General features: G+C 56.3%; 50 protein-coding genes and 2 tRNA genes (2 of these 52 cut by a window edge). 10 read left to right on the forward strand and 42 right to left on the reverse strand.

The window, feature by feature from the left end; translation table 11 throughout:
* Positions 1 to 649 carry the 5' portion of a methylenetetrahydrofolate reductase [NAD(P)H] gene (gene metF, locus B5E84_RS01830; protein WP_087218374.1) on the reverse strand. It extends 212 nt beyond the left edge of the window, so only the first 649 of its 861 coding nucleotides appear in the window; it begins with the start codon at positions 647 to 649; its stop codon lies off the left edge, out of view.
* Positions 650 to 897: 248 nt separating this feature from the next.
* On the opposite strand from metF, the gene B5E84_RS01835 reads away from it, so the two are divergent.
* Positions 898 to 1,815 (forward strand): DMT family transporter, encoded by a 918-nt coding sequence (locus tag B5E84_RS01835; protein ID WP_087218714.1) that lies wholly within the window; start codon positions 898 to 900, stop codon positions 1,813 to 1,815.
* Between the two features lie 272 nt (positions 1,816 to 2,087).
* Here the strand turns inward: B5E84_RS01835 and B5E84_RS01840 are convergent, their stop codons facing one another.
* From B5E84_RS01840 to B5E84_RS01860, 5 genes are all read right to left on the reverse strand, one after another.
* Positions 2,088 to 2,960 carry a YitT family protein gene (locus tag B5E84_RS01840; RefSeq protein WP_087218377.1) on the reverse strand — a complete coding sequence of 291 codons (873 nt, stop codon included), beginning with the start codon at positions 2,958 to 2,960 and terminating at the stop codon, positions 2,088 to 2,090.
* A 244-nt stretch (positions 2,961 to 3,204) separates the two neighbouring features.
* Positions 3,205 to 4,704, reverse strand: a complete 1,500-nt coding sequence (gene galT, locus B5E84_RS01845) for a UDP-glucose--hexose-1-phosphate uridylyltransferase (RefSeq protein ID WP_087218380.1) — start codon at positions 4,702 to 4,704, stop codon at positions 3,205 to 3,207.
* A gap of 212 nt (positions 4,705 to 4,916) precedes the next feature.
* The gene (locus B5E84_RS01850; protein WP_087218383.1) at positions 4,917 to 6,398 is read right to left on the reverse strand and encodes a TrkH family potassium uptake protein; all 1,482 of its coding nucleotides are present in this window, start codon (positions 6,396 to 6,398) and stop codon (positions 4,917 to 4,919) included.
* Between the two features lie 12 nt (positions 6,399 to 6,410).
* Positions 6,411 to 7,796 (reverse strand): Trk system potassium transporter TrkA, encoded by a 1,386-nt coding sequence (gene trkA, locus B5E84_RS01855; RefSeq protein WP_275533073.1) that lies wholly within the window; start codon positions 7,794 to 7,796, stop codon positions 6,411 to 6,413.
* 182 nt (positions 7,797 to 7,978) lie between these two features.
* On the reverse strand, positions 7,979 to 8,494 hold the full coding sequence (locus B5E84_RS01860; protein WP_087218388.1) for a Gx transporter family protein: 516 nt from the start codon (positions 8,492 to 8,494) through the stop codon (positions 7,979 to 7,981).
* Positions 8,495 to 8,685: 191 nt separating this feature from the next.
* On the opposite strand from B5E84_RS01860, the gene B5E84_RS01865 reads away from it, so the two are divergent.
* Positions 8,686 to 9,060: a NusG domain II-containing protein gene (locus B5E84_RS01865; protein ID WP_087218391.1), complete on the forward strand. Its 375-nt coding sequence runs from the start codon at positions 8,686 to 8,688 to the stop codon at positions 9,058 to 9,060.
* Here the strand turns inward: B5E84_RS01865 and B5E84_RS01870 are convergent.
* From B5E84_RS01870 to B5E84_RS01975, 22 genes are all read right to left on the reverse strand, one after another.
* Positions 9,057 to 10,403, reverse strand: coding sequence for a diguanylate cyclase domain-containing protein (locus tag B5E84_RS01870; protein WP_087218394.1), 1,347 nt, complete (start codon positions 10,401 to 10,403; stop codon positions 9,057 to 9,059). The two genes, B5E84_RS01865 and B5E84_RS01870, sit on opposite strands and share 4 nt — an antisense overlap.
* A 446-nt stretch (positions 10,404 to 10,849) precedes the next feature.
* The gene (gene dnaJ, locus B5E84_RS01875) at positions 10,850 to 11,998 is read right to left on the reverse strand and encodes a molecular chaperone DnaJ (RefSeq protein ID WP_087218397.1); all 1,149 of its coding nucleotides are present in this window, start codon (positions 11,996 to 11,998) and stop codon (positions 10,850 to 10,852) included.
* A gap of 97 nt (positions 11,999 to 12,095) precedes the next feature.
* A complete protein-coding gene (gene dnaK, locus B5E84_RS01880; protein WP_087218400.1) occupies positions 12,096 to 13,964 on the reverse strand; it encodes a molecular chaperone DnaK in 1,869 nt (622 codons plus the stop codon).
* Between the two features lie 131 nt (positions 13,965 to 14,095).
* Positions 14,096 to 14,716 carry a nucleotide exchange factor GrpE gene (grpE, locus tag B5E84_RS01885; RefSeq protein WP_087218715.1) on the reverse strand — a complete coding sequence of 207 codons (621 nt, stop codon included), beginning with the start codon at positions 14,714 to 14,716 and terminating at the stop codon, positions 14,096 to 14,098.
* A gap of 63 nt (positions 14,717 to 14,779) precedes the next feature.
* A complete protein-coding gene (gene hrcA, locus B5E84_RS01890; protein WP_087218403.1) occupies positions 14,780 to 15,826 on the reverse strand; it encodes a heat-inducible transcriptional repressor HrcA in 1,047 nt (348 codons plus the stop codon).
* 99 nt (positions 15,827 to 15,925) lie between these two features.
* The gene (locus tag B5E84_RS01895) at positions 15,926 to 16,852 is read right to left on the reverse strand and encodes a ketopantoate reductase family protein (protein ID WP_087218406.1); all 927 of its coding nucleotides are present in this window, start codon (positions 16,850 to 16,852) and stop codon (positions 15,926 to 15,928) included.
* 43 nt (positions 16,853 to 16,895) lie between these two features.
* Positions 16,896 to 17,837, reverse strand: a complete 942-nt coding sequence (locus B5E84_RS01900; protein ID WP_087218409.1) for a bifunctional riboflavin kinase/FAD synthetase — start codon at positions 17,835 to 17,837, stop codon at positions 16,896 to 16,898.
* 1 nt (position 17,838) lies between these two features.
* Complete coding sequence (truB, locus tag B5E84_RS01905) at positions 17,839 to 18,750, reverse strand: tRNA pseudouridine(55) synthase TruB (protein WP_087218412.1); 912 nt, start codon at positions 18,748 to 18,750, stop codon at positions 17,839 to 17,841.
* Positions 18,751 to 18,758: 8 nt separating this feature from the next.
* The gene (locus B5E84_RS01910) at positions 18,759 to 19,712 is read right to left on the reverse strand and encodes a DHH family phosphoesterase (RefSeq protein ID WP_087218415.1); all 954 of its coding nucleotides are present in this window, start codon (positions 19,710 to 19,712) and stop codon (positions 18,759 to 18,761) included.
* Positions 19,713 to 20,012: 300 nt separating this feature from the next.
* Entirely contained in the window at positions 20,013 to 20,402 is a 390-nt protein-coding gene (gene rbfA / locus B5E84_RS01915) for a 30S ribosome-binding factor RbfA (protein WP_087218418.1), read from the reverse strand.
* 97 nt (positions 20,403 to 20,499) lie between these two features.
* On the reverse strand, positions 20,500 to 23,346 hold the full coding sequence (gene infB, locus B5E84_RS01920) for a translation initiation factor IF-2 (RefSeq protein ID WP_087218421.1): 2,847 nt from the start codon (positions 23,344 to 23,346) through the stop codon (positions 20,500 to 20,502).
* Positions 23,333 to 23,668: a L7Ae/L30e/S12e/Gadd45 family ribosomal protein gene (locus B5E84_RS01925; protein WP_087218424.1), complete on the reverse strand. Its 336-nt coding sequence runs from the start codon at positions 23,666 to 23,668 to the stop codon at positions 23,333 to 23,335. The genes infB and B5E84_RS01925 overlap by 14 nt, the downstream gene beginning before the upstream one ends.
* Positions 23,655 to 23,930, reverse strand: a complete 276-nt coding sequence (gene rnpM, locus B5E84_RS01930) for an RNase P modulator RnpM (RefSeq protein WP_087218427.1) — start codon at positions 23,928 to 23,930, stop codon at positions 23,655 to 23,657. The genes B5E84_RS01925 and rnpM overlap by 14 nt, the downstream gene beginning before the upstream one ends.
* Before the next feature lie 18 nt (positions 23,931 to 23,948).
* Positions 23,949 to 25,166 carry a transcription termination factor NusA gene (gene nusA / locus B5E84_RS01935; RefSeq protein ID WP_087218430.1) on the reverse strand — a complete coding sequence of 406 codons (1,218 nt, stop codon included), beginning with the start codon at positions 25,164 to 25,166 and terminating at the stop codon, positions 23,949 to 23,951.
* A gap of 24 nt (positions 25,167 to 25,190) precedes the next feature.
* Positions 25,191 to 25,655, reverse strand: a complete 465-nt coding sequence (locus B5E84_RS01940) for a ribosome maturation factor RimP (protein WP_087218433.1) — start codon at positions 25,653 to 25,655, stop codon at positions 25,191 to 25,193.
* A 279-nt stretch (positions 25,656 to 25,934) separates the two neighbouring features.
* Complete coding sequence (locus B5E84_RS01945) at positions 25,935 to 27,290, reverse strand: sensor histidine kinase (protein WP_087218436.1); 1,356 nt, start codon at positions 27,288 to 27,290, stop codon at positions 25,935 to 25,937.
* Positions 27,287 to 27,961, reverse strand: coding sequence for a response regulator transcription factor (locus B5E84_RS01950; protein WP_087218439.1), 675 nt, complete (start codon positions 27,959 to 27,961; stop codon positions 27,287 to 27,289). Before B5E84_RS01950 ends, B5E84_RS01945 begins: the two co-directional genes overlap by 4 nt.
* Positions 27,962 to 27,989: 28 nt before the next feature.
* Positions 27,990 to 28,652 carry a phosphate signaling complex protein PhoU gene (gene phoU / locus B5E84_RS01955; protein ID WP_087218718.1) on the reverse strand — a complete coding sequence of 221 codons (663 nt, stop codon included), beginning with the start codon at positions 28,650 to 28,652 and terminating at the stop codon, positions 27,990 to 27,992.
* An 11-nt stretch (positions 28,653 to 28,663) separates the two neighbouring features.
* Positions 28,664 to 29,419: a phosphate ABC transporter ATP-binding protein PstB gene (pstB, locus tag B5E84_RS01960; RefSeq protein ID WP_087218442.1), complete on the reverse strand. Its 756-nt coding sequence runs from the start codon at positions 29,417 to 29,419 to the stop codon at positions 28,664 to 28,666.
* Between the two features lie 114 nt (positions 29,420 to 29,533).
* A complete protein-coding gene (gene pstA / locus B5E84_RS01965) occupies positions 29,534 to 30,436 on the reverse strand; it encodes a phosphate ABC transporter permease PstA (RefSeq protein ID WP_087218446.1) in 903 nt (300 codons plus the stop codon).
* Positions 30,429 to 31,364 carry a phosphate ABC transporter permease subunit PstC gene (gene pstC / locus B5E84_RS01970; RefSeq protein ID WP_087218450.1) on the reverse strand — a complete coding sequence of 312 codons (936 nt, stop codon included), beginning with the start codon at positions 31,362 to 31,364 and terminating at the stop codon, positions 30,429 to 30,431. Before pstC ends, pstA begins: the two co-directional genes overlap by 8 nt.
* Positions 31,365 to 31,502: 138 nt before the next feature.
* Entirely contained in the window at positions 31,503 to 32,411 is a 909-nt protein-coding gene (locus tag B5E84_RS01975; RefSeq protein WP_087218723.1) for a phosphate ABC transporter substrate-binding protein, read from the reverse strand.
* 543 nt (positions 32,412 to 32,954) lie between these two features.
* On the opposite strand from B5E84_RS01975, the gene B5E84_RS01980 reads away from it, so the two are divergent.
* Complete coding sequence (locus B5E84_RS01980; RefSeq protein WP_087218453.1) at positions 32,955 to 33,731, forward strand: ABC transporter ATP-binding protein; 777 nt, start codon at positions 32,955 to 32,957, stop codon at positions 33,729 to 33,731.
* A complete protein-coding gene (locus B5E84_RS01985) occupies positions 33,712 to 34,542 on the forward strand; it encodes an ABC transporter permease (RefSeq protein WP_087218456.1) in 831 nt (276 codons plus the stop codon). Before B5E84_RS01980 ends, B5E84_RS01985 begins: the two co-directional genes overlap by 20 nt.
* A gap of 202 nt (positions 34,543 to 34,744) precedes the next feature.
* Here B5E84_RS01985 and B5E84_RS01990 read toward each other — a convergent pair whose 3' ends face one another.
* Complete coding sequence (locus B5E84_RS01990) at positions 34,745 to 35,299, reverse strand: helix-turn-helix domain-containing protein (protein ID WP_087218459.1); 555 nt, start codon at positions 35,297 to 35,299, stop codon at positions 34,745 to 34,747.
* Positions 35,300 to 35,392: 93 nt separating this feature from the next.
* On the opposite strand from B5E84_RS01990, the gene B5E84_RS01995 reads away from it, so the two are divergent.
* Positions 35,393 to 35,974 (forward strand): LysE family transporter, encoded by a 582-nt coding sequence (locus B5E84_RS01995; RefSeq protein WP_087218463.1) that lies wholly within the window; start codon positions 35,393 to 35,395, stop codon positions 35,972 to 35,974.
* Positions 35,975 to 35,983: 9 nt separating this feature from the next.
* Here the strand turns inward: B5E84_RS01995 and B5E84_RS02000 are convergent, their stop codons facing one another.
* The 6 genes from B5E84_RS02000 to B5E84_RS02025 form a co-directional block, all read right to left on the reverse strand.
* Positions 35,984 to 36,982, reverse strand: coding sequence for a Gfo/Idh/MocA family protein (locus B5E84_RS02000; protein ID WP_087218466.1), 999 nt, complete (start codon positions 36,980 to 36,982; stop codon positions 35,984 to 35,986).
* Positions 36,983 to 37,519: 537 nt separating this feature from the next.
* The gene (gpmI, locus tag B5E84_RS02005; protein ID WP_087218469.1) at positions 37,520 to 39,064 is read right to left on the reverse strand and encodes a 2,3-bisphosphoglycerate-independent phosphoglycerate mutase; all 1,545 of its coding nucleotides are present in this window, start codon (positions 39,062 to 39,064) and stop codon (positions 37,520 to 37,522) included.
* Between the two features lie 456 nt (positions 39,065 to 39,520).
* Positions 39,521 to 40,273, reverse strand: a complete 753-nt coding sequence (tpiA, locus tag B5E84_RS02010) for a triose-phosphate isomerase (protein ID WP_087218472.1) — start codon at positions 40,271 to 40,273, stop codon at positions 39,521 to 39,523.
* A 70-nt stretch (positions 40,274 to 40,343) separates the two neighbouring features.
* Positions 40,344 to 41,558, reverse strand: coding sequence for a phosphoglycerate kinase (locus B5E84_RS02015; protein WP_087218475.1), 1,215 nt, complete (start codon positions 41,556 to 41,558; stop codon positions 40,344 to 40,346).
* A gap of 213 nt (positions 41,559 to 41,771) precedes the next feature.
* A complete protein-coding gene (gap, locus tag B5E84_RS02020) occupies positions 41,772 to 42,803 on the reverse strand; it encodes a type I glyceraldehyde-3-phosphate dehydrogenase (protein WP_087218478.1) in 1,032 nt (343 codons plus the stop codon).
* A gap of 306 nt (positions 42,804 to 43,109) precedes the next feature.
* Entirely contained in the window at positions 43,110 to 44,777 is a 1,668-nt protein-coding gene (locus B5E84_RS02025) for a Na/Pi cotransporter family protein (protein WP_087218481.1), read from the reverse strand.
* 263 nt (positions 44,778 to 45,040) lie between these two features.
* Here B5E84_RS02025 and B5E84_RS02030 point away from each other — a divergent pair, with 263 nt between their 5' ends.
* On the forward strand, positions 45,041 to 45,745 hold the full coding sequence (locus B5E84_RS02030) for a peptidoglycan recognition protein family protein (protein ID WP_087218484.1): 705 nt from the start codon (positions 45,041 to 45,043) through the stop codon (positions 45,743 to 45,745).
* 161 nt (positions 45,746 to 45,906) lie between these two features.
* On the opposite strand, the gene B5E84_RS02035 is transcribed toward B5E84_RS02030, so the two are convergent.
* The 3 genes from B5E84_RS02035 to B5E84_RS02045 are packed head-to-tail and all read right to left on the reverse strand — an operon-like array spanning position 45,907 to position 49,958.
* Positions 45,907 to 46,353 (reverse strand): MarR family winged helix-turn-helix transcriptional regulator, encoded by a 447-nt coding sequence (locus B5E84_RS02035; protein WP_087218487.1) that lies wholly within the window; start codon positions 46,351 to 46,353, stop codon positions 45,907 to 45,909.
* 21 nt (positions 46,354 to 46,374) lie between these two features.
* Entirely contained in the window at positions 46,375 to 48,234 is a 1,860-nt protein-coding gene (locus B5E84_RS02040) for an ABC transporter ATP-binding protein (RefSeq protein WP_087218490.1), read from the reverse strand.
* The gene (locus B5E84_RS02045) at positions 48,234 to 49,958 is read right to left on the reverse strand and encodes an ABC transporter ATP-binding protein (RefSeq protein ID WP_442911383.1); all 1,725 of its coding nucleotides are present in this window, start codon (positions 49,956 to 49,958) and stop codon (positions 48,234 to 48,236) included. Before B5E84_RS02045 ends, B5E84_RS02040 begins: the two co-directional genes overlap by 1 nt.
* A gap of 178 nt (positions 49,959 to 50,136) precedes the next feature.
* Here B5E84_RS02045 and B5E84_RS02050 point away from each other — a divergent pair.
* A tRNA-Leu gene (locus B5E84_RS02050) sits at positions 50,137 to 50,220 on the forward strand.
* Between the two features lie 6 nt (positions 50,221 to 50,226).
* Positions 50,227 to 50,310, forward strand: a tRNA-Leu gene (locus B5E84_RS02055).
* Positions 50,311 to 50,484: 174 nt separating this feature from the next.
* Here the strand turns inward: B5E84_RS02055 and B5E84_RS02060 are convergent.
* The 4 genes from B5E84_RS02060 to pcrA form a co-directional block, all read right to left on the reverse strand.
* Entirely contained in the window at positions 50,485 to 51,240 is a 756-nt protein-coding gene (locus B5E84_RS02060; protein ID WP_087218495.1) for a hypothetical protein, read from the reverse strand.
* A 722-nt stretch (positions 51,241 to 51,962) separates the two neighbouring features.
* Complete coding sequence (gene rlmD / locus B5E84_RS02065; protein ID WP_087218726.1) at positions 51,963 to 53,342, reverse strand: 23S rRNA (uracil(1939)-C(5))-methyltransferase RlmD; 1,380 nt, start codon at positions 53,340 to 53,342, stop codon at positions 51,963 to 51,965.
* A 256-nt stretch (positions 53,343 to 53,598) separates the two neighbouring features.
* Complete coding sequence (locus B5E84_RS02070; protein ID WP_087218729.1) at positions 53,599 to 53,898, reverse strand: DUF4366 domain-containing protein; 300 nt, start codon at positions 53,896 to 53,898, stop codon at positions 53,599 to 53,601.
* Between the two features lie 289 nt (positions 53,899 to 54,187).
* Positions 54,188 to 56,467 carry a DNA helicase PcrA gene (gene pcrA, locus B5E84_RS02075; protein WP_087218498.1) on the reverse strand — a complete coding sequence of 760 codons (2,280 nt, stop codon included), beginning with the start codon at positions 56,465 to 56,467 and terminating at the stop codon, positions 54,188 to 54,190.
* A 267-nt stretch (positions 56,468 to 56,734) separates the two neighbouring features.
* Here pcrA and B5E84_RS02080 point away from each other — a divergent pair, with 267 nt between their 5' ends.
* Entirely contained in the window at positions 56,735 to 57,502 is a 768-nt protein-coding gene (locus B5E84_RS02080) for a polyphosphate polymerase domain-containing protein (protein ID WP_087218501.1), read from the forward strand.
* A gap of 28 nt (positions 57,503 to 57,530) precedes the next feature.
* Positions 57,531 to 57,671: the start of a DUF4956 domain-containing protein gene (locus B5E84_RS02085; protein WP_087218733.1), read on the forward strand. Its footprint extends 501 nt past the window's final position; only the first 141 of its 642 coding nucleotides appear in the window; the start codon lies at positions 57,531 to 57,533; its stop codon lies beyond the right edge, outside the window.

Below are 57,671 nucleotides of genomic sequence, written 5' to 3' on the forward strand. Positions count from 1 at the left end.
TCTGGCAGATCCGCTTAATCTGGCTCTTATTGGTCACCGGCATGATTCCCGCCGCCACCGGAACAGAGATTCCCTGCTCCCGGATGCGGTACAGGAAATTATATAAAATATTGTTGTCAAAAAACATCTGGGTAGTCACAAAATCGCAGCCGGCCTCCACCTTTTCCTTCAGATGGCGGATGTCATCCGTCTTCCGGTCCGACTCCACATGACCTTCCGGATAGCAGGCCGCCCCGATGCAGAAATCCCCGAACTCCCGGATCTCCCGGATCAGCTCCGAGGCATAGCGGTAATCCTCCGCCACCCGGCCGTCCGCCGGAATGTCTCCCCGCAGGGCCAAGACATTCTCAATTCCTCTGGCCTTCAGCTCTCCAAGGACCTGATGCACCTTCTCCCTGGTGGAGGAAACGCAGGTGAGATGGGCCAGGGCCGTCACTCCCCCCTGCTCTTTGAGGGCGGACGCGATGTCCACCGTATACTGGCTGGTGCCGCCTCCCGCCCCGTATGTAACGCTCATAAACGCCGGTTTCAGCCTGGCGATCTCCAGGGCCGCCGCCTTCACCGACTCGTAGTTCTCCGCTGTTTTAGGAGGGAACACCTCAAAGGAAATAGTCGGCCTTCCCTGCCCTAAAATGTCTCTGATCTTCATAATTCTGTCTCTCTTTCGTCAGTCTCGCTTTATACGCATTCGCCATGTTACAGTATTCTATCACATTTTTTCCAAGTGTGCCATGATTCGTTTAGCCTTAACAAATTTTTATCGCTTTTACCCTGAGGCGGGACACCACGCGGCAATTTCTTGTGAATTGTGAAGGCGGCCGCTTGTACTTTTTCCCGATTTTGTGCTATACTTACGCCGGCAAAACCATAAAAAACGCAAAAGGGAGAATCAAGTTTATGAAACACAGTCTCAAATATACCTTCATGCTGGCCCTCACCGCCTTCATCTGGGGCGGGGCCTTCGTCGCCCAGAGTGTGGGAAACGATGTGCTGGGCCCGTTTACCTTTAACTCCGTCCGCAGTCTCATCGGCGGCGCGGTGCTGCTGCCGGCGATCCCCCTTCTTGGGCGGCTGAACTCTGGAAATGAAACGGAGACACCGGAAACCGGAGCCTCCTCCTCCCGCAGCCTCTGGCTGGGAGGCATCTGCTGCGGGCTGCTCCTTGGCCTCGCCTCCTCGTTCCAGCAGCTCGGCCTTCTCTACGCCTCCGTGGGAAAAGCTGGTTTTATCACTGCCATGTACATCGTGATCGTCCCCCTTCTGGGACTTTTCGTCCGCAAAAGCCCCGGCCTTCGGGTGTGGGCGGCGGTGGCCATCGCCGTAGGCGGCCTATATCTCCTCTGCTGGAACGGCGGCGAGGCCCTGGGAGCCGGTGACGGGCTGCTGCTCGTGTGCAGCCTGCTGTTCAGCCTCCACATCCTGGTGATCGACCACTTTTCCCCTCTGGTGGACGGGGTTAAGCTTTCCTGCATCCAGTTTTTCACCGCCGGCATCGTGTGCGCCGTCCCGGCCCTGCTCTTTGAGTCTCCCACCTTGTCTGCCGTGTTAAACGGTTGGGCGCCGATCCTCTACGCCGGCGTGCTGAGCTGCGGCGTGGCCTACACCCTTCAGGTCGTAGCCCAGCGCCATGTGGATCCCACCATCGCCAGCCTGGTCTTAAGCCTGGAGAGCGTGTTCAGCGTCCTGGCCGGCTGGGTGATCCTCCAGCAGTCCCTAATCCCCAGGGAGCTGACCGGCTGCGGCCTGATGTTTGCCGCCATCATCCTGGCCCAGCTGCCGTCCAAGGCACCGGCGGGCAAGCCGAAAGCGGCATAGCGCCGTACAGACGGCGAACGGCAGAACAGCAGAACGGCACGCCAGTCTCTCCCGCCGCCCCCGGGAATTTCTCCCACACATTTCCTTCCGGCATACCTGTGCTGGAGGGAAATGCGCGGCTGAACCGGCAGTCCTCCGCCTCTGCGCGGAGTTCACATCCCGCCGAAGGCTCTTTTGCCATAGGAAACGCTTTTTCCTATGGCGCAAAAAGGCAGCGGAGCACCCCGGCCATTTCCGCCGAAGTCGCTCCGCTGCTTTTTCTTTCTTCCCCGTCAGCTCCAGCTCAGAAACCCTTTTCCGATGATCTCACTGGAATTGGTGATCTGGATAAACGCGCTGGGTTCAATTCTCTTAATGTAGTTTCTCAGTTTCACCGCCTGAGCCGATTTCATGGTGGTCATCACCACCTTCTTCTCCTGGTGGGTAAACGCGCCCTGGGCCTCGTAAACCGTAGCGCTGCGGTTCAAATCATTGATAATGAAGTCGCAGATCTCGTCCGCGTTGTCACAGACAATGGTAAAGCATTTGCAGCGGTTCATGTTCTCGATCACCTGGTCGATCATCAGGGATTTGGCCAGCAGTCCCAGGCTGGAAAACAGGCCTGTGGACGGCCCAAACACAAAGAAGGACATCACCACCGCCGCCATATCCACCACCAGCAGCATGGTGCCGATGTGCAGGCTGGTGTGCTTTTTAAAGATCATGGCGATAATGTCCGTCCCGCCGCTGGAGGCCCCGATGTTAAACAGCACCGCCGATCCCATGGCCGGCAGGAAGATGGCAAACACCAGCTCCAAAAGGGGCTCCGTCGTCAGCGGCCCGGAAATGGGGAACAGCCGTTCCATCACCTCCAACCCGGCGCTCATCAGCAACGTAGCATAAACCGTCTTAAAACCGAATCCCGTTCCCAAAAACAGGAATCCCAGCACCAAAAGTCCAATGTTCACAATGTTGGTAAACTGGGTCGCGGACCAGTGCGTCATGGCGCTCACCACCGACGCGAAACCGGTGACGCCACCAAAGGAAAAATTGTTGGGGAACTTAAAAAAATAGATACCCACCACCATCATCAAAATGCTGGCGGTAATGATGCCGTACTCCTTCGCCGTCCTCTGCCAGTCCACCACAGCTATCTGATTTTTCATAATCCTACTTCCTCTTTTTTATATGTAATTTTTACCACCCACCACTATACCGTTACCGCCCAACAAATTCAATCACAATTATCACTGGTCTCGCCACAATCATTTAGCTGTACTTCCCGTTCCAGGGAACTCACACCGTTTCCCATCACGCAAAAAGGAGATCCCTTCCAGGATCTCCCTACCGCGCGGAAACCGGCCGCCTTCGCTTTCCGCGTCCATATTCCGCTATTATATATCATTTCTATTATGATATGCTATTGATAAATCTCAAAAATGCAATCCGTCCTTCTTCCGTGCACTTGTAAACGCCAGCGTCCTCCAGCACTTTCTCAAACACCAGCCCCACTTCATGCTTTAATATATCAGAAACATTATCTTTTGTGATGGAATCATACTTCTTTGTGAATTCATCCACCCAGTCAGCGTGTTTCCCCAGCAGCTCGTTTCCGCGGATCTCCGTTCCGTTCACGATGGCATCGCCCAGCAGGTTCAGCTCCTCCTTCAGCCTGGACGGCAGCACCGCCAGTCCCATCACCTCGATCAGGCCGATATTCTCCTTTTTGATGTGATGGAGCTCCTGATGGGGATGGTATACACCCAGAGGGAACTCCTCTGTGGTGATGTTGTTGCGCAGCACCAGATCCAGCTCGTACATATCGCCGTTCTTTCTGGCGATAGGGGTGATGGTGTTGTGGGGCTCTCCGTCCGTCTCCGCGAAGATAAACGCCTCCTCGTCCGTATAGCCTCTCCACGCCGCCAGAATCTTGTCCGCCAGCTCAATAAGCGGCTCCGTCTCCCTGCAGCGGGTACGGATCACCGACATGGGCCATTTCACGATCCCTGCCTCCACCTGCGGAAAGCCGGAAAACTCCACCTTGCGCTCCATGGGCGCCTTCGCCATGGCAAAGGTATAGTGCCCGCCCTGGAAATGATCGTGGGTGAGAATGGAACCGCCTACGATGGGAAGATCAGCGTTGGAACCCAGGAAATAGTGGGGGAACTGTTTGACAAAGTCGAACAGCTTGACAAACGTCGCCCGCTCAATCTTCATGGGTACGTGGCTGCCGTTAAACACAATGCAGTGCTCATTGTAGTACACGTAGGGGGAATACTGGAATCCCCACTGGTTCCCGCCTACGGTGACGGGGATGATGCGGTGGTTATTTCTGGCCGGATGGTTCGCCCGGCCCGCGTAGCCCTCATTCTCCATGCAAAGGAGGCACTTGGGGTAGCCGCTCTGTTTCATCAGCTTGGCCGCCGCGATGGCCTTCGGATCCTTCTCCGGTTTCGACAGGTTCACCGTGATGTCCAGCTCGCCGTACTCGGTCTGCGTGGTCCACTTCATATCCCGCTTGATGCGGTAGCGGCGGATATAGTCAGAATCCTGGCTCAGCTTGTAGTAGTAGTCCGTAGCCGCCTCCGGAGATTCCTCTCTGTAAAGTTTCCAGAACCGGCCGGCCACCTCGCTGGGGCGGGGCATCAGGCAGTTCATCAGCCTGGTGTCAAAAAGATCCCGGAACACCACGCTGTCCTCCTTTAAAACTCCTGTCTCATGGGCGTAGTCCAAAAGCTCCTTTAAAATCTCCTCCAGGCAGATGCCGCCGGACAGCTCTCCCGGCTCCTCATACTCGTCCATTCCCATCACTTCCAGGATCTGGTTCCTGGCGTAAACCGCGTCCCGTTCTCCAATCAGCCCTGTGTCCAGGCCATACTGCACCAGTTTCTTAATCGCTTCACAAACCATACGATACCTCCTGCTCCCCCGCATTTCCCGCGGCTTTCCTTTTATTATAGAATTCCGGAAAGCGAAAGGCAATACAATATTCTTTTATTCCATAGAAAATTCGTAAGAATTCCGCCGCGCCGTTTCTCCTGACATAAAAACACGGCAAAATACCGCTTAGTGAGCAAATTCCCACGCGGCATCCTGCCGTATGTTTCCGTATAATTGAATGGTTAGAAAAATTCTTTTCCCGCCGCCTTCACCGGTTTTTTGCGGCGGATCTGTTTCCAGGTGCCGGGCGTCAAAAGCACGATGACCGGGAACAGCTCCAGCCTTCCCGCCAGCATATCAAAGATCAGCACCGCCTTGGAGAGATCCGACAGCGTGGAATAGTTGGACATCGGTCCTACCACAGACATTCCGGGGCCGATGTTGTTTAAATTGGCCGCCACCGCGGAGAAGGAGGTCATAAAGTCGTAGTTGTCCAGGCTCAGCAGCAGCACCGACAGGAAAAAGATAATAAAATACATGATAATAAAGGCGTTCAGGGAGCGAAGCATATCGTGTCCCAGAGGCTTGTGCTCAAACTTCAGCACCTTCACGCTGCGGGGATGAACCACAGCGGCGATTTCCTTTTTCATCTCCTTGAAGGCCATCATCACTCTGGACACCTTCATTCCGCCGCCTGTACTGCCGGCGCAGGCCCCGATGAACATGAGCAGCAGCAGCACGCACTTGGAAAATTCCGGCCACTGGTCAAAATCCGCCGTGGCGTAGCCTGTGGTGGTAATCACCGAGGAAACCTGGAAAAATGCCTCGTGGAAGGTCCTTCCCAGGGACGGGAACATGGACCGGATATTGAACATAATCGCGATCACCGCCACTGCCACGATGGCCAGATAGCCCCGCAGCTCCTCACAGCGGAACACGTCCTTAAACCGCTTGTCCAGGATCAGGTAATAGACGTTAAAGTTTACGCCAAACAGCAGCATAAACACGGCAATCACCATTTGCTGGTAGGCGGTATAGTCCACCTGGCCGGAATTCCGGCAGGAGAAGCCGCCGGTGCCGGCGGCGCCAAAGCTCATGCAAATGCTGTCAAACAGCGGCATTTTCCCCAAAAGCAGCAGCAGGATCATCACCACCGTCATCACGAAATAGATGGTGTAGAGCAGCTTTGCCGTGGAACGGATCTTCGGCACCAGCTTGCCCACGGAAGGCCCCGGGCTCTCCGCCCTCATGATGTGCATATTGCAGTCCCCGGCCAACGGCAGGACGGCCAGAATAAACACCAGCACCCCCATGCCCCCGATCCAGTGGGAAAAGCTTCTCCACATCAGGGTCGCCTTGGACAATTCCTCCACCTGGGGCACAATGCTGGCCCCGGTGGTGGTAAAGCCGGACACGATCTCATACATGGCATCCACAAAGCTGGGGATCTCCCCGCTGATGAGAAAGGGCAGGCATCCGAACAGACTGAGCACGATCCAGCCCAGGGACACGGTCACAAAGCCCTCCTTGGCAAAAAACTCCCCGCTCTGCGGCTTTTTCCTGGAACAGATCCAGCCCAGAAGGCCGCAGAAGGCCGCCACTCCCAGGTAGCACCAGGCGATAGATTCCCGGTAAATCAAGGCTGTCCCCACCGGCAGCAGCATAAACAAGGCCTCCACCTTCATGATCCATCCCAACATATATATAATAATACCCAGATTCATACCAATATCCGCCTATTTTAAAATATCCTTCAAATCCTGAAGTCCTGTGTGAGTGGTCACCACCACCACCCGGTCGCCTGCCTTTAAAACGTCCTGGCCTCTGGGGGTGATGATCTCCCCATTGCGGTTAATGCAGGCCACCAGCAGGTTTTCCTTCAGGCTCAGCCGCTCCAGCGGGATTCCCAGCATGGGCGCGTCCGGGCTGACCCGAAACTCCAGCGCCTCCGCCCGGTCCGCCACGATCCGGTACAGCGTTTCCACATTGCTGCCCATGGAGTTCTGCATGGCTCTCACATACTGTAAAATCAGCTCCGCCGTCAGCAGTTTCGGATAGATCACGCTGCCTAAATTCAGGGAGTCGATCACGTTCTCAAAGGCGATCCGCCCCACCTTGGTGATCAGCTTAGCCCTGGACTGGCTGGCCGCGTACAGGGAGAGGATGATGTTCTCCTCATCCAGCCCGGTAAGGGACGCAAATGCCTCCGTGTACTGGATTCCCTCCTCCTGAAGCAGGCGGCGGTCCGATCCGTCCCCGTGGATAATCATAACGTGGGGCAGCAGCTCGCTCAGCTGGCGGCAGCGCTCCTCGTCCCGCTCGATGATCTTGATCTTAATCTTCGTATCTGCCAGCGTCTTTGCCAGATAGTAGGCCAACCGTCCCCCGCCCACAAACATGGCGGTCTTTACCGTATTGTTTACAATTCCCACTTTCTTTAAAAAGGAGGCCGACTCCTCATGGGAGGCGATAAAAGAGATCTTATCTCCCGCCCGCATCACAAAATTACCGCCGGGGATGGTCACGTCCTCTCCCCGCTCCACCGCGCAGATCAGCACGTTGCTCTTAAGTTTCCCCACCACGTCCGACACCTGCATCTGATGGAGCACAGAGTCCTCCGGAACGATAAATTTTAACAGCTCGATCCGCCCTTTCGCAAAGGGCTCGATCTTGATCGCCGACGGAAACCGCAGCAGCCTGCCAATCTCGTTGGCAGCCGCCAGCTCCGGATTGATGGCAAGGGATAAGTTTAGCTCCTCCCGGATGTAACGGATCTCCGAGGAATATTCCGGATTCCGGATCCGCGCCACCGTATGGCAGTTACCCACCTTTTTTGCGATCAGGCAGCACAGCATATTCAGCTCGTCCGATCCAGTGGTGGCTATCAGAAGGTCCGCGTCCTGAACCCCCGCCTCCACCTGGGTCTGATACACCGCTCCGTTCCCCATGACGTACATGGCGTCCAGATTGTCAGCGACATACTGGATTGCCTCCGCGCTCTGATCAATCACGATCACGTCGTGTTTCTCCCTGCACAGCTGCTCGGCCAGCGTCCGGCCTACTTTCCCGCATCCTACAATAATGATCTTCATACCACTTTCCTTTTGTGCCTTTCTTTCCACCGCATTTTTTATCCACTATGGACTTTTCCACGGAAAAAGAGCCGCCCCGAAAGACGGCTCCTCCGGCTGCCCCTCGACAGCTTCTACCTACATTATACAGAGGCTGGCACAAAAAGCAAGCGAAAGTTCTCATTTCCTGACGAAACGGGTATTTCCCGAAAACGGCCGCGCTTTTTTGCCCTTCAGCGGGAAAACAGTCCTTCCACCCGCTCCACCACCAGGCCGCCGAGGAGCCCGATTATGCTCCCGGCCACCACGCCAGCCACCAGCAGGGCCGGCAGATAGGCAAAGACGGAGCCGCTCTCCACCACAAAGGCCGCCATACAAAGCTGGCCGATGTTGTGAGCCACTCCTCCGGCCACGCTCACGCCCAGAATTCCAAACCGGCGGCACCGTTTCAACAGGATCATACATATCAGGCTCAATATACATCCAGATAACGCATACCACATACTGAATACATTTCCAAACGTAAAGCCCACCAGCACAACCCGCAGAACGCCTACTACCGCCGTTCCCACAGGCCCCACGGTGTAGAGTCCCACCATGGTCACCAGATTGGCCAGGCCCAGCTTAATGCCTGGCACGAGAAATGGAATGGGAATCATCGCCTCAATATAGCTGAAAACAAAAGCCAGGGCAATCAGCATTCCATATCTGGCTGTCTGTTCTGCTCTGGCGGTTCTTCCGTTTCTCATCATGCACTGTCCTTTCTGCCTTTTTCCCCTGGCGTCCGCTCCCGGCGGCTCTGCCCTTGTGCTGCGCCCCTGCCTGTGCTATACTCTATATCATGATGTTGGGGGCAAAAGGTATTTTGACCTCTTTGATACCGGATTGCTCCGCACTACGTGCTCCTGCAATCCTCAAAACATGAAAGCGGGGAACATCCATGAAACATACAGAAAACAGGAGCCATGCCGCGAAAAAACAGGACCTTCTGCTGATCGCCGCCATCCTGGCGGCCGCCTGTGTCCTCTTTTTTGCCTACTCCCTTTTCCATTCCGGCCCGGCGGCCTGGGCGGAGGTCTCCGTGGACGGCAAGGTGATCCGAGAGCTGGACCTTTCCCAGGACGCGGACTTTACAGTCACCGGCCACGGAGGCGGTACGAACCGCATTATCGTGAGCCAGGGAGCCATCTCCGTCACGGAGGCCTCCTGTCCCGACAAGGTCTGCGTCCACACCGGCACCATCCGTCACGCCGGGGAGACCATCGTCTGCCTTCCCAACCGGCTCATCATCACCATTTTACAGGACGGCGCCTAAAGCAGCCGTCCTGTTTCCTCTCCGTCCGACGCAAAGGCGTACCCGCCTTTTTTCTGTTTCTTTGCCAGATACATGGCGCGATCCGCCTTCTGATAAAGCTCCTCGAACCGTTCTCCCTGTTCCCGGGCGGCAATTCCCGTGCTCACAGATACCCGGGAGAGCTCATACTTTCTGCCGATCTCCAGAAACTGACGCCCGATGCTCTCCACCCGTTCCCGCACGATTTCCTTTTTCGTACAGCCGGAAAGATAGACTAAGAACTCATCGCCGCCCATCCGCGACACCACGTCCCCTTTTCTCGTACTTCGTTTCAGAATGTCCGCCAGGGACACCAAAACCTCGTCCCCGGCCAGATGGCCGTACGTGTCGTTCAGGCTTTTAAAATTGTCAATGTCTAAGAGCATCAGCGTCCCCGTATCCCTCTCCGCGAAGGATTTTTTGATAAAGTGGATTCCGCCCCTGCGGTTCAGGATCTTCGTCAGCCCGTCCTCCATGGACTCCTTCCTGAGCTGCTCCTGAATGCACATATTTTTGGAAATATCCAGCATCACGCTGATAACGGCCCGGCGGCCGTCCTCCGTAATCACTTCATTTCCCTTGTCCAGCATCCACATATAGGTGCCGTCCTTGCGGACCACGCGGTACTGTACCTCGTACTCCCCCCGGTCCTTCACACTGTCCAGGATTTCCCGTTCCACCCACTCCCGGTCCTCCGGAGCGACGATGCGGATCATCTCCTCGTCCGTCTGCTGCACCAGTTCCTCATAAGTGTATCCCAAATAGCGCAGCATAGTATCATTGATCACATACAGCGGAAAACCTTTCTCCAGATACCCGCCCATAATGCCTCCCGGCACCATGGTCAAAAGCATCTCAACCAGTTTCCTCCCCGCCTGTCCGCTAATGGTGCCCACAGACCGGTGTCCGTATTTCAACGGGAAGAATTCTCCCTCTCCCTGGCTGCGCTCAGGAACAGACATATGAAAGTTCACAAACTTCCACTGACCGTCCTCCTCCGCCAGAACCGCCGTCAGACGGGTATCCAGCACAACGCCCTCATGAGCCCCCGCCACGGCATACACCGTCATATGGCAGAATACGCCCACAAGCCCTTTGCCATACTCCGTCTGGTAATACTCCTGTATCTTATATTTCATCGGCGTGCCCATCATGAGAAATTCCCGCTCCAGCAGCTCTCGTAGCTCCGCCTTGTTGCGGGCAATCTCCTGAACGCCGGTTCCCACGCTCATCACCTGATCGGAAACCAGGGCCATACTGCTCTCCAGGTCCCGCCGCACCAGATACGCGTCAAAAAATTCTTCCAGCAAACGCTTTCCTTCCATTTTACCCCCCCCCCGTATTTTTCTTGTCACAAACCGCTGAAAGAGGCTGTTTTTATTATAGCATTAAAAACCGGCCAGTTGAAATACTCTTTTCGCGGATTTCCCATTGTTTTTCAAAAAATCCAAAGATTCCCGCGAAAACCGGTTCCCAATGGCCCCCGTCCGCGCCGGAATGCGGTTTGTACGGACAGATCTTCCTCCGCGCGGACCGCGTTTTTCCTTCTCTCGTAGCATATACCCCTTAAAACGTGTGCGCTTGGCGCACACTCGCGCCGGAGCGCGGCTGCGTAAACAGCCATATTCCTTTGCGCGGAGTGCGCCTCCTGCCGGAGGCTTTTGTGTCATAGGGAACGCAGTTTCCTACGACACAACAAAGCGTGCCGCAGGCTCCGTTTGGCCTGCGGCACGCATTCTCAAAGGTCCCGTTTGGAACCTCTCATCCCTGTTCAGTTAAACAGCTTTCTCTTTTTGTGCTTTTCCCCTCCGGAGGACACTCCCGTCATGGCCTCGTCGAACCGCTGAAGGGCCTCTCTCTGCTCCTCCGTCAGACGCTCCGGCACCTGCACCACGAAGGTCACGTAGTGATCGCCGCGAACCGCCTTGTTGCGGATGGAGGGCACGCCCTTGCCTTTTAAGCGGACTCTGGTGTCTGTCTGGGTTCCGGCCTTCACGTCGTACTCCACTTCGCCGTCCACCGTCTTGATGCGGATGGGGCCGCCCAGGGCCGCCTTGGCAAAGGAAATGGGCACGGTGGAGAAAATGTTCATATCCTGGCGCTTGAAGATGGGGTGAGGAGAAACCATGATCTCCACCAGGAGATCTCCCCTCTCACCGCCGCCGGTGCCCGGCTCTCCCTTTCCGGCCAGGCGGATGCTCTGCCCGTTGTCAATGCCGGCGGGGATGGTCACCTTAAATTTCTTTCTGGTGGAAATGTAGCCGCTACCGTAGCACTTCGGGCATTTCTCCTTGATGACCTTTCCGGTGCCGTTACAGTCCGGACAGGTCTGTACATTCTGCATGGAGCCGAGGAACCAGTCCTGAGTGTAGACGATCTTTCCTTTTCCGTTACACTTGGGACAGGTCTGGGGGGATGTGCCAGGCTTCGCGCCTGTTCCGTGACACTCCCCGCATTCTTCCTTATAATTGATCTCGATCTCCTTCTCACAGCCAAATATAGCCTCCTGGAAGGTGATCCGCACAGAGGTCCTGACGCTGGCCCCTCTCATAGGGCCGCCGCTCCTGCCGCCGCTGGTGCGGTAGCTCCTGCCGCCGCCGAAGAAGTCTCCGAAAATATCCCCGAAAATGTCTCCCATGTCGGTGAAGTTTCCGTAGCCGCCGAACCCGCCGGCCCCGCCTGCGCCGCCGTCAAAGGCCGCGTGGCCGAACTGGTCATACTGTTTCCGTTTCTCCGGGTCGCTGAGGACGGAGTACGCCTCGGAGGCCTCTTTAAACTTGACTTCTGCCTCCTTGTCGCCGGGATTCGCATCGGGATGATACTTCTTGGCCAGGGCGCGGTAGGCCTTCTTTAACGCCGCATCATCCGCGTCCTTCGGCACGCCAAGGACCTCATAATAATCTCTCTTGCTTTCTGCCATATCAGTTTCCCCTTCGCTTTTCCTTTCATACGCAGGAAAACCACTCTGCCGGCAGCGTGACCGCTGCCGACAGGATGGTCCCGGTTGTCAGTACTCTTTATACTTCCTTGTAATCTCCGTCTACCACGTCGTCGCCGTAGCTGCCGTTATTCTGCGCGCCAGCTCCCATGTCGGGGCCTGCGCCCTGAGCGCCTGCCGCTCCCTGTGCCTGCTCGTAAACCTTCGCAAACAGAGCCTGGGCGCTGTTCATCAGTTTCTCCTTGCCGGCCTTGATGTCCTCTACCTGAGCGTCGGTCATCTGGTCGATGGGTGCCCGGTTGATGGCCTCCTTTAATGCCTCCAGGTCAGCCTTCACGGCGGACTTATCGTTCTCGGAAATCTTGTCGCCTACCTCGTCCAGAGCCTTCTCCGTCTGGAATACCATGGAGTCGGCGTCGTTTCTGGCGTCGATGGCCTCTTTCCGTTTCTTATCCTGAGCCTCGTACTCCGCAGCCTCTTTTACTGCCTTGTCAATGTCAGACTCGGACATATTGGAGCCGGAGGTGATGGTGATGTGCTGCTCTTTGCCCGTTCCCAGATCCTTCGCGCTTACGTTTACAATGCCGTTGGCATCAATGTCGAAGGTTACCTCGATCTGCGGAACGCCCCTTCTTGCCGGCGGGATTCCGTCCAGACGGAACTGGCCTAAGGTCTTATTGTCTCTGGCGAACTGTCTCTCGCCCTGTACCACGTGGATGTCCACGGCCGTCTGGTTGTCAGCGGCAGTAGAGAAAATCTGGCTCTTTTTCGTGGGGATCGTGGTGTTTCTCTCGATCAGTCTGGTAGCCACGCCGCCCATGGTCTCAATGGACAGGGAAAGGGGGGTTACATCCAGCAGAAGGATGTCGCCTGCGCCGGCGTCTCCGGCCAGCTTGCCGCCCTGGATGGCAGCGCCGATGGCTACGCACTCATCCGGGTTCAGAGACTTGCTGGGCTCTTTGCCGGTGAGCTGTTTTACTTTCTCCTGTGCGGCCAGCATACGGGTGGAACCGCCTACTAACAGCACCTTTCCTAACTCGGAAGCGGTGATGCCCGCGTCCTTTAAGGCGTTCTGTACCGGGATGGCCGTTCTCTCGATGAGATCGCTGGTCAGCTCGTCAAATTTCGCTCTGGTCAGGTTCATATCCAGATGCTTCGGGCCCTCTGCCGTAGCGGTGATGAAGGGCAGGTTGATATTGGTGGTGGTGGCGGAGGACAGCTCCTTCTTCGCCTTCTCAGCCGCCTCTTTCAGTCTCTGCATGGCCATCTTGTCGCCGGAGAGGTCTACGCCCTCGCTCTTTTTGAACTCGTCAACCATCCATCTGATCACGGCGTTGTCGAAATCGTCGCCGCCCAGACGGGTGTCTCCGTTGGTGGAGAGAACCTCGATGACGCCGTCACCGATCTCGATGATGGAAACGTCGAAGGTACCGCCGCCTAAGTCGTATACCATGATCTTCTGCTCTTTCTCATTGTCCAGGCCGTATGCCAGGGCTGCTGCCGTCGGCTCGTTGATAATACGCTTTACCTCAAGGCCGGCGATCTTTCCGGCGTCCTTGGTGGCCTGACGCTGAGCGTCGTTGAAGTATGCCGGAACGGTGATAACCGCCTCGGTCACCTTCTCGCCCAGGTAGCTCTCCGCGTCCGCTTTCAGTTTCTGCAGAATCATAGCGGAAATCTCCTGAGGAGTGTACTTCTTTCCGTCGATGTCTACCTTGTAGTCCGTTCCCATATGTCTCTTGATGGAGGCGATGGTGCGATCCGCGTTGGTCACTGCCTGACGCTTTGCCGGCTCGCCTACCAGTCTCTCGCCGTTCTTCGTAAACGCTACTACGGACGGGGTCGTTCTCACGCCCTCCGTATTGGCGATTACTACCGGCTTGCCGCCTTCCATTACGGCAACACAGCTATTTGTAGTACCTAAATCAATACCAATGATCTTGCTCATACTGTTTTTCCTCCTGAATGATTTCTATTGAAAAGATGCCCGCTCCCGCCTGGAGTGTACCTCCCGCCGGAGCCTCTACGCAACAGGGAACGCCGTTTCCTATTGCATAATAAAAGCAAATGTGAAATCTGCTAATTCGCTACCTGTACCATGCTGTGGCGGATAACGGTGCTGCGGTACATATACCCTTTTTGCAGCTCCATGGCCACCACGTTCTCCCCAAGGTTCTCGTCGTCGATGTGCATTACCGCGTTGTGAAGATTGGGGTCAAATTCTTTTCCAACCGCCTCGATGGGGGTCACCCCCGCATCCTCCAGCGTCTTGATGAGCTGCTTGTAAATCATTTCCATGCCCTTGGCGAAGGAGCTTTCCTTCTCCTCCTCCGGGATGGCTGCCAGCCCTCTCTCAAAATTGTCTACCACGGGAAGAATCTTCTCCAGGATGTCCCTGGCGCCCATCTCAAACATGGCGGATTTTTCCTTTTCCGTGCGCTTGCGGAAATTGTCGAACTCAGCCATATTGCGGCGGAGCTGGTCGGTCAGCTCCTCGATCTTCTGATCCCGCTGATCCTTTTCCTTCTTTTTGAAGAATCCCTTCTTTTCCGCCTTCGGCCCGGCGCCCTCCTCCGGCTCCGTCCCGTCCTGGCTCTCCGCCTGGCCGTCCTGAGCCTGGGCCGTTTCCGCCTGGTTTCCGCTTTCCGCGGTTTCCTCCGCTGCCTCTGCGGCGTTTTCACCGGCCGCGGCCGTTTCCATCTCTGGATCCGTCTCAGGAACTGCGGTTTCTTCCTTTACTTCCTTTTCTTCTCTATCCACTTGCTAATCACCTTTTTCCTTCTTAAACGTCATGTCCAGCTGCGTCATCAGGTTTTTCAGGGTTCCCAGGACCTTCTCGTAATCCATCCGCTTGGGGCCGATGATTCCGATGGTTCCCCGCAGCCCTTCTCCCAGCTCGTAATTGGCTGTCACCACGCTGCAGTCCTTCATGCTCTGTACCGGCATCTCGTCTCCGATGTAGACCTGGATCCCGGTGTCGGAACTGTTCTCATTCTGATTGACCTCGTCGATCAGATCCTGAAGCACATCCTTCTGCTCAAAGGTGCTTAGCAGCCGGCTGGCCCGCTCCCCGTCGGCAAGCTCCGGATATTTGAAAATATTCGTCGCTCCGCTGGTGTAGATCTGCAGGTCTTCCTCGTCTGCCCGGATGGCGTCGGCCACCTCGTTGAGCACCAGATCCACCACCTGGCTGTGCAGTCCCGCCTGTTCCTTTAAGCGGCTGATCACTCCCAGGTTGATCTCCTCGATGGTCAGGCCATTGAGGCTGGTGTTTAACAGGATGTTTAAGTTTAACAGCTCCTCGTCGCCCACCGGCTCCTTTACGTCGATGATGGTGTTTTTTATGATGTTTCCCTCCACCACCGTCACCACCAGGAGCTTATTCACATCCACCTTGGAGAGCTGGATGAATTTCAGCTTGTTCTGATGGTACTGGGGGCCGCTGATGAGCGCCGCGTAATTGGTATTCGCCGCCAGCACCTGAGCCAGTTTCTTTAACAGCAGCTCGACCCGGTCCACCCGCTGGATCATCAGCTCCTTCATCTCCGTGACCTCCTGATCCTTTTCGCTGAGGATCTGATCCACGTAGAACCGGTAGCCTTTATCCGACGGAATCCGTCCGGCAGAGGTGTGCGGCTGAAGAATGTACCCCATCTCCTCCAGATCCGACATCTCATTGCGGATCGTGGCGGAACTGAGCTTTAAGTCCGAGAACTTGGAAATGGTCCTGGACCCCACCGGCTCGCCGGTTTCCAGATAGGTCTTGATGATCGCTTTTAATATTGTCACTTTTCTCGCGTCCAGCTCCATATCCTCATCCTTCCTTTTATCTTATTAGCACTCTTAAATGTCGAGTGCTAACATTTACATTAGATAATATATTCCTTTTAGTACCATTTGTCAAGGGATTTACAAAAATTTTCCCTCGTTCTTTTCCTCCAGGGCTTTGATGGCGTGGTAGAGCAGCTCGTTCACCGGCGTGGGGATGCCAAGCTCCCGTCCCAGGCGTACCACCGTGCCGGAAAACATATCAATTTCCGTCTTTTTTCCGGCGTCCAGGTCCTGGAGGGTGGAGGTGCGGCCCATGGGAGCGGTGATGGGACGGCGGTCCTGCTCGGCGATCATCTCGTCGGTGAGCTGGATGCCCAGCCCTGCCGCCACAGCCTGTACCTCTTTTTTGGCCATGTTCTTCATGGCGTTCACGTGAAGGCTGGTCTGGAAGGCCTTGAAGGGGACGCCTAAGAGGGCGCTGGTCATATTTTCCCCGATGTTGCTCATAAATTTCTGCCAGATTCCCAAAACCATATCCTCCTGGATGCGGTAGGGGATGCCGCAGCGCTCAAACATGGCTTTCACTGCCTGCACCCGCTCCGTCAGAGTCTTATTTTCCCTCTCTCCGAAACAGATATACCCGCCGTCGGGGTCAAAATCGTAGGAACCGTTTTTCAGCTCCACGGGAATCTTCATATAAGAATAGAGCATATGCTCCCAGCCGTAGGCCGCCGCCAGCTTTTCCTCGCTGTCCACCCCGTTCAGCACGGAAAGAATCAGGGTGTCCGGCCCCACAAACTTTTCGATGTCCCGGATGGCAGACGCCAGGCCGGTGTCCTTCACCGCCACGATAATCAAATCCTTGGGCGTCCCCTCCTCCGGCGGCGTGATAGGGAAATGGTGATGAACACCGTTGATGCGGACGCCGTCCCGCTCCAGGCGCTCCCGTCTCGCTCCTCCCGCGATCACGGTGAAATGGTCTCTCCCAAGGTTTGCCTCCATGCGGGGAGCAAAAAACGCGCCCATGGCGCCTAAGCCGATGAGGGCTGTGGTTTTTATGGTCATATGTGTGTCCTCCTTTATTATAGAGAAAGCCTGAGACCGTCGCTCAGGCTTTCTTCTTTCTTCTCTCCAGCCATTCCAGGCTTGTCTCCTTATCCCGTTCAATCTGTTCCCGCAGCTCCTCAAAGCTGGCGAATTTCCGCTCCGGGCGGATGAAATCCAGGAAACGCACCTCGATGGGCTTTCCGTACAGATCCTCGTTCAGCCCGAACAGGTACGTCTCCACCCCCACCGGGGAGACGCCGTCCACTGTGGGCTTTCTCCCCACGTTGGTGACGCCGCCGTAGATCTGGCCGTCCACCTTCACCTGGGAAACGTAGACGCCAAACAAAGGCAGATGTTTCTCCGGCGGCGGAAGGATGTTGGCCGTGGGAAAGCCAAGGACGGTGCCGCCGATGTGGTTTCCGTGGACCACCGTGCCGTGGATGGAGTAGGGCGTGCCCAAAAGCTCCCAGGCCTTCGCCACGTTCCCCTTGTCCAGTTCCTCCCGGATATAGGTGCTGCTGATGTCCCGGTGGCCCTCCTGGGCCTTCTCGATGATCACTGCCTCGAAACCGCACTCCGCGGCCATCCGCTTCAGCAACGCCGCGTCCCCGGCCCGTTTATAGCCGAACCCGCAGTCCGTGCCGGCTACCACCGCCCTGGCGTTCATCTCTCCCACCAGCACCTTGCGGACAAAATCCTCCGGGGACATATGGGCCACCCGCTCCGTAAAGGGATACTCGATCAGATAGTCCACTCCGGCCTCCTCCAGGTTGCGGCGCCGCTCCTCATTGGTGGTGATCACCGTGCGCCTCTCCCCGGACACCACGCCGCCAGGGGCGCGGCTGAAGGTGAATACCGCGGTTTTTAAGCCCCGCTCCGCCTTCAGGCGCATCATCTCCCCCAACAGTTTCTGATGCCCTCTGTGCCGTCCGTCAAACTTGCCGATGGTGACCACCGTCGGCTCTGCGATATGAAATTTCTTCAGTCCCTTCAGGTATTCCATCTCACTGTCCCCCGGAAAATATCTTGATCGGCTGATACCATCTCCGCTCCCTGCGGTAGCCGTAGGTGCCGATAAAATGTCCTTTGCTGTCGTAAACCCGCACCGCCTCCGGCCGTTCCTCCCCCAGGGTGGACTGATCCGGATAGAACTGGTTGCCGTTTTGCACCAGGCGGTCGTGCTCCTCCCTCATATACACCTTGGGATAGTCGGGAAACAGCTCCTCCACCGCCACAATGCGCTCTCCTAGAGTGCCTGCGTCCCGCAGCTCCTCGATCTCTGACAGGGTCAGGGCGTTTTCGATGGAAAAGTTCCCGGAACGGATCCTGGTCAGCTCCTCCATGCAGCCTCCCACTCCCAGCTTTTCCCCGATGTCATGGCAGAGGGTGCGGATGTAGGTGCCCTTGGAGCACTCCACCGTCATCACCAGGCGGGGCAGGCAGATTTCCTCGATCTCAATGGAAAGGATTTCCACCGGCCGTGCCTTCCGCTCCACCGTTTTCCCGGCGCGGGCCAGGTCGCAGAGTTTCTGCCCGTTCACCTTCAGGGCGGAATACATGGGGGGAATCTGGTCATAAGGCCCCACAAAGCCCATGACCGCCGCCCGCACCTCGTCCTCTGAAAGGGCCAAAAGGCGCTCCGGCTCGCAGCGGGAAATCACCGCTCCCCCGGCGTCCTGAGTGTCCGTAACCTGCCCCAAAAGGAGGACGGCCCGGTAGGCCTTCGTCCGGTCGGTGAGCACGTCGCACAGCTTCGTCCCCTTTCCCAGGCACACGGGGAGAACGCCCACGGCGTCGGGATCCAGGGTGCCGGTGTGGCCGATTTTCTTCTGTCTCAGTATGCCTCTCAGCTTTGCCACCACATCGTGGGAGGTAAAGCCTTTTTCCTTATATACATTGATCACTCCGTCGTACATATCCCGGCCTACTCTCCAAGCTGTTTTACGATCTGTTTTGATAAGTTGTTCACCACGTCGTGGATGCTGCCGTTCATGGTGCAGCCGGCTGCCCGCACGTGGCCGCCGCCGCCGAAATAGGAGGCCACCCGGCTCACGTCCACCTGCTTGTTGGAGCGCAGGCTCACCTTAAACTCCTGGGGCGTCTTCTCATAGAGGAAAATGGCGCACTCCACCCCGTCGGTGGTGCGAAGCTGTTCCACGATCCCTCCCATATCCTTGCTGGTCACGCCGTAAAACTCCATATCCTTTTTGCGCAGCACGCTGAAAATGCACTTTCCGTCGCAGAACAGGATGCTCTCTAAAAGAGCACGGCCCAGGATCTGCTTCTGCACGTACGTCTTCCGGTAAAAGCTGTCGGAGATGATGGTGGAGAAATCCACTCCCTTCGCCATGAGCTTTCCGGCGATCTCCATGGTCTTTATGGAGGTGTTGGAGTACTGGAATACGCCGGTGTCGTGGATAATGCCGGTGTAAAGGCACTCCGCCGTCTCCTTAGAAATGCCCTCCTCCTCCATCAGGTCGTAGAGCACCTCACAGGTGGAGCTGGCGTCCGCGTCCACTACATTTTTGTCTCCGTAGCCCGTATTGGTGATATGGTGATCCACACAGAGGCTCTCTCCCGCCTGATCTAAAAATCCCAGAAAATCTCCCAGCCGGTCTCTGTCCCCGCTGTCCAGGCAGATGCACAGATCTGCCTCCGGGTTTTCCGGCATTTCCGTGCGGATCTCATAAAAGCCGTTTAAATAGGCGTACTTCTCCGCAGGCTGATCCAGATAAACCGTCACCTCCACCTGGGGGAAACAGTCCTTCAGATAGTTGTAAACGGCCAGGCAGGAGCCTACACAATCCCCATCGGGATTCATATGCCCCAATACCACCGCTGTCTTTTTGTTCTCTAATGCTGTATGCAGCAGACTCATATAGGTTCCCCTTTCTTCCATATTCTCCGGCGGACAGGCCCGGAAAAAGTGTGCGCTTGGCGCACACTCGCGCCGGAGCGCGGCTGCGCCAGCAGCCATCCCCCTCTGCGCGGAGTGCGCATCCTTGCGGAGCATTTTTGTTTAACGGGAAATGCAGTTCCCTGTTAAACAGCGTGCGCATCCCGCCGGAGGCTTTTGTGTCCTGGGAAACGCGATTTCCTACCAGGACACAAAACACAAGCACCAGGCGGGGAGCTCGCTCACCGTTTGGTGCTTGATCATGGGCGGCCGGCTCCTGTCCTATTCTTCCAGGCTGTCTTCTCCGTCCTCTGCTTTTAAGTCCTTCGTCACCTCGTCAATGAGATGGGACATATGGACGCCATACTCGATGGACTGGTCCAGCACAAATGTGATCTCCGGGGTGTTGCGCAGGTTGACCCGGCGGGCCAGCTCCCGGCGCACGTATCCCACGGCGCTCTTTAAGCCCTGGAGGGTGGCCTTGGCGGCCTCCTCATCCCCCAGCACGCTCACATATGCCTTGCAGTACTTTAAATCCGGCGTCACATCCACGGCTACCACCGTGGTCATGGGGTGGATCCTGGGGTCCTTGATTTCCGTGCGGATGATCTCCGACAGCTCTCTCTGAACCTCCATATTGATCCTTGTATTCTTAATACTGTTTTTACGCATCGTCTATCTTCCTCTCCCATCCGGGAGAGCCGGAAACCGCCGCCCGTTTCCGTCAGGCCCTACAAAGCCCGGCAGCGGATCCCGGCGCGGGAAGCTCCTAGCGGGGAACCTCCACCATGGTGTATGCCTCCACCATGTCGTCCTCCTGGATGTCATTGAATTTTTCAAACACAAGACCGCACTCGTAGCCGGTGGCAACTTCCTTCACGTCGTCCTTAAACCGCTTTAAGGATGCCAGGGCGCCGTCGAAGATCTGCTCGCCGTCTCTGGTGATGCGGCAGGAACAGTTTCTCTGGAACTTTCCGTCCATGACGTAGCAGCCGGCGATGGTGCCCACGCCGGACGCCTTGAAGGTCTGGCGGACAATGGCGTGGCCGATGACCTTCTCCTCGAATACGGGGTCTAACATTCCCTTCATGGCCGCCTCTACGTCCTCGATGGCCTGATAAATTACCCGGTACAGGCGCACATCCACCTTCTCCCGGTCGGCGATGGACTTCGCCGTAGCGTCCGGGCGGACGTTAAAGCCGATGATGATGGCGTTGGAGGCAGATGCCAGGGAAACGTCGGACTCGTTGATGGCGCCTACGCCTCCGTGGATCACCTTTACCATCACTTCCTCGTTGGAAAGCTTTACAAGGCTCTGTTTTACTGCCTCTACGGATCCCTGTACGTCGGCCTTGATGATGAGCGGCAGCTCCTTCACGTTTCCGGCCTTGATCTGGCTGAACAGATCGTCCAGGGACAGTTTCATCTTCGTCTCCTCGATGAGCTTGTTCTTGCCCTCGGAGATGAAGGTCTCGGCGAAACTTCTGGCCTCCTTGTCGCTGTCCATGGCCATAAAGATCTCTCCGGCTCCCGGCACGTCGTTTAAGCCCAGGATCTCCACCGGAGTGGACGGGCCCGCCTCTTTCACTCTGCGGCCCTTATCGTCCATCATGGCGCGGACCTTGCCGTGGCAGGGGCCTACGGCGATGTTGTCGCCTACGTGGAGCGTACCTTTCTGTACCAGCACCGTGGCAACCGGGCCTTTGCCCTTGTCAAGCTCGGCCTCGATGACCAGACCTCTCGCCTTGCGGTTCGGGTTGGCCTTTAACTCCTTCACCTCAGCGGTGAGCAGGATCATTTCCAGCAGCTCCGGGATGCCCTCCTTGGTGTGGGCGGAAACGGGCACGCAGATGGTGGTGCCGCCCCAATCCTCCGGAATCAGCTCGTACTCAGACAGCTCCTGTTTTACCCGGTCGATGTTGGCGCTGGGCTTATCGACCTTGTTGATGGCGACGATGATCTCTACGCCAGCGGCCTTCGCGTGGTTGATGGCCTCGATGGTCTGGGGCATTACGCCGTCGTCCGCGGCCACTACCAGGATGGCAATATCTGTGGACTGGGCGCCTCTCATACGCATGGCGGTGAAGGCCTCATGGCCCGGCGTATCCAAGAAGGTGATCCGCTGGCCGTTGATCTCCACCACGTAAGCGCCGATGTGCTGGGTGATGCCGCCGGCCTCCTTCGCCGTCACGTTGGTCTGGCGGATGGCGTCTAACAGGGAGGTCTTACCGTGGTCTACATGGCCCATGACACATACCACAGGAGGTCTGGGAACCATGCCGTCCTCCGGCTCCTCATCCTCTTTCAGGAGCTCGGCAATCACATCCACCTTCTCCTCTTTCTCGCAGAGCACGTCGTACTCTAAGGCGATTTCCTCCGCCTGCTCATAATCAATCTCCTGGTTTAAGGTTACGATCTTGCCCTGAAGGAACAGTTTCTTTACAATGGCGGACGGCTGAAGTTTCATCTTCTCCGCCAGCTCCTTGATGGTCAGGGTCTCCGGGATCACGATGGACTTTACCGTCTCCTCTACCGGTTTCTCCGCCGGTTTCTGGAAGGGGTGCTTGTTGCCCTTTCCGCCCTTGATCGGCATCTCCTCGTCCCGATCCCGCTTGTCAAATTTATCATTTTTATGGTTGTTTTTGTTCTGGCGGTTGCTCTGGGGCTTTGCCTGGATGGGGGTGTCGAAGGAGCCGCCGCTCTTGCCGCTGTCCTTTCTGCCTCCTCCAAAGCCGCCGGTTCTGTTTCCGCCGCCCTGGCGGTTGCCGCCGTCGCGGTTGAATCCGCCGCGGTTTCCTCCATCACGATTGCCTCCGTCGCGGTTAAACCCGCCGCGGTTTCCTCCATCACGATTGCCGCCGTCGCGGTTAAAGCCGCCGCGGTTTCCTCCATCACGATTGCCTCCGTCGCGGTTAAACCCGCCGCGGTTTCCTCCATCGCGATTTCCTCCGTCGCGGTTAAAGCCACCGCGGTTTCCTCCGTCGCGATTTCCTCCGTCACGGTTAAATCCGCCGCGGTTTCCTCCATCACGGCTGCCTCCGTCGCGGTTAAAGCCGCGGTTCTCGCGGTTTCCGTCTCTGCTGTCGCGGTTTCCTCCGTCACGGTTATCCCGGTTAAACCCGCCGCGGCCGTCGCGGCTGCCGCCGTCACGGTTAAAGCCGCGGTTCTCACGGTTTCCGTCTCTGCCGTCGCGGTTTCCTCCGTCGCGGTTAAAGCTGCGGTTCTCGCGGTTTCCGTCTCTGCCGTCACGGTTTCCTCCGTCACGGTTATCCCGGTTGAATCCGCCGCGGCCGTCACGGCCCGTTCTCTCTCCGCCCTGAGCGCCCTCGCCTCTGGCCTGCTGTCCCTGGGGACGGGCCGGCTTGCTGCTCCTCTGCTGGGAATTCTGCGGGCGGAACACCGCCGCGATCTTTTTCTTAGGCGCATCTGCCTTTTTTTCCTCTTTTCCTCCGTCTGCCGGTTTCTCTCCTCCGTTTAAGGATTTTTTCACCAGCGAAACCTGTTCATCCGTCACGTTTGACAAGTTGCTCCTCACCTCCGCATGATTCTTTTGTAATATGTCAAGTACTTCCTTGCTGCTTTTTCCCACTTCCTTGGCCAGGTCAATCACTCTCATACTCACTACCTCCGTTTGCAGTCATCAGTTTCATTATCGCCTTCGAGAGCCCTTCGTCCGTAACCGCGAGGGATGCGCGAAACTGCTTTCCCATCGCGTGGCCAAGCTCTTCCTTTCCGCCGAAATAATAGATCGGGACGTTGTAGTAAGCGCACATATTGGCAAACATCTTTTTCGTGTTGTCCGACGCCTCCGCCGACACGATGACGACGCCAGCCTTCCCCGTCTTTACAGCCTTCTCTGTGGAAAATTCGCCGCTGGCGGTCTTTCCGGCCTTCGTGGCCAGTCCGATCAGATTCAACAGCTTTCTATTGCCGTCCAAATTCTTCCATCTCCTTTTCCAGCCGGTCATACACCTCCGCCGGAACCGCCATCTTAAAGGAACGGTCCAGGCCGCGGCTCTTTTTCGCCTTCCGGAAACAATCCATGGAGCGGCAGAGATAAGCTCCCCGCCCATTTTTCTTGCCGGTGGCGTCCAGCACGATCTCTCCCTCCGTCGTCCGCAGAACACGGAGCATTTCTCTCTTATCCTTCATCTCTCCACAGCCGATACACTGTCTGAGCGGAATCTTCTTTACACTCACTCGATTTCCCTTTCCATCTTACTGATCCTGATAATCGTCCTCGTCCCGGTAGCTGTCGTAGGCGCCGTCGGGATCCTCCTCGTAGGAATCCTCCCCGTAAGCGTCCTCGTCATAGGAATCCATATCCTGGTACTCCTCGTAGCCGCCTTCCTCTCTGTCGTCTAAGCCCAGCTCGTCAAAAAGTCCCATCTCTCTGGCCTGCGTCTCGCTCTTAATGTCGATCTTGTAGCCGGTGAGTCTGGCCGCCAGTCTGGCGTTCTGGCCCTCCTTGCCGATGGCAAGGGAAAGCTGATAGTCGGGAACGATGACCTGGGCCTCCTTCTCCTCCTCGTCAGCCACCACGCAGATGACCTTCGCCGGGGAAAGGGCGTTCTCGATCAGGTAGGCCGGGTTCTCATCCCAGTTGATGATGTCGATCTTCTCGCCGCCCAGCTCATTTACAATACTGCCCACTCTGGCTCCGTTTAACCCGACGCAGGCGCCTACGGGATCCACATTGGCATCGTTGGAGGCAACGGCGATCTTTGTTCTGGAGCCGGCCTCTCTGGCGATGGCCTTGATCTCCACCGTGCCGTCCTTTACCTCGGCGACTTCCTCCTCAAACAGCCGTTTTACCAGATCCGGATGGGTTCTGGAAACGGAAATCCTCGGTCCCTTCGGCGTATCCTTTACCTCCAGGATGTAGACCTTCACACGGTCCGTGGGGTTTAAGACCTCTCCCTTAACCTGCTCGGACTCGTTTAAAATGGCGTCCACGCGGCCCAGGTTGATGCTGATATTGCGGCCCAGGAAACGGGTCACGGTGCCGGTCATGACCTCCTTCTCCATGCTGTAGTATTCCTTATAGAGGACTTTTCTCTCCTCCTCGCGGATCTTCTGAAGGATGACGTTCTTGGCATTCTGAGTGGCGATGCGGCCGAACTCCTTGGACTTGATCGGCACGTGAACGATGTCGCCCAGATCATACTTGGGATCCATCATCTTCGCCTCCGCCAGGCTGATCTGCAGCATGGGATCGCCCTCCTCCGGGTCTAACTGCTCCACAACCTCTTTCTCGGCGTACACAGAGAAATCGCCGGTGGACGGGTTGATATTCACCTTTACGTTGTCCGCCTTGCCAAAGTGGTTCTTGCACGCTGTCAGCAGGGAGTTCTCAATGGCTTCGAGCAGAGTTTCCTTGCTGATGTTCTTCTCTTTTTCCACCTGCTCCAATGCTTCCAACAGTTCCTTATTCATTGTTCTTCATCCTCCTATTTCCTCTTAGAAATCGAATGCCAGCCGGATCAGCGCGATTTCGCCGCGCTCAAACACCAGCTCAGTCCCGTCTTCCTCTATGGTGACTGTATCTTTATCGTATGCCTTCAGCGTTCCGGTAAAGTCCTTTCTCTTATCCCTGGCCCGGTACAGCTTTACGTCCACGTCCTTGCCGATGCTGCGGGCAAAGTCCTTTTCCTTCTTTAAGGGCCTCCCGAGCCCCGGCGAGCTCACCTCCAGGATGTAGCTCTCCGCAATGAAGTCCTCTTTGTCCAGCCAGTCGCTGAGCCGTCTGCTCACCGTCTCGCAGTCGTCCACGGAAAAGCCGCCTTCCTTATCCACGTAAGCCCGCAGATACCAGGTGCCGGCCTCCTTTACCCATTCCACGTCCACCAGCTCAAATTGATGTTCCTCCATAATCGGCTGCAGGAACCGTTCCACCCGCTCCTCATAGCTCTCTCGTCTCGTCATCTCTCCACCACCCTCCGAACCTGCGCGTAAAACCGCGGCCGCACAAAATCCCCTGTGCCTCCGGGACAGATTCGTCTCCATCCCGCCTCCGCGGCAGCCGCCAAAGGCCCGCGGGGACGCGGAGCCTGGCTCTCTGCTTTACGCAAACAAAAGAGTGGGCGTTTACCCACTCTCTACTGTCAGTCTAAGTTATCATACCCAGTATAGCACTCCCATACGGGAAATGCAAGGTTTTTTTCCAGTTTTGTCAGCTTTTATCGGCCTTTTATCCGCTTTCTATCAGCTTTTCCAGGTCAGGGTGACCACCGTGCCCTCGTCGGGACGGCTGTCCAGCTCCACCGCCGCTCCCAGAAACGCGGCCCCGTGCTTGACGATGGAAAGCCCCAGTCCCGTACCGCCGATGGATTTGGAGTGGCTCTTATCCACCCGGTAGAACCGTTCAAACACGCGGCCCTGGTGCTCCTTCGCGATGCCGATGCCGGTGTCCGCCACCACCAGCTGGGTCCCCTTCCGGTCCCGTTTCACCCGGACGATCACCGTGCCGTTTTCCCGATTGTACTTTACCGCGTTGTCGCACAGGTTGTAGATCACCTCGTCCAGGATCATCCGCACCCCGCCGATCTTTACGTGTTCTCCCAAAAGCTGGAGGTTCAGGTGCTTTTTCCTCGCCGGCTCCTCCAGCCGGCCAAGCACCTCCTCCGCCATCTCATAGAGGTCGATCTCCTCCTTGTCGTAGGGGATTCCCCCCTCGTCCAGCTGGGAAATTTTAATGATGTCGTTTACCAGCACAATCAGGCGCTGGGACTCCTCAAAGATCTTTCCCGCAAAACCCGGGATGTCCTCCGGCTTTACGATGCCGTTCTGGATGATCTCGGCAAAGCCGGAAATGGAGGTCAGAGGGGTTTTTAACTCGTGGGATACATTGGCGGTAAATTCCCGCCGCAGCCGCTCCTTCATGTCCTCAAATTCCCGCTGCTGTTTCTGGGCCTCCAGCACCTGCTTGACGATGGTCTCCTTCTGGTGGGTGATTTTCCGGATCAGGGGGGCGATTTCCTCGTACACATCCCCCTCCTTCACCTCCTCCAGGTCCAGGCGGTTGATGGGCTCCACGATCTTTCCCGAGGCCCGCATGGCGAAAAACGCCGCCATCAGCACCATGAAAAGGCTCACGGCGCACATGGGATAGAGAAGGTTGGCAAAGACGGTGAACACGTGGTATTCGCTCCCGGCCAGCCGCAGCACCTGGCCGCTTTCCAGCCTCTTAGCGTAGTAGAGGGTGGGCTCCTCCAGGGAGTGGGACCGTCTGGACGCCTCCCCCTCGCCCGTGGCAAGGGCCTCCCGGATCTCCTCCCGGTTCCCATGATTTTCCATGACGGAAGGATCCGCCTGGTTGTCATAGAGCACCGTTCCGTCCGGATCCACCAGGGTGATCCTCTTTTCCGTCTGCTCCAGTTTTCTTAAATACTCCGCCCCGTCCGCCTCCACGCCGGGAGCCAGGTACACGGCCTCGTCCCTCAGCTCGCTCCTCTGCTGCACATTTACGTATCCGTAAACCACCCCCAGGGTGATGATCAGAATGGCCGCCAGCACGGCCACGCTCACACAAAGGATCGAGCGGAATATCCGTTTTGTCACTTCTCTGTTCCTCCTATTTTATAGCCCATTCCCCGGACGGTCTCAATGAGCTGCCCGGCGCTCCCCAGCTTTTGCCGCAGAGTCTTTACGTGGACGTCCACCGTCCGGCTTTCCCCGTCCGCCAGGTATCCCCAGACGGAGCTTAGGAGCTGACTCCTGGTACAGACCCGGTCCGGCTGGCTCACAAGGGCCAGGAGCAGCTCAAATTCCTTGGACGTGAGGACGACGGTCTCCCCGTCCACCGTCACCCGGCGGCTCTCCGGGTACACCTGGATGCTCCCGCATTGGTAGATCTCGCCCTTTTTCTCCGCGGTGCGGCGCATGACTGCCCGGATTCTGGCCAACAGCTCCATCATGCCGAAGGGCTTGGGGATGTAGTCGTCCGCCCCGCTGTCTAAGCCCAGCACGGTGTCGTACTCGCTCCCTCTGGCCGTGAGCATGATCACCGGCAGCCTGGAAAGCCCCGGCGTCCCTTTCAGTTTTTTCAGCACAGAGAGGCCGTCCGTCTCCGGCAGCATAATGTCCAAAAGCACCAGCTCCGGCGTCCGTTTTTCCAACGCTTTAAAAAAGGCGGACGGGCGCTCAAAGCCCTCCGCCTCCATCCCCTGGCTGGTGAGGGTATACGCCACCAGCTCCCGGATGCTGCTGTCATCCTCCACGATGTAAATCATAGCTTCGTCCTTTCAGCCTAGCCCTATTTTACAAAATCCTCACGTTTTTGACCAGCCCCGTATCGAAAAATTCCGTCCACTCACACACGTTGACGGCGTGGTCGCCGATCCGCTCCAGGTATTTGGCGATCATCAGCAGGTCTACCACCTTGTCGGACTCCGTGGCGTCCTCCTTCAGCATTCTGGCTACCTCCTGCTTCACCCGGTTAAAGAGGCCGTCGATGATGTCATCCCGGCTCTCCATGGAATGGGCCAGCTCCACGTCCTTTTTCACAAAGGCGTCAATGGACTCCCGCAGCATGGTTTTCACATTTTCCACCATCTCCGGCAGATACCCCACCATGGCCTCCGCGTCCTTCTGATCCAGACGCAGGGCCAGCTCCGCGATGTCCACGGCGTGATCCCCGATCCGCTCCAGGTCCGTCACCACCTTGAGGGCCATGGAAATGTGGCGCAGATCCCTCGCCACCGGCTGCTGGCGGAGCATCAGGGACAGGCACTGGGACTCGATCTCCTTTTCCATCCGGTCCACTTCCCCGTCGCCGCGGATGATTTTCTGAAGGGCCTCCCTGTCGTTGTTCCGGAAGGCCTCAAACGTCCTCTCGATCACCCGCTCCACCTTCGTTCCCATATCTGTGAGCGCGTCGTTTAAATTCTCCAGCTCCTGTTCAAATGAAATCCTCAATGTCATGGCTCCCTCCATCAACCGAACCGTCCGGTCACATAGTCCTCTGTCTGTTTTTTCTTCGGATGGGAGAACAGCTCCTCCGTCTCCCCGTACTCGATCACCTCTCCCACCAGGAAGAAGGCGGTGTAGTCCGCGATTCTGGTGGCCTGCTGCATATTGTGGGTCACGATGATTACCGTGTATTTCTCCTTTAAGCTGTCCATCAGATCCTCAATCTTTAAGGTAGAAATGGGATCCAGGGCGGAGGTGGGCTCATCCATGAGGATCACCTCCGGCTCCACCGCCAGAGCCCTGGCGATACACAGCCTCTGCTGCTGGCCTCCGGAAAGGCCGAGAGCCGACTTTTTCAGGCGGTCGTGCACCTCGTCCCAGAGGGCGGCTCCCCGCAGGGAGCGCTCCACGATCTCATCCAACTGGGCCTTGTTCTTCATGCCGTGGATTCTCGGCCCGTAGGCCACGTTGTCGTAAATGCTCATGGGAAAGGGATTCGGCTGCTGGAACACCATGCCGATCTTCTTTCTCAAAAGGGTGGTATCCACCTTCGGATCGTAAATGTCCTCTCCGTCCAGCAGCACCGTTCCCTCGATCTTTACGTTCGGTACCAAATCGTTCATCCTGTTTAAGGTCTTTAAATACGTGGATTTTCCGCATCCGGACGGGCCGATAAACGCGGTGATCTTGTTGGCGTAAAGGTCCAGATCAATGTTTTTCAGCGCGTGGTTGGCGCCGTAGTATAAGTTTAAATTCCTGGTGGAAATTTTTACATCCATGAAAATTCTCCTTTATCTGTGATACCAGGGTCAAAAGGTCAGAAATCCGATGCAAGCTTGCCTGCAAGAGGATTTTTGACCCCAACATCTTATCTGTGTGATCCCGTCTCCCAGTCACTGTTTCGCCGTGCCGAATTTTTTCGTCACGAAACGGGCCAGCAGGTTAATCCCCAGCACGATGACAAGCAGCACCACCGCGATCCCGAAGGCCTGGTCGTATTTCGCCTTCTGCATGGACAGGTAGAGCTGGATGGTCAGCGTTCCACTGGACTCAAACAGCTTGGAAAACAGATTCCTGGGCAGCCTGAAATCACTGCCTGCCGTAAAGAGCAGGGCGGCGGACTCTCCCACGATACGCCCCACGGAAAGAATGATGCCGGTGAGGATGCCGGGGGCCGCGCTGGGCAGCAGGATGGTGCGGATCATATACCACTTGGTGGCCCCGATTCCCAGAGCGCCGGAGCGGTAGCTGTCCGGAACGGTGCGAAGGGCCTCCTGGGTGTTTCTGGTGATCAGGGGCAGCACCATCAGCGTCAGGGTAAAGGAACCGGTGAGCACGGAATAGCTTAAGCCAAGCACCTTTCCAAACACCACCATTCCAAACAGTCCAAAGATAATGGACGGGATGCCGGAGAGGATCTCCGTGGTAAACTCAATGCTTCGCACCAGCCGTCCCGGTTTAGCGTACTCGTTTAAGTAAATGGCGGAACCCACGCCCACAGGCACGGCGATCATCAGGGTGATGACGATGATGTAAAGGGTGTTGACAATGTTTCCCAGGATGCCGAAGGTCCCTTTGATGGAACTCTGCACCGTGGATAAAAACTCCCAGCTCACCTGGGGAATCCCGCGGACGAACACGTAAACCATGATCCCCGCCAGAATGGCGATGGCGATGGCCGCCGCCAGATAGATCAGTCCCTTTAAAATCTGGTCGGAAATCCGGACCTTTTTATTGTAAATGCTGGTCTCCCTCCCCACCCGGGGGCAGGCACCTCCAATCAGGTCATCAGTCATTTTTTGCCTCTCCTTTCTTAAACAAACGGGTCAGGCCCACGTTGATGGCCATGATAAACACAAACAGCACCAGTCCAATGGTAAACAGCACCTGACGGTGCAGTCCCTCCGCGTAGGACATCTCCGCCACAATGGCTGTGGTCAGGAAACGGACGGAGTTGAAGGGCAGCGGAATGTTCACCGAGCTGCCGGATACCAGGGTGATGGCCATGGCCTCGCCGATGGCTCTGCCGCAGCCCAGCACGATGGCCGCCATAATGCCGGATTTTGCCGCCGGGACGATGACCCGGAAAATGGTCTGGATGTGGGTGGCTCCCAGGGCCAGGGACGCGCTCTTTAAGTGAGCGGGCACCGACCGCAGGGCCGACTCGCTGATGTTCACCACTGTGGGCAGAATCATCAGGGCCAGCACCAGCACCGCGGAAATTAAGTTCGCGCCGCCGGAATACTGGTGGGTGGCGGAACCCTCAAAAATCTTAATCTCCAGCTTATACATCAGGGGATTTAAGATCAGCACCCCCAAAAGCCCGTAAATCACCGACGGGATACCAGCCAAAAGCTCTACCGCCGGACGCACCGCCGCCGCCAGTTTCGGCGGGGCCACCTCCGCCAGGAAAATAGCCGTAAACAGGCCGATGGGAACTCCGATCACAATGGCCATCAGCGTACCGGCCACGGAAGTCAGAATAACGTACAAAATGCCGAAGGACGCGGGATCCGACGCCGGTTTCCACACAGTGCCGAACAGAATATCCGCGATACCCACCTGCATCAGGGCCGGAGCGCCGCTTATGATCATGTATCCGGTGATGGAAACCACCGCCAGCACTGCCAGCAGGCCGCAGGCGGTGAAAATGAACTCCGCCCCTTTCTCCGCAGCCGACCGGTTCCTGCTGTTTCCGATAATTGAAATGACCTTATTATTCATGCCTTTCTTCCTCTCTCTGCGGCAGCCCCGCTGCCGTTTGCTGCCTGCTGTCCGTCCCAGGCGGACAGACCGCTACGGCAGATAAAACGGGAGCATGACACGCCACGCCCCCGTTGTCTCTCCTGCCTGTACCGGGCTTTACTCTACAGTGATCAGGCCTACGCTCTTTACTAACTCCTGGCCCTCAGCAGAGTAGATGTAGTCAAACAGTCCCTGCACCAGCTCGCTCTGCTCGCTGATCTCGCCGTTGGTAGCCATTACGAAGGGACGGCTTAAGAAGTAGCTGCCATCCTTGATGTTGGCCTCGTTGGCCTCCACGCCCTCCAGGGTGAATGCCTTTACAGTGTCGTCCAGCACGTCCAGGGAAACGTATCCGATGGCTCCGGGAGTGGACGCCACTCTGGCCATCACCGCTCCGGTGGAATCCAGCTCGTTGGCGTACTGGCACTGATCCTCGATCTCCAGGATCTCCTCAAAGGCTCCTCTGGTACCGGATCCGGCCTCTCTGCCTACCACCACGATGGGAAGGCTCTCGCCGCCAAGGTCGCTCCAGTTGGTCACCTGGCCGGTGTAGATCTGAACCAGCTGCTCCTTGGTCAAGTCTGCCACGGAGTTGTTGGTGTCGGTCACTACGGCGATTCCGTCGATGGCCACGATGTTCTCCACAGCGCCTTTGGATTTCTCATCATCCGTTAAGTTTCTGGAGGAGTTTCCGATGTCGCTCTGTCCGCTTAACACGGCCTCAACGCCGGCGGAAGAACCGGTGAACTCTGCCTGCACCTTCACATCCGGATGGAGCTCCATAAAGGTCTCCGCCACAGCGTTTGCCAGCTTTTCCATGGAGGTGGAGCCCGCCATGGTGATGGAGCCGCTCAGCTCCGCGCCAGCCTCTGCCGCGGTGGTCTCCTCCGCGCTCTCCTCGTCCGCGGCTGCGCTCTCCGTCGCCGCTGCCGTGGTAGCCGCGGTGGTCTCCGTCTCACTCTGTCCGCAAGCAGCCATACCAAATGCCATCATTCCTGCCAGTAACACAAATCCTGCTTTTTTCATAATTGTTTTCTCTCCTTTGATTGATCGCGTTTTACTGTGAAAGCCCCGGATGGCGACGATGTAGATGTACGCGCTCACGCGCACAGATATATCAGCATCAGACAGGCTTTCATAATTTTTGATGACCGCGTTAGCGGCCATGTCCGTTTTGTGTCATGGAAATCTGTGTCTCCTATGATCCAAAACCTCCGGCGGGATGTTCACTTTTTATGTTGTTTCCCGCTTATGGGTCTAAGTATAAAAAAGAAACGTAAAATCTGTTATCACAATTCTGTTAAATCTGAGTAAAATGTGCTACAATGGTTTTGTCCGCCGGTTCCGGGAGGAGTGCGGGCCCCTTTTCGCGGGCCTGTACGGCTGGTGTCTAAGCTCAACCTTGATTATCCCTTAGAAACACGCAGCCGCCGGAGGGCATTTTTTTGTAAAATCCATCAAATTCTGAGTGGCGCGGCTGAACGGTTTCCTTTTTTGTCCACACCAACCCGCCCTGTCCCACATATCATAAAGTATCCCGGAGCAATATCCACAGCAAGGAGGTACCTTATGACACCGTTTCTTGACGTTTCCGGGGTCAGTTTCTCCTACCATACCATGGAGGGGGAAACAAAGGCCCTTTCCCATATATCCTTTACCGTTGAAAATGGAGAATTCATCGCCGTGGTCGGCCCGTCCGGCTGCGGAAAATCCACCCTCCTCACCCTGCTCTGCGGACTGGCGGAGCCGGAGGAGGGCACTGTCCTGCTAAACGGCCTTCCCGTCTCCCAGGATCACAGCCGCATCGGCTATATGTTTCAGCGGGACTGCCTGTTAGAATGGCGCTCCGTCCTCTCAAACGTCTCCCTGGGGCTGGAAATCCAGCGCCGTCTCACCCCGGAGGCCAAAAAAGAGCTGCTTTCCATGCTGGAAACCTACGGCCTGGGCGATTTCGTAAACTCCCGCCCCTCGGAACTGTCCGGCGGGATGCGCCAGCGGGCGGCCCTGATCCGCACCCTGGCCCTGAAACCGGATCTTCTCCTGTTAGACGAACCCTTTTCCGCCCTGGACTACCAGACCAGGCTTTCCGTCTGCGACGACATCAGCTCCATCCTCCGGGCCAGCAAAAAGACGGCCATCCTGGTCACCCACGACCTGTCAGAGGCCATCAGCGCGGCGGACCGCGTCCTGGTCCTCTCCTCCCGCCCAGGGCGCCTGAAGGCAGAGATCCCCCTATCCTTCTCCGGCGAAACCCGCCCCATCCACCGGCGGAATATGCCGGAATTTTCTTCTTATTTCAATCTTGTGTGGAAGGAGCTGAAATCTGATGACAAACATAACTCCTGAGGGGCGGCTCACCACCTCCTCCCTCTCCCCCGCCCAGGCCGCCTACCTGGCCAGGGAACGGTTTCACCGCAAACGGGTCTCCGTCCTGCGGACCATGCTCTTTATCCTCCTTCTGGCCCTGTGGGAGCTGGGCGCGGAGACGGGGGCCATCGACGACTTTATCTTCAGCTCCCCGTCCCGGGTTGTCCTCTGTTTCCTCTCCATGGCGGAAAACGGGGCCATCCTCCATCACATCGGGGTGACATTATATGAGACGGCTCTGAGCTTTTTCCTGGTGGTGGTCCTCAGCCTCCTTCTGGCCGTCCTCCTATGGAGCAGCCGCAGCATTTCCCAGGTGCTGGAGCCCTACCTGGTCATGCTCAACAGCCTGCCAAAGTCCGCCCTGGCCCCCCTCCTCATCGTCTGGCTGGGGGCAAACCTGCGGACCATCGTGGTGGCCGCCGTGTCCGTGGCCGTATTCGGCTCCGTCATGACCCTGTACACCAGCTTTACCCAGACGGACCGGGAGCTGATCCGCCTGATCCGCTCCCTGGGCGGAGGAAAGAAGGACGTCCTGGTGAAAATCCTTCTTCCCGCCTCCGTCCCCGTGATCATCAGCAGCATGAAGGTGAGCATCGGCCTCTGCCTGGTGGGCGTCATCATCGGCGAATTCCTGGCCGCCCGCGCCGGCTTAGGCTACCTGATCATCTACGGCCAGCAGACCTTTGCCATGGACGAAGTCGTCCTCTCCATCGCCATCCTCTGCGTGATCTCCGCCCTGTTTTATAAAGGGATTTCACTTCTGGAGAAACGGGTCAGCCCCAGCCGGTAAACAGGAGTATGGGCGCGTCTGGACGCGGCCGCAGGAATGGGGAAACGCCCTCTCCTGCGGCGCAACCATTGTCTTTTGCGCGGAGTGTGTCCCCCGCCGGAGGCGTTTATGTCGTAGGGGCGCAGTTTCCTATAACAGAAGCAAACGGCCCGCCATCCGCGTCTGCCTAGCAGACCGGACGGCGGGCCGAACCCCTTTGTCCCTATTCTTTTCCGTAATAAATCAGCATACTGATCCAGGCCACCGTCTCCCCTGTATTTTTATAGGAGTGGTCCTGGTCCGCCCGAAACCGCAGGGAATCCCCCGCCGCCAGGCAAAACACTTCCTCCCCGGCCCGGATCTCCACCTCCCCCGCAAACACGGTGAGGTACTCCTCCGTACCCGCCATATGGGGCTGGGCCGCCAATTCCCCTCCCGCCCCGATCTCAATGCGGTACGTCTCAAACAGCCGGTCATCCCGGAAGGGAAAGGCCGGATAATTGCGGTATTTCCCGTCCGCCTCCGTCAGCGGCTCCACCTCGTCCCCTCGAATCAGCAGGGAACTGCCGGCCCGGTCATCCACCAGAGAGGTAAAGGACACCTTATATCCGTTGGCAATCTTCCAGAGAACGGAAATTGTCGGGTTCACATCCCCCTTCTCAATCTGCGCCAGCATACTGCGGGATACCCCCGTCTGCCTGGCGGCGGCGTCCAGCGTCAGCTTTCGTCTCTCCCGTATTTCCTTGATGTTGTTTCCAATTACTTTCTGCAAATCCATAAGCGCCCTCTGTTGACATTATATTAGATTAATAGTACAATATAAGAGAAATTTTATATCAAATCATTACTTATTTCAAGGAGGTATCCGCATATGTTTCCCTGGGTAAACTTTCTCTCTTATGCCGTCATCACAGCTGCCACTCCCGGCCCCAACAACCTTATGTCTCTGTCCAACGCCGGCAGAATGGGCTTTTCCAAAGCCTTTCCCTTCAACCTCGGCATTGGAGTGGGCTTTTCCGCTGTCTCCCTGGCCTGCGCCTTCTTCTGCGGCGCTCTCACCAGCCTCATTCCCAGGCTGAAATTTCCCATGCTGGTCATTGGCGCGGCCTATATGCTCCGGCTCGCCTGGAAAACCATGAAAAGCCCTGCCGTGACGGAAGAAACCCACGCTCCTGCCGGTTTCCTTTCCGGTCTGGCCCTCCAGTTTATCAATCCCAAGATCTACATCTACTGCATCGTCTCCATGGAAACCTATATTCTTCCGTTTTATCAGGGAAACTGGGGAGCTCTGGCCCTTTTCGCCCTGCTGCTGGCCCTGATCGGTTTCTCCTTTACGGTGTGCTGGGCCGCTTTCGGCTCCGTATTTCAGCTGCTCTTTTCCAAATACGCCAGGATCACCAACCCTGTCATGGCCCTGCTGCTGGTATACTGCGCCCTCTCCCTGTTCCGGTAGGCCGGTTTCCTACCGTTTCCCATCCGCCGGGAACACAATCCCGATCTGTCTCCTGGCCTCGTCCAGAATCTTCATCTCCAGGGCCGACATCCCGAGAGCCCGGCGGTAATCCGCCGCCTGCACATCCCCCGCCGCGATCCAGCGGGCCGCCTGTAGGATCTCATACTCCAGGTTCCACCCGTTGTCCTCCTCAAACACCGTTTCCCTCTCTCCGCTCCGGTAGCAGATTTCCACCTTTCCCGGCCGGGAGACACCGGAAAACACCATGGTGCCGTCCTCACCCTGGATCTCACACCCGATTTTTCCCGTGGCAATTTTAGAATAAGAAAGCTCCGCCTCCATCCCCGGATAAAGGCCTAACACCAGGCCGGCGCCGTCCGCTCCGCTCTCCAAAAACAGTCCGTGGGCCATCAGGCCCTCCGGCTCTCCAAAAAGCTCTGCCATCATCCGCACGCAGTAAACCCCGATGTCCATAAGCGCCCCGTTGGAAAGCTCCGGCTTAAAGGCGTTCTCCACGATGCCCCGGCGGAAATTGTCATACCGGGAGGAATACTGGCAGTACCGCAGAGAGGCCCGGCGCACCGTCCCCAGCTTTGGAAGGGCATTCCGGATGGCCTCCATGGCCGGATCATAGGCATGGCGCACCGCCTCCACCAAAAACACTCCATGTTCGTCCGCCGTCCGCTCCAGGATGTTCCACTCCTCCAGGTTCGACACCGCCGGTTTTTCCACAATCACGTGCTTTCCCGCCTCCAGCGCCATCCTGGCCTGCTCAAAATGGCAGCAGTTGGGGCTGGCGATGTAAATACAGTCTGCCAGAGGAGAGGAAACCAGCTCCTCCAGGCTGCAGCAGCTCCCCGCCGCCCCCCGTTTGGCCGCGAATTCCGCCGCCTTTTCCCCGCTTCTGGAATAGACGATTCCCAGCTCCACGCCCTCGCAGCTCTCCACCGCGTCCAGAAAGTGCTCCACAATATTCCCTGTTCCAATGGTACCGATTTTTAAGGTCATCCTGTCTCCTCCCTCTTTCTGCGTCAAAACGCCCCTGGGCCCCCTCTCCTCCAGGCTCCTGCCCGGAGGGAGAGCAAAACGGCCCAGGGGCGTTCCCTCCTATTTCCCGGCGTTTTCCGCCGTCTGTTTCCTCTCTTATTTACGCTGAAAGCCCCGAATGGCGGCGATATAGTTGTGCGTGCTCGCACGCACAACTATATCGGCATCAGACGGGCAAGACGGTATGAGAAAGTAGGGCGGCAGCCCGGATTTCGAATACCGTCGGCAGATGGCGGGAACGCCGTAGGCGTGGAGCCATCTGGCTTTCATGATTCGTGATGACCGCGTCAGCGGTCATGTCCGCTTGCTCTGAAAGCCCCGGATGGCGGCGATATAGTTGTGCGTGCTCGCACGCACAACTATATCGGCATCAGACGGGCAAGACGGTATGAGAAAGGAGGGCGATAGCCCGGATTTCGAATACCGTCGGCAGATGGCGGGAACGCCGTAGGCGTGGAGCCATCTGGCTTTCATGATTCGCGATGACCGCGTTAGCGGTCATGTCCGCTTGATGAGCAGGGACGTTCCTGTCATCTCTTTCGGCTGCTCCATACCCATAAGCTCAATCAGGGTGGGCGCAATGTCTGCCAGGCAGCCGCCCTCTCTCAGCTTGTAAGACGGGTCGGCGTTCACCAGGATGAACGGCACCGGGTTGGTGGTGTGTGCCGTCCAGGGCTCGCCGGTGCCGTAGTCCACCAGCTGCTCCGCGTTTCCGTGGTCCGCGCAGATAAACAGCACGCCGTTCACTTCCTTGATGGCGTCCACCGTTTTGCCTACGCAGGCATCCACGGTCTCGATGGCCTTGATGGCCGCATTCTCCACGCCGGTGTGTCCCACCATATCCGGGTTCGCGAAGTTGATGATGATCACGTCGTATTTTCCGGACTTGATCGCCTCCACCAGTTTCTCACAAACCTCCGGAGCGCTCATCTCCGGCTGCAGATCGTAGGTGGCCACCTTCGGGGACTTCACCAGGATGCGGTCCTCGCCGGGGTTCGGCTCCTCCACGCCGCCGTTGAAGAAGAAGGTCACGTGGGCATATTTCTCCGTCTCCGCGATTCTCGCCTGTTTCAGCCCATTGGCTGCCAGGAACTCACCGAAGGTATTGGTAATGGTCTGCTTGTGGAAGGCCACCAGCTTGTTTCCAATGGTCTCATCGTAATCCGTAAAGCAGACATAGGTCACATCCAGCCGGCGGTCACGGGCAAAGCCGCTGAATTCATCGTCGCAGAAGGCTCTGGTGATCTCTCTTGCCCGGTCCGGACGGAAGTTGTAGAAAATAATGGAATCCTTGTCCTGGATGGTAGCTACCGGCTTTCCGTCCTTCACCACGCAGAAGGGAACCACAAACTCGTCCGTCTTCTCGTCGTCGTAGGATGCCTGAATTCCGCCGGTGGCGGACTCCGCCGTGCCGCCCTCGCCCAGGGTCATGCAGCGGTACGCCTTCTCCACCCGATCCCAACGATTGTCACGGTCCATGGCGTAGTAGCGTCCCATCACGGAGGCCACCTGGCCTACGCCGATCTCCGCCATCTTCGCCTCCAGCTCTGCCACGAAATCCTTTCCGGATGCCGGTGGAGTGTCACGGCCGTCTAAGAAACAGTGTACATACACCTTCTCCAGGCCGTTTCTCTTGGCCAGCTCCAGCAGGCCGTAAATGTGGGTGTTGTGGCTGTGTACGCCGCCGTCGGACACCAGTCCATAAAGGTGAAGGGCAGAGCCATTCTCCTTGCAGCTCTTCACCGCCGCCAGGAACGCCTCGTTCTCAAAGAAATCCCCGTCCTGAATGGACTTGGTGATTCTGGTCAGCTCCTGGTATACGATTCTTCCGGCTCCCATGTTCAGATGGCCCACCTCAGAGTTTCCCATCTGTCCATCGGGAAGACCTACCGCCATGCCGCTGGCATTTCCCTTCACAAAGGGGCACTGGCTCATCAGCTGGGTCATCACCGGAGTCTTTGCCTCGCACACTGCGTTGTGCTCACAATTATCATTTAATCCATACCCGTCCAGTATCATCAGTACTACCGGTCTCTTATCCATGATACATTTCTCCTTCCATGTAGCTGCATTCCGCGGCCGGCAGACACACCGCCTGCTCCCGCCGCCGGTACCGGAGCCGTCCGGACTGCCTCGGCACCACTTCCCGTGCCGCGCCCATCCCCGCTCCGCAATCACGGCAGACGCGTTGAAACGCCTGCCGCAAACACATTCCTCCGGCCACAGGCCATCCGGAACTTCCTGTTCTGGTTTCTATTTTCCGCTTTTTCGCGGATCCGATCCCACTTAATTACCGATGTTGGGGTCAAAAGGTATTTTGACCCCTTTGATACCGGATTGCTCCGCACTACGTGCTCCCGCAATCCTCAAAACATTCATAATCCGCTCATTTTTCTACGAAAAATGGCTGCTTATTCATGTTTTGGCGGGTCCCACGGTCAAAAATCCTCTTGCAAGCAAGCTTGCATCGGATTTCCGACCCTTTGACCCTGGTATCAATTACTTATTGTAGCAAACGATCTTGCCGAAATCCGGCTTTAAGGACGCGCCGCCTACCAGGCCGCCGTCGATGTCCTCCATGGCGAACAGCTCTGCCGCGTTGCCCGCGTTTACAGAACCGCCGTACTGGATGCGGATCTCCGCTGCCGTAGCGTCATCGTAAATCTCAGCGATGCACTGACGGATGCCCTTGCAGACTTCCTCTGCCTGCTGGGAGGTAGCCGTCTTGCCCGTTCCGATAGCCCAGATGGGCTCGTAAGCGATCACCAGGTTCTTCGCCTGATCTGCCGTCACGTTCTGAAGGCCGATCTTCACCTGCTGGCGGATGAAGTCCATGGTGATGCCCTGCTCTCTCTGCTCTAAGGACTCGCCGCAGCACATAATGGGGGTGATGCCGTGCTCAATGGCCTTTAACACCTTCTTATTGATGTCCGCGTCCGTCTCCTTAAAGTAGTCACGTCTCTCGGAGTGGCCCAGGATCACGTACTTTACGCCGGCGTCTACCAGCATCTTCGGAGCGATCTCGCCGGTGTAGGCGCCGCTCTCCTCAAAGTACATATTCTCCGCTGCCACCGCGATGTTGGTGCCCTTGCAGGCCTCCACTACCGGCACGATGTCAATGGCCGGCACGCCGAATACCACGTCCACATCCTCATTCTGTACCAGGGGCTTTAAGGTCTCAACCAGGGCAACCGCCTCGCTGGGAGTCATGTTCATTTTCCAGTTGCCCGCAATAATCTTTCTTCTTGCCATGATTCGTTACCTCATTTTCTATTTTTCATCTGAGCGGCCGCTCTCCGCAGCCGCCCCAAGTAAATACCGATTAGCGATTGTCCGCGCAGGCCACGCCCGGAAGCTCCTTACCCTCTAAGAACTCCAGGGAAGCGCCGCCGCCGGTGGAGATGTGGGTCATCTTGTCCGCGAAACCGAGACGTTTCACAGCGTTTACGGAATCTCCGCCGCCGATTACCGTGGTTGCGTCCTCAAGGGCCGCAACGGCGCGGCAGATCTCCAGAGTACCCTCCGCGAAGTTGGCAAACTCAAACACGCCCATCGGTCCGTTCCATACAACGGTCTTGGCGCCCTCAAGAGCCTTCTTGTAGTTCTCGATGGTCTTCGGTCCGATGTCAAAGCCAGACCAGCCGGCCTCTAACACGTCCACAACCTTCTTCTCCGTGTCATTGGAGAACTCTTTGCCCTCTACGTGGTCAACGGGAAGGAGCAGGTTTACGCCCTTCTCCTGGGCCTTCTTCACCATCTCTAAGGCGTAGTCTAACTTGTCCTCCTCGCACAGGGAGTTTCCGATCTCCTGACCCTGAGCCTTTAAGAAGGTGTAAGCCATGCCGCCGCCGATGATCAGGGTGTCAACCTTGTCTAACAGGTTGTTGATTACATTGATTTTGTCGGAAACCTTCGCTCCGCCAAGGATGGCTACGAACGGGCGAACCGGGTTCTCCACAGCCTGTCCTAAGAACTTGATCTCCTTCTCCATTAAGTAGCCTACCACCGTCTCTGCGGCGTACTTGGAAACGCCTACGTTGGAGCAGTGAGAACGATGAGCCGTTCCGAAGGCGTCGTTTACGAAAATGCCGTTGTCGCAGAGAGCTGCCAGCTCCTTCGCGTAATCCTCCGCCTTCTCGTCCTTGCCGTACTTGGTCTCCTCGATTCTGTAACGGGTGTTCTGAAGGAGCAGAACCTCGCCGTCAGCCAGCTCCGCAGCCATCTTCTGGGTATCCGGGCCGGTTACCTTGGGATCGTCAGCGAACTTTACAGTTACGCCCAGTCTCTCGCTCAGAGCCGGAGCTACGGGAGCTAAGGACATCTCAGGAAGGGGCTCGCCCTTCGGCTTTCCAAGATGGGAGCACAGGATCACCTTCGCGCCCTGGTCTAAGAGCTTTTTGATGGTGGGGATGGCGCCGTCGATCCGGTTGTAGTTCTGGATCACGCCCTCCTTTAACGGTACGTTGAAGTCGCAGCGAACCAGGACCTTCTTGCCCTGTAAATCTTTCAGATCGTCAACTGTCTTTTTGTTTAACATGGTTATTCTCCTTTCACGGCTTTCGCCCTGCTGTTCTCTGTGGATGCCCGCCCCGCCGGAGCTGAGCCGCGCCGGCGGCCAGTTTCCTCTTGGAAAAACGCGCATCCCGCCAAAAACCTGTCACGGAAACCGAAGGCCCCTGACAGGAAATAAAGGGCCCGGTCCTGAAAGACCGGACCCCTTTTAAGGTCAATTACAATGCTCTGTCTTCGATTATGCTAACTCAGCGAAGTATTTGATCGTTCTAACCATCTGGCTGGTGTAGGAGTTCTCGTTGTCATACCAGGAAACAACCTGTACCTGATACTCGTCGTCGCTGATCTTGGAAACCATGGTCTGGGTAGCATCGAACAGGGAGCCATATCTCATGCCGATTACGTCGGAGGAAACGATCTGATCCTCGTTGTAGCCGAAGGACTCGGATGCGGCTGCCTTCATAGCTGCGTTGATACCCTCTTTGGTTACGTCTGCACCCTTAACCACAGCGGTCAGGATGGTGGTGGAGCCGGTCGGAACCGGAACACGCTGTGCGGAGCCGATGAGCTTGCCGTTTAACTCCGGGATAACCAGGCCGATTGCCTTTGCAGCGCCGGTGGAGTTGGGAACGATGTTGGCAGCGCCAGCTCTTGCTCTCCTTAAATCGCCCTTTCTGTGCGGTCCGTCAAGGATCATCTGGTCGCCGGTGTAAGCGTGGATGGTGCTCATGATACCGGACTGGATCGGAGCGTAGTCATTTAATGCCTTTGCCATGGGAGCTAAGCAGTTGGTGGTGCAGGAAGCTGCGGAGATGATCTGATCATCCTTGGTCAGGGTGTCCTCGTTTACGGAGTAAACGATGGTCTTTAAGTCGTTTCCAGCCGGAGCGGAAATAACAACCTTCTTAGCGCCTGCCTGAATGTGAGCCATGGATTTATCTTTAGAGCAGTAGAATCCAGTACACTCCAGAACAACATCTACGTTCAGCTCGCCCCACGGAAGGTTCTCAGCCTTCGGCTCCTTGTAGATGGTGATCTCCTTTCCGTCAACGATGATGGAACCTTCGCCGGCCTCAACGGTGTGCTTGCCCTCGCCGATGTGTCCGCAGTATCCGCCCTGTGCAGTATCATACTTTAACAGGTTCGCCAACATCTTCGGATCCGTTAAATCGTTGATCGCTACAACCTCGTAGCCCTCTGCATCAAACATCTGTCTGAATGCAAGACGTCCAATACGTCCGAAACCATTGATCGCTACTCTTACTGCCATAATTGTATTCCTCCTAAGAATAAATAATATGATTGTTAAATAATCATCAGTCACCAATCATTGTACCCAATTTAAAACAAAATGTAAAGTGTTTTTTGAAATTTCTATGGACAAATTGTGCTGACAAATTCCGTTAAATTTTTCTCACAATTTCTGTAAAAAATGCACGCAACCGCGCACACCGGCGCCGGAGCGCGGCTGCGCTAGCAGCCATTTTCCTCCCCGCGAAACGCGCCTTTTACTAAAGGCTTTTGCGTCGTGGGAAACGCGGTTTCCTACTATATCAAAAGCCATGGCTCCGTCCCTTTACAGCTCGTCCTTGACGTATCCTGCCAGGTTGTAGGCGTGATCCGACACCCTCTCCAGATTGGTGAGCAGATCCAGGAAAATAATACCCACGGACGTGCTGCACTTGCCGGAGGAAAGCCGCTCGATATGTTTCTCTCTCAGCTCCTCCTCCAGGCTGTCCGCCTCGTCCTCCAGCTGGCTGACACGGCGCACCGCGTCCATATTCCCGCTCCGTCTGGCCTCAATGGCGCTGCGGAAGGACTCCACCACCACGCCGCTCATGGCCTTTAAGTCTTCCAGAGCCGTGTCCGTAAAGGATGTCCCGTCCTTGACCATGGACTGAGCTAACTCCGCCATGTTCTCGCAGTGGTCGCCCACCCGCTCGATGTCACTGACGCTGTAGAACAGATTGGCCACGATCAGTTTCTGGTGCTCATTTAAGGAAAGGTTATCCACCTTGATCAGATAGTCTGTAAGCATTTTCTCCATCCGGTCGATGGTTTTTTCCACTTCATACACCTGTTCAATCTCCCGGTCGTCCCGTTTCTCCAGGGCGTCCATGGTGCGCTCCAGGTTGCTGAGGGTCAGCTCGCCCATATGGATGACCTCAGAAGCCGCCGTCTCCAGGGCAAACGCGGGAGACTCGAAAATACGCTTGTCCAGATGGCGGAGCGTAAGGGTTTCCTCGTCCTCCTGGCCTCTGTCCTCTGCCTTCTCCTTTACCATCAGGCCGGACAGTTTCACCAGCTGCTCCGCGAAGGGGAACAGCAAAACCGTATTGGTCAGGTTGAACACTGTGTGGAACATGGAAATCTGCACCGCGTTAATATTGCTGTGGGCGATGGCCGGGGAGATGATAAAGATCACCATTCCTACGATTCCAAACAGCAGGGAGCCGATGATGTTAAAGCTCAGATGGATGCAGGCCGCCCGTTTGGCCGTGCGGGAACCGCCGATACTGGAAATCAGGGCAGTCACGCAGGAACCGATGTTCTGTCCCAGAGTGATGTAAATGGCCGCGTTGGTGGTCACGATGCCGTTTAACGCCAGCGTCTGCAAAATTCCCACAGAGGCTGAGGAGCTTTGCAGCAGAGCCGTCACTAAAAGGCCGATGAGCATTCCCAGGATGGGATTGCTGCCCAGGACAGCAAAGGCTTTGGCGAAAATCGGGGCATCGGTGTAAGGGGAAATGGAAGATGACATAAAGCTTAAGCCCACAAACAGCAGGCCCAGGCCCACGCAGATCTCTCCCACCTGCTTTTTCTTCTGGCTTTTGGTAAACACCATGAGAAGGGCGCCGATGCCGATGATGAGGGGGGCATAAAACTCCGGTTTCATCACCTCAAACGCCTCTCCCAGCTGGCTCATGGACACGATCCACGCGGTGATGGTGGTTCCGATATTGGCGCCCATGATCACGCCTACAGCCTGAGACAGGGTCAGCACCCCGGCACTTACGAAACCTACCACCATAACCGTGGTGGCGCCGCTGCTCTGGATGATGGCGGTGATCAATGCGCCCAACGCCACGCCCATAACCCGGTTGTTGGTAAGCATTCCCAGGAACTGTTTCATTTTTCCTCCGGCCGTTTTCTGCATACCGTCCGCCATGATGTTCATGCCGTAGAGGAACATTCCCAAACCACCGGCGAATGTAAATAGGTTGGAAATATCGTTGATAGACATAGTTTTCTCCTTCGCTTATCGGATTGTACGGGTACAGCCGGTAGAACCTATGATGCACGACAAACGGCCGTAATTCAACGCACTATTTTTATCATACCACATCCGTCCTTTTCATTTCAATGTTTTTTGCGCGGGCGGTTCTTCACTTTTTGACAAAATCGGTCAAAATACAGGCTGGCGGATTGCCTTTACCCCTATTTTCCGTTATAATATCCGTTATAATATGGAACCTATTTTCTACTTTTTCAGGGAGGTGAACCGCGATGACCCCAACGGAACAGGAACTGATCCGGCGCCAGAGAGCCCGCAAACGGGCCAGGCTGCGCCGTTTGAAACGGAGGAGGGCCATCCTGATTTCCATTATGGCTCTCGTTCTGGTGCTGCTGGTATGGGGGATCGTCTCTGTCGTGCGCTTTATCTTCTTTCGGGAACCGGTGGACCCGGCGGCAGTGGTGACGCCGGACTGGATCGACGTGCAGCTCCTGGACGAAAATCCCTATTCCCGCCCAGGCACGCCCCTGGAGCGGATCAACGACATCGTCGTCCACTACACCGCCAACCCCGGCACCACAGCCCAGCAGAACCGCAACTACTTTAACAGCCTGGCACAGCAGAACGGGGAATCTGCCACCTCTGTGAGCAGCCATTTCATCATCGGGCTGGACGGGGAGATCATCCAGTGCATTCCACTCTCGGAAATCTCCTACGCCTCCAACGACCGCAATTTCGACACTGTGAGCATCGAATGCTGCCATCCGGAGGCCGACGGGAAGTTCACAGACGCCACCTATCAGTCTCTGATACGGCTTTGCGCCTGGCTGGAAAACGAGCTGAAACTCAAAGAAGGCTCCATCATCCGCCACTACGACGTGACGGGAAAGCTCTGCCCGCTGTATTTCGTGGAACATGAGAGTAAATGGAATCAGTTTAAAGAGGATGTAAAAGATTATCGGAAACAACAGGATTGAATACCGGCAGAACCGGGTTGAGACACGGCGCGCCTTCGTTTTTGCGGAACGGAGGCGTGCCGTTTTTATGGGTTTTGCTTTTCACGGGCGCCGCTTTCGGCGGAGATCCCTTTTGACAGGTGCCGCCTTTGACAGACGCCCCTTTTAACGTGCCGGGACGGCTATTTCGATTCTTCCTTGCCGGCCTCCTCCAGATTCTGGGCGACAGTCTGCAAAAACGCGCATAAGGTCTCCTGCTCCTGCTCGGAAAGACCACGGAGCATGATCTCGTCGCACTGGCGGAACACCTCCTGCACCTGTTTCGCCTTCTCCTCCCCGGCGGGAGTCAGGCGGATCAGATAGGAGCGGCGGCAGGCAGGATTGTCCTCCCGTTCCAGAAGGCCCGCCGCCTCCATCCGGTCTAAGGTGCGGGACATGGTCGTCACGTCTAAAAGGCAGCGGTCCGCCAGCTCCCTCTGGGTCTGGGGCCCGTAAACCAACAGATTTTTCAAAATCCTGGGCTGGCCCTGGCCCACCGTCAGGCCCATTTTCACAAGATATGGGCGTATATATTTTTTTCTGGCAATCTCCTGCTGCCACAGCATGGTTCTGATCTCGGATCCTTTCATATTATCACTCCGTTCTCCTCATCATTCCAGCTCAAACTGTCCGGTGTACAGCTGGTAATACCGGCCCTTCTGCTCCAGCAGCTCGTCATGACTGCCCCGCTCGATGACCTCTCCCTTTTCCAGCACCATAATGGCCTTGGCGTTGCGCACGGTGGACAGGCGGTGGGCGATCACAAACACCGTCCTGTTTTCCATAATGGCATCCATGCCCTTCTCAATGAGCCGCTCCGTCCTGGTGTCGATGGAGCTGGTGGCCTCATCCAGGATCAGCACCGGAGGCCGGGATACGGCGGCGCGGGCGATGGCCAGGAGCTGTCTCTGGCCCTGGGATAAGTTGCTCCCATCTCCGTAGAGCATGGTGTCATACCCCTCCGGCAGGCGGCGGATAAAGGAATCCGCGTTGGCGATCTTTGCCGCCTCCCGCACCTCCTCATCTGTGGCATCCAGACGGCCGTAGCGGATATTGTCGGCGATGGTGCCGGTAAACAGGTGGGTGTCCTGGATCACCATGGACAGGGAACGGCGCAGATCGTCCTTTTTAATGTCCCGAATGTCAATCCCGTCATAGGTGATCGTCCCGGACTGGATCTCATAAAACCGGTTGATCAGGTTCACGATGGTGGTCTTTCCCGCTCCCGTGGAGCCCACGAAGGCAATCTTCTGACCTGGTTTCGCGTAGAGGGAAATGCCGTTTAACACCCGTTTTTCCGGCACGTAGCCGAATACTACGTCATGGAAACGCACGTCTCCCCGCAGGGGAACCAGGGAAACGCCAGACTCTGACGGCACCTTCCAGGCGAAAGCGCCGGCCTGCGTCCCGCTCTCCTTCCACATGCCGTTTTCCTCCACGGCATGGCAAAGGGTCACCTGCCCCTCGTCCAACTCCGGTTTCTCGTCCATCATCTCGAAAATACGCTCCGCGCCGGAAAGAGCCGCCAGCAGAAAGTTTACCTGCTGGGTAAACTGATTTAAAGGCATGGCGCTCTGCCGGACGTAGACCAGATAAGCGGACAGGCTGCCGATGTCCAGCAAGCCGGAAATGGTAAACAGGCCGCCCACGCAGGCAGACACCGCATAATTTAAATAGGAAAGGCTGACGATGGAAGGAACCATCATGCCGGAAAAGGAAAGGGCGCTGGTCCCCTCCTTCCGCAGATCCTGGGAAATGCCGCAGAAGGTCTCATAGTCTCTGCTCTCGTGGTTGAATACCTTTTCCACCTTCTGTCCCGCCATCATCTCCTCCACAAACCCGTTGAGGCGGCCGATTTCCCTTTGCTGGCGGATGAAATATTTGCGGCTGTGGCTGCCGTTTACCTTGATAAAGACAAACATAAGCAGAAGAAATACCACCACAATCAGTGAAAGCCGGACGCTGAGCACCATCATCATGGTAATGGTTCCAAACAGCATCATAAAGCTCTGGATAATCATGGCAAAGCTGCTGTTCATAGCCTCCTGCACCGTATCCACGTCGTTGGTAAAGCGGCTCATAAGCTCCCCGTGGGTGTGGGCGTCAAAATAGCTTAAGGGCAGTTTCTGCACGTGCTCAAACAGATCCTGGCGGATCTCCTGGATCACCCGCTGGGAAGTCCTGACCATGAGCTGATTGTAGCCGAAGGTGGACAGAGCGCCGCAGAGGTACATGGCCCCCATGGCAATGAGAGCCTTCAGCAGGCCTTCCATATCTCCTGGCACGATGTAGCGGTTGATCAGGGGCTTTAACAGGTAGGTTCCCATAATATTGGCGCTGGTGCTGGTGAGCACCAGGACCGCCACCAGGCCGAACATCCATTTGTGCCGCCCCAGATACCGGAGCAGGTGAAACAGCGTCTTTTTCGTATTTTTCGGGCGCTTGTACCCGACATATCTTGGGCCAGCCATTACAGATCCGCTCCTTCCTTCTGAGATTCATAAATTTCCTGATAGATCCGGCTCCGCGCCAGCAGCTCCTCATGGGTGCCGGTGTCGCTCACCCTGCCGTCGTCCAGCAGAATGATCCGGTCCGCGTGGCGGACAGAGGAAATGCGCTGGGCAATGATGATCTTTGTCATATCCGGCAGTTTTTCCCGCAGGGCATGGCGGATTTTCCCCTCTGTGGCCGTGTCCACGGCGCTGGTGGAATCATCCAGAATCAGCACTTTGGGGGTTTTCAGGATGGCTCTGGCAATGCAGAGTCTCTGTTTCTGACCGCCGGATACGTTTACTCCGCCCTGCCCCATCTCTGTATGGTAGCCGTCCGCCAGGCGGTCGATGAATTCATCCACACAGGCAATCCTGCACGCCTCCTCCACCTCCTCCATGGTGGCATCTTCCTTTCCCCATTTTAAATTATCCAGGAGACTGCCGGAAAACAGGGTGTTTTTCTGAAGCACCACGGCGATGGCGTCCCGCAGATGGGCCATGGGGTACTGCCGCACCGGTACGCCGTCAATCCGTACCTCTCCCCGGCTCACGTCGTACAGACGGGGAATGAGCTGGATCAGGGTGGATTTGGCCGCGCCGGTCTGGCCGATGATCCCTACGGTCTCCCCCGCATTGATGTGGAAACTCACATCGGAAAGGACGTACTCCTTAGCGTCTTCCTTATATTTAAACCATACGTGATCGAAATCTACGGAACCGCGCTCCACCTCGATCTCCCTGGCGTCCTCGTCGGTGATGTCCACTTTTTCGTCAATGACCTCCAGGATCCTGGCTCCGGAAGCCAGGGAACGGGTCATCATCATAAATACATTGGAAATCATCATCAGGGAATTTAAAATTTGCAGCACGTAGCTTAAAAAGCCGGTCAGCTCTCCCACCTGCATCTTTCCGTCCCGGATCAGCCCGCCGCCAAACCACAGGATCCCCAGAATGGTGCTGTACATCACCAGCTGCATGGCCGGCATATTTAAGGCGGCCAGCCGGAAGGCCGTCTCCGACTGCCTGCGAAGGCCCGCATTTCCCTCCGCAAACTTTTCCACCTCATAGTCTCCCCGTACGTAAGCCTTGACTACCCGAATGGCGGTGAGGTTTTCCTGGACAATCCGGTTTACGGTGTCGATGGCTGCCTGCATTTTGCTGTAGAGGGGCCGCACGTGGCTGATAATCAGAAACAGCATTATCGCCAGGGCGGGCAGAGCCACCAGAAAGATCATAGCCAGCTCTGAATTCAGGGAAAAGGCAACCCCCGTGGCCGTGAACAGCATCACCGGGCCTCGGCAGAAGGGACGCATCCCGGTGGAAACGGAATTTTGAATGTTCGTCACGTCGCTGGTAAGCCTGGTCACCAGGGAGGACACCCGGAAATGATCAATATTGGCAAAGGAATAGTGCTGCAGCTTTTCATACTGCGCCTCCCTTAATCCGGCTCCAAGGCCCTGCCCCGCCAGGGCGGAAAAACGGGCGCTGCCGATCCCCAGAATCAGCGCAATCACGGCACAGACTACCATCTGCATCCCCTTGGTGTAAATATAGGCCTGATTTCCCGACGCCACGCCCACATCCACCAGGTCGGCCATGAGCAGGGGCACCAGCAGCTCAAATACGCATTCCGCTGTCACGCAGATGATCGCCAGGAACGCGAACTTTTTGTATTTTCCCATATAGGAAAAGATCCGTAGCAGCATCAGTCGCACCTCCATAGTTGTATATGCAATTATTGTATTCTCAACTGTTGCAGTTGTCAAGAATGGAGCTGGAAAATATTTTTAAATTTTTTTCAAAAAGTACTTGATTATTTTAAAAATCTATAGTATTATAATTGAGCAAATTGATGAATCAATTAAATCAATTTAGCGGTTTGCAGAAGTGGCGGAATTGGCAGACGCGCACGGTTCAGGTCCGTGTGGTAGCAATACCGTGAGAGTTCAAGTCTCTTCTTCTGCATGAAGTGCGGGAGTGCTGGAATTGGCAGACAGGCAAGACTAAGGATCTTGTGGGTGTATGCTCGTGTGGGTTCAAGTCCCATCTCCCGCATTACCGTAAGCGGAAGAATCGCCGCGCCGGATGACTGAAAGGTTGTCGGGCGCGGCGATTTTTTTGTGAAATATCCTGTTTCTGAGGCAGGCTGCCGCCAGGTGACTGAAATCCGGATTATAATCCAGTCCCCAGCGGCAAAGAAGTTTTTCGGAACGTATCCCCTTTCGAATATTAATCCACCACTTCCAGCCCGGAAAAATGGGGCGCCATCTGGCCGGAACGGTACTCCCCCAGCGGTGTGCTTAAGGTTCCGTCCTGGTATCGAACGGTGTAATAGCCATACCGGATCTCCCCGGAATCTTTGTGGACGTCGCACTGGATGTGAAAAATCCCATTGTTTCTTCTGAAATACGTAAACTCCAATGAGGCGGTATCCGGCTGCCGCAGTTTCGTCTCAATCTCTGCCCTGATCTCCCGGGCGTTCTGATAGGAAAGAAATGTTTCCTCCGATACCTGCGCCGCCCCGTATTCTTTGTACTCCTTTCCGTCAAAAAACAGGTATGTATCTTTCCAGGTGTGCTGAATCATCCCGTCAACTTCCGGATCGTATATTCCGTCGTAAGCCTCTACCCGGAGAAGGATCTCCCCGTTATCCGCCGCGGAAACGCTACCGCTGCCGGAAACCAGACAGGCGATTTCGTGATTGGTTAAGGAGAAAATGGAGTAGTTTTTGCTTGTTCCTTCCAGCCGATAGGTGTTTGCCACCACGTGGATTTCCGTTTCCATCTCCAGCAGGCGGAACGCGCAGCCGTCCATGGCCTCCTCGTCCTGATGGGCCAACGAACAGACCGTTCCGTCACTGCTGCAATACCAGATCTGATACCGCCCCAGATCATCGCGGCAGGCCCCGATTAGCTCTCCCGCCCCGTCGCGGTCCAGATCTGCGTACAGATAAGTTTCTATAGTGCGGGAGGCGGCGCTTTCCAACGCGGTCAGAAGACTGGTCTCGCTTAAGACGGCGGAAACCGTCCCGGAGTGGAGGCGACACCCGGTGAGGATTCAGAGGGCAGCCAGCAGGATATGGAGTGAATGGTTTTTGATCATTTTATATGTATTTTGATAAATCATCATTGTTTTTGAACCGGGAACTGCAGGGGTAAGAGGAATGTATTGGTACAACATCTATGTTTTGAAGTAACGTTTTGTATCGCGGGGTGAGTTTCGTATTTATTATACTATAGCTGGTATGGCAATTCTATAGCTCTGCGGGGGAATTTATTTGGGCGTTTGGAGGGGGATGGTGAGGTGGAAAATTTTCCGGGTGTCTTGTAAACAGTTTCTGCATATGGTATAATGCCGGTAGGCAAAAGGATAAGATGTATCCATATGATACACAGCAAAAGCCCAGGAGGTGCGAGCTCCTGGGCTTTTTCCTGTTTTAAGTAGTCAGACATCTACAGGCTGGTTACCGGTTATTTGTCGCCATCCAGCCATTTGATGATGTAGTGGCAGGCTACACCAGCCGCGACAGCGACGATAAAGGATAAGATGATCTCCATATGTACACCCCCTTCCTGTTGCCAGTATCGGGGCGGTAACATGGGGATTATAACATATCAGTAGTTATACTGCAATTAATAAGCCTGAAGGGAGTGTACACCTCCTACTTTTTCGATGTCTATCATCATAATTTTTACAGTTAAAACCTTTTAATTCTTTCGGGCAAGCAGGCACACCGTCTCCACATTCCCCGTCCCCGGAAACATATCCACGCAGCACACCCGTTCCACCTCATACCCCCGTTCCTGCAGCGTCACCAGGTCCCGCTGAAGGCTGGTGGGTTTGCAGGAGACGTAGACCATCCGTTTTACCCCAAAATCAATGATCTGGTTCAGGGCTTTGGGGTGGACGCCGTCCCGCGGGGGGTCTAAGATGATGAGGTCTGGCTTGTCCGTCAGGCCGCCTACCACCTTTAACACGTCCCCGGCGATGAATTCGCAGTTGTCCAGGCCGTTCTGGGCGGCGTTTTCGCGGGCGGCCAGAACAGCCTCCTCCACGATCTCCACTCCCACCACCTTTTCCGCCACCGGGGCTAGGATCTGGGCGATGGTGCCGGTGCCGCTGTAGAGGTCAAATACCACTTTCCCGCTGGTATCCCCCACATAGCTGCGGACGGTGTCGTAGAGCACCTCCGCCCCCAGGGAGTTGGTCTGGAAGAAGGAGAAGGGGGAAATCCGGAACCGCAGCCCCAAAAGCTCCTCGTAAAAATAATCCTGGCCAAACAGCACCTCCGTGCCGTCGTCCTGCACCACATCCGCCAGGCTGTCGTTTTTCACGTGGAGCAGTCCGGCAAACCGCCCTTCCAGAGAAAGGCTTAAAAGCAGGTCTTTCCACCCTTCCAAAAGGGCCGCCTCCCCCTGCGGAAGGTTTTCCGTCTGAGTGGTGGTCACCAACGCCGCCAGGATCTCCCCGGTCTTTACGGCGCGGCGCACCAGCAGATGGCGGAGATAGCCCTCATGGCGCAGTTTCTTGTAAAAGGGAACGCCCGCACCGGCAAAATACGTCCTGGTGGCCGTGAGAATTTTCCGGAAATCCTCGTGGACAATCCGGCACTCGTCCACATTCACCACATCGTAAAAGCTCCCCCGCTTGTGCATTCCCAGGCAGAGGGGACCGTCCTTTTCCTCGTCGCCGAAGGAAAATTCCATCTTGTTCCGGTAGCCCTCGGAAATGGGGCTGGCCTTGATCCCCTCAAACCAGTACTGGCTGCACACCCCGTCCAACAGGGCCCGCACCTGGCCTTCCTTGATCTTTAGCTGCTCCTCATAAGGCATGGTCTGATACAGACAGCCGCCGCAGCGCCCGAAATGGGGGCAGGGATCCGCCGCCGTCTCCAGAGGCGACGGCTCCAGCACCTCCAGCAGACGCCCCTCGCATTTTCCTTTCCGTTTCTTGGAAACGGCCGCCAGCACTGTCTGTCCAGGCAGCGCGTTTTTCACCACCACCTTTTCTCCCTCTATCGTCATCATTCCCTTGTTGGGGAATTCCATTTTTTCAATGACTCCGCTTACCCTGTCTCCCTTTTTCAAAATTGTCCATCCTTTCCCGAACATCCGTCTGTCTTCTGTTCTTACTTTATCTATTCTTATTTTTCTATTTTTGCTTTTCCACTCTTATTTTCGGCCCTTATTTCCTGCCCGGTGTATCCGTCCCCCAGCCTTCCGCAAAAGCTCTGCGCCCCGCTGCCCTTCACCGGCCCCATCAATCGCCGTCAAAAAAAGAGGCGCCGCAGCCTATTCCCTAGCAGCACCCCTTTTCAACCTTCTCAACCGGCCTGGAAGAATCTTAATCCTCCTTGACCTCCTCCTCTTTCTCGTCCTCATCGTCGAAGAAATCGTCGTCGAAGTCGTCGTCAAAATCGTCCTCGAAATCCTCCAGATAGTCGGGAGTAAAGAAACGGTACACACCGTAAGCGATGGCAGCCACCGCCGCTACGGCTCCAATAATCGCCAGCACCCAGAGAATACAGGTTTTTTTCTTCTCCTCCTCCTCTTTTCTGTGCAGGAACTCATTTAATCTGGTCGCATTCATAATATCCTCCACCCTGCTCATCGCATCCTTTCCCATCGTGTCAAATTTGTTCATCGCGTCCTTACCGAACAAGTCAAACTTCCCCACCTGCTCCACTTCCTTTCTGAAACCCTCTCCCGGCCCTGACCGCGCCTGCGCTCCGCCAGATCCCTTTGCTGCCGTCTCAACTGCCGCCCTGATAGGATGGGTTTCTCGTCCTATGCGGATTGTACAGCCTTAATCCGTTTCGTTTTTGTTATTATACCATATTTCCAGGCCGTTTACTATCTTATTTTACTTAAATTTTTCATAAATATGAGCAAATATACGCAAAACCGAAAATTCAGCCCCCGCCGTATCCGCCTCAGATCTTCTTCAGTTTCGCGAAGGACGCGAACATCCGTTTCTGCCCGGCGGTGTCAAACTCCACTGTCACCTCGTAGTCCTTGCCGCCGTCCTTGATCTCCTTCACCGTGCCGTCCCCGAACTTAATGTGGCGCACCCGGTCGCCTTCGCCGTAGTCCAGTTTCTCCGCCTTCGCCACCGTAAACGCCTTGCCGAAACCAGGCGCAGCCCCGGAAAAGGCCGCCGTCCTGGAGGCGTACACATTCTCCCCTTTTCCAAAGGAGCTGACGCCGGCGGGGCGGGATGGGCGGTTCCAGGGAAGATCCGGATCGTCCAGATTGATCTCGCGGCCAGCCAGGACGATTTTCCTTTCCTTTTTGACGGTGTCCAGCTGCTCCTCTGGGATCTCGTCGATGAAACGGCTCACCCGGCTCCACCTGGTCTCCCCCTTGATCATCCGCTGTTTGGCGGCAGTGAGGCTCAGCCGCTTTCTGGCCCTGGTGATTCCCACGTAGCAGAGGCGCCTCTCCTCCTCCACGTCGTCCGGATTGCCGGAGCTGATGGACATCATGCTGGGAAACAGCCCTTCCTCCATGCCGCAGAGCCACACGTTGTCAAATTCCAGCCCTTTGGCGCTGTGAAGGGTCATCAGGGTCACCCGGTCATCGGAGTCCTCCATCCTGTCCACGTCCGCCACCAGGGCCACCTCCTCCAGGAACTCTCCCAGACTGGGCTCGTCGCTGCCGTTTTCATAGCTCACCGCCTTGTTTACCAGCTCCTCGATGTTTTCCAAGCGGGTCTGGGCCTCCACCTCGCCGTCGGCCTCCAGCTCCGCCCGGTAGCCGCTGCGCTCCAGCACGTCCTCGATCAGGCCCTTCAAGCCATATTCCCCGTTTTTCAGTTTCTCCCGGAAATCCTCGATCAGCTCGATGAATTTCAGGATCTTGTCCGCCGTCTTTCCGATGGTGGGGACGGCCTTGGCACGGGCTAAGGCGTCGTACATGGAGTAGTCGTTGGCGGAGGCGAAGATTTCCACCTTGGAAACGGACGCCGCCCCGATGCCACGTTTCGGCACGTTGATAATACGCATCACCGCCAGGTCGTCCCGGCCGTTGGCAATGGTTTTTAAGTATGCCAAAATGTCCTTGATCTCTTTTCTCTGGTAGAAATTCACCCCGCCCACCAGACGGTAGGGAATGTTGTAGAGAAGGCATTTTTCCTCGAACAGACGGGACTGAGCGTTGGTGCGGTAGAGGACGGCACAGTCCCGGTAGCTGCTCCCGCAGTCCCGGATCTCCTTCACCACCGCGTCCGCCTCCTCGTAAGCCTGGTCATACATCCGGAAACGGATCTTCTCCCCCTCCGGGTTCTCCGTCCAGAGCTTTTTCTCCTTCCGCCCCAGGTTGTTGCGGATCACGTCGTTGGCCGCGTCCAGGATGTGACTGGTGGAACGGTAATTCTGCTCCAGTTTCACCACCCTCGCCCCCGGAAAGGCGTCCTCAAACTCCAGGATGTTGCGGATGTCCGCCCCGCGGAACTTGTAAATGGACTGGTCGTCGTCTCCCACCACGCAGAGGTTTTTGTACTTCCCGGCCAACAGGCTCACCAGCCGGAACTGGGCGTAGTTCGTATCCTGGTACTCGTCCACCATAATGTAGCGGAACCGCTCCTGGTAGTAGTTGAGCACCTCCGGGAAATGTTCAAAAAGCTCCACGGTCTTTACAATCAGGTCATCAAAATCCAGGGCGTTGTTTTTCCGCAGCTGGCTCTGGTACTCCCGGTACATTTTGGCCTCCTGCTCCAGGCGGTAGTCCCCGGCGGCCTCCTTTTCAAACTGGTCGGGAGTGATAAGCCGGTCCTTGGCGGAGGAAATGTGCCCCAGCACCGCCCGCTCCTTGTACTGTTTCGGATCCACCTTCAGGGTCTTAAACACCTGTTTCATCAGGGTTTTCTGATCGTCTGTATCGTAGATGGTGAAATCCGTGTCGAAGCCCAGGTACGAAATATGGCGGCGGAGAATCCGCACGCAGGAGGAGTGAAAGGTGCTCACCCACACCGCCTCCGCCCCCTGGGTCACCAGGCGGTCCACACGGTCCCGCATCTCTCCGGCGGCCTTGTTGGTAAAGGTGATGGCCATGATGTTCCAGGGGGCCACCTTCTTTTCTTCTATCAGATAGGCCACCCGGTGGGTCAGCACGCGGGTCTTGCCGGATCCGGCCCCCGCCAGCACCAAAAGCGGCCCTTCCGTGCAGAGGACAGCCTCCCTCTGCATGGGATTTAACGATTCATAAATACTCATATGGGTATAACCTGCTTTCCTTTGTTTCCGTAAGATACCTATCTATCATACTGGATTTTCCGGGGCTTTGCAACCGCGGATCAACGAAAGAAAGGAAAAGGGGAAAATCATCAAAAGTTCACACTTTTCCCGCCTGTTTTTCAGCCTCCCTTCAGAAAAGGCTGGTAAGATAACGGCCATCGGACAAAGTTCCGGCGGTAAAATGGAAAATTCCTTACCGATTGTAAGGGAGCTGAACCATACAGATACCGCAGAAAGGAGAACCCTATGGAATCCCAGATTTTTGAGCGATTCGAGAAAAAATATCTGCTTCGGGAGGACGTCTGCCGGGCCCTGTGCCGGAAACTGGCGTCCAGGATGGACGAGGACCGGTTCGGCCGGTACTCCATCTCCAGCATTTATTACGATACCGCGGACTGTGAGCTGATCCGCAGATCCATTGAAAAGACTGCCTACAAGGAAAAGCTGCGCCTGCGCTCCTACGGGCCGGCAGGGGAAAACGACACCGTCTACGCGGAGCTGAAGAAAAAATACGCCGGAGTGGTGTACAAACGGCGGATCGCCCTGCCCCTCCACTCCGCCAAACGGCTGCTGGGCCGGCAGGACGCCAGTGTTCTGGCGCCGGAGCAGGCCCAGATCGGGGCGGAGCTCACCTACGCCGTCTCCCGGTACGGCCTGATGCCCAGGGTGTTCGTTTCCTATGACCGCACCGCCCTATCCGGGAAAGAGGATCCAGAACTGCGGGTCACCTTCGACCGGAACATCCGCTGCCGCCACCGGGACCTGTCCCTGAACCGGTCGCCTGCGGACACCTTCCTGCTGGAGCCAGACCAGGTGCTCATGGAAGTGAAAATTCCCGGAGCCATGCCGGTCTGGATGAGCCGGATCTTTTCTGAGCTGGGGATCCGTCCCGTTTCCTATTCCAAATACGGGACTTACTATAAAAACTACTTATGCCGCGAGCTGTTTCCGGCGGGCCAGGCCTGCCAGGAAACGGACGGGCAGATGAATGAAAGGAGACAAGCCTGTGCTTGACAGTATTTTAAACGGAGCAGGGACCGCCATGATGACCCTGCCGCAGTATTTCCTCTGTACGGGGACTTCCCTGGCCCTGGGCGCCCTGCTGGCGGCCCTGCACACCTACAAAAACACTTATTCCAAAAACTTTATCCTCACCCTGATCCTTCTCCCGGCCATCGTCCAG

The organism is Lachnoclostridium sp. An14 (assembly GCF_002160755.1).
Taxonomy (GTDB): domain Bacteria; phylum Bacillota; class Clostridia; order Lachnospirales; family Lachnospiraceae; genus Lachnoclostridium_A.

What these genes read in the sequence shown, in the direction of transcription:
- B5E84_RS01835 (WP_087218714.1), top strand. Translation starts at nt 898, where the DNA reads ATGAAACACAGTCTCAAATATACCTTCATGCTGGCCCTCACCGCCTTC.
- B5E84_RS01840 (WP_087218377.1), bottom strand. Translation starts at nt 2,960, where the DNA reads ATGAAAAATCAGATAGCTGTGGTGGACTGGCAGAGGACGGCGAAGGAG.
- galT (WP_087218380.1), bottom strand. Translation starts at nt 4,704, where the DNA reads ATGGTTTGTGAAGCGATTAAGAAACTGGTGCAGTATGGCCTGGACACA.
- B5E84_RS01850 (WP_087218383.1), bottom strand. Translation starts at nt 6,398, where the DNA reads ATGAATCTGGGTATTATTATATATATGTTGGGATGGATCATGAAGGTG.
- B5E84_RS01860 (WP_087218388.1), bottom strand. Translation starts at nt 8,494, where the DNA reads ATGAGAAACGGAAGAACCGCCAGAGCAGAACAGACAGCCAGATATGGA.
- B5E84_RS01865 (WP_087218391.1), top strand. Translation starts at nt 8,686, where the DNA reads ATGAAACATACAGAAAACAGGAGCCATGCCGCGAAAAAACAGGACCTT.
- B5E84_RS01870 (WP_087218394.1), bottom strand. Translation starts at nt 10,403, where the DNA reads ATGGAAGGAAAGCGTTTGCTGGAAGAATTTTTTGACGCGTATCTGGTG.
- dnaJ (WP_087218397.1), bottom strand. Translation starts at nt 11,998, where the DNA reads ATGGCAGAAAGCAAGAGAGATTATTATGAGGTCCTTGGCGTGCCGAAG.
- dnaK (WP_087218400.1), bottom strand. Translation starts at nt 13,964, where the DNA reads ATGAGCAAGATCATTGGTATTGATTTAGGTACTACAAATAGCTGTGTT.
- grpE (WP_087218715.1), bottom strand. Translation starts at nt 14,716, where the DNA reads ATGGAAACGGCCGCGGCCGGTGAAAACGCCGCAGAGGCAGCGGAGGAA.
- hrcA (WP_087218403.1), bottom strand. Translation starts at nt 15,826, where the DNA reads ATGGAGCTGGACGCGAGAAAAGTGACAATATTAAAAGCGATCATCAAG.
- B5E84_RS01895 (WP_087218406.1), bottom strand. Translation starts at nt 16,852, where the DNA reads ATGACCATAAAAACCACAGCCCTCATCGGCTTAGGCGCCATGGGCGCG.
- B5E84_RS01900 (WP_087218409.1), bottom strand. Translation starts at nt 17,837, where the DNA reads ATGGAATACCTGAAGGGACTGAAGAAATTTCATATCGCAGAGCCGACG.
- truB (WP_087218412.1), bottom strand. Translation starts at nt 18,750, where the DNA reads ATGTACGACGGAGTGATCAATGTATATAAGGAAAAAGGCTTTACCTCC.
- B5E84_RS01910 (WP_087218415.1), bottom strand. Translation starts at nt 19,712, where the DNA reads ATGAGTCTGCTGCATACAGCATTAGAGAACAAAAAGACAGCGGTGGTA.
- rbfA (WP_087218418.1), bottom strand. Translation starts at nt 20,402, where the DNA reads ATGCGTAAAAACAGTATTAAGAATACAAGGATCAATATGGAGGTTCAG.
- infB (WP_087218421.1), bottom strand. Translation starts at nt 23,346, where the DNA reads ATGAGAGTGATTGACCTGGCCAAGGAAGTGGGAAAAAGCAGCAAGGAA.
- nusA (WP_087218430.1), bottom strand. Translation starts at nt 25,166, where the DNA reads ATGAATAAGGAACTGTTGGAAGCATTGGAGCAGGTGGAAAAAGAGAAG.
- B5E84_RS01940 (WP_087218433.1), bottom strand. Translation starts at nt 25,655, where the DNA reads ATGACGAGACGAGAGAGCTATGAGGAGCGGGTGGAACGGTTCCTGCAG.
- B5E84_RS01950 (WP_087218439.1), bottom strand. Translation starts at nt 27,961, where the DNA reads ATGATTTACATCGTGGAGGATGACAGCAGCATCCGGGAGCTGGTGGCG.
- phoU (WP_087218718.1), bottom strand. Translation starts at nt 28,652, where the DNA reads ATGACATTGAGGATTTCATTTGAACAGGAGCTGGAGAATTTAAACGAC.
- pstB (WP_087218442.1), bottom strand. Translation starts at nt 29,419, where the DNA reads ATGGATGTAAAAATTTCCACCAGGAATTTAAACTTATACTACGGCGCC.
- pstA (WP_087218446.1), bottom strand. Translation starts at nt 30,436, where the DNA reads ATGACTGATGACCTGATTGGAGGTGCCTGCCCCCGGGTGGGGAGGGAG.
- pstC (WP_087218450.1), bottom strand. Translation starts at nt 31,364, where the DNA reads ATGAATAATAAGGTCATTTCAATTATCGGAAACAGCAGGAACCGGTCG.
- B5E84_RS01975 (WP_087218723.1), bottom strand. Translation starts at nt 32,411, where the DNA reads ATGAAAAAAGCAGGATTTGTGTTACTGGCAGGAATGATGGCATTTGGT.
- B5E84_RS01980 (WP_087218453.1), top strand. Translation starts at nt 32,955, where the DNA reads ATGACACCGTTTCTTGACGTTTCCGGGGTCAGTTTCTCCTACCATACC.
- B5E84_RS01985 (WP_087218456.1), top strand. Translation starts at nt 33,712, where the DNA reads ATGACAAACATAACTCCTGAGGGGCGGCTCACCACCTCCTCCCTCTCC.
- B5E84_RS01990 (WP_087218459.1), bottom strand. Translation starts at nt 35,299, where the DNA reads ATGGATTTGCAGAAAGTAATTGGAAACAACATCAAGGAAATACGGGAG.
- B5E84_RS01995 (WP_087218463.1), top strand. Translation starts at nt 35,393, where the DNA reads ATGTTTCCCTGGGTAAACTTTCTCTCTTATGCCGTCATCACAGCTGCC.
- B5E84_RS02000 (WP_087218466.1), bottom strand. Translation starts at nt 36,982, where the DNA reads ATGACCTTAAAAATCGGTACCATTGGAACAGGGAATATTGTGGAGCAC.
- gpmI (WP_087218469.1), bottom strand. Translation starts at nt 39,064, where the DNA reads ATGGATAAGAGACCGGTAGTACTGATGATACTGGACGGGTATGGATTA.
- tpiA (WP_087218472.1), bottom strand. Translation starts at nt 40,273, where the DNA reads ATGGCAAGAAGAAAGATTATTGCGGGCAACTGGAAAATGAACATGACT.
- B5E84_RS02015 (WP_087218475.1), bottom strand. Translation starts at nt 41,558, where the DNA reads ATGTTAAACAAAAAGACAGTTGACGATCTGAAAGATTTACAGGGCAAG.
- gap (WP_087218478.1), bottom strand. Translation starts at nt 42,803, where the DNA reads ATGGCAGTAAGAGTAGCGATCAATGGTTTCGGACGTATTGGACGTCTT.
- B5E84_RS02025 (WP_087218481.1), bottom strand. Translation starts at nt 44,777, where the DNA reads ATGTCTATCAACGATATTTCCAACCTATTTACATTCGCCGGTGGTTTG.
- B5E84_RS02030 (WP_087218484.1), top strand. Translation starts at nt 45,041, where the DNA reads ATGACCCCAACGGAACAGGAACTGATCCGGCGCCAGAGAGCCCGCAAA.
- B5E84_RS02035 (WP_087218487.1), bottom strand. Translation starts at nt 46,353, where the DNA reads ATGAAAGGATCCGAGATCAGAACCATGCTGTGGCAGCAGGAGATTGCC.
- B5E84_RS02040 (WP_087218490.1), bottom strand. Translation starts at nt 48,234, where the DNA reads ATGGCTGGCCCAAGATATGTCGGGTACAAGCGCCCGAAAAATACGAAA.
- B5E84_RS02070 (WP_087218729.1), bottom strand. Translation starts at nt 53,898, where the DNA reads ATGAACAAATTTGACACGATGGGAAAGGATGCGATGAGCAGGGTGGAG.
- pcrA (WP_087218498.1), bottom strand. Translation starts at nt 56,467, where the DNA reads ATGAGTATTTATGAATCGTTAAATCCCATGCAGAGGGAGGCTGTCCTC.
- B5E84_RS02080 (WP_087218501.1), top strand. Translation starts at nt 56,735, where the DNA reads ATGGAATCCCAGATTTTTGAGCGATTCGAGAAAAAATATCTGCTTCGG.